The sequence below is a fragment of the Staphylococcus sp. HMSC077D08 genome (genome assembly GCF_001837945.1).
In the GTDB taxonomy this organism is placed as follows: Bacteria; Bacillota; Bacilli; order Staphylococcales; family Staphylococcaceae; genus Staphylococcus; species Staphylococcus epidermidis.
The window spans coordinates 2280-59950 of sequence record NZ_KV834820.1 but is presented as its reverse complement, the minus strand read 5'-3'; the positions used below and the strand labels follow the sequence as shown (position 1 = coordinate 59950).

General features: G+C 31.1%; 70 protein-coding genes, 1 pseudogene and 1 riboswitch (1 of these 72 only partly in view). Of the genes and pseudogenes, 23 read left to right on the top strand and 48 right to left on the bottom strand.

Going from position 1 to position 57671, the window contains the following annotated elements:
* The 3 genes from mnhF1 to HMPREF2663_RS10075 form a co-directional block, all read left to right on the top strand.
* Positions 1-101: the final stretch of a Na+/H+ antiporter Mnh1 subunit F gene (gene mnhF1 / locus HMPREF2663_RS10085; RefSeq protein WP_001831940.1), read on the top strand. Its footprint begins 193 nt before the window's first position; only the last 101 of its 294 coding nucleotides appear in the window; its start codon lies off the left edge, out of view; it ends in the stop codon at positions 99-101.
* Positions 79-435 carry a Na+/H+ antiporter Mnh1 subunit G gene (gene mnhG1, locus HMPREF2663_RS10080; RefSeq protein WP_046044560.1) on the top strand — a complete coding sequence of 119 codons (357 nt, stop codon included), beginning with the start codon at positions 79-81 and terminating at the stop codon, positions 433-435. The genes mnhF1 and mnhG1 overlap by 23 nt, the downstream gene beginning before the upstream one ends.
* A 299-nt stretch (positions 436-734) precedes the next feature.
* The gene (locus tag HMPREF2663_RS10075; RefSeq protein ID WP_002495800.1) at positions 735-1889 is read left to right on the top strand and encodes an NAD(P)-binding domain-containing protein; all 1155 of its coding nucleotides are present in this window, start codon (positions 735-737) and stop codon (positions 1887-1889) included.
* Between the two features lie 58 nt (positions 1890-1947).
* Here the strand turns inward: HMPREF2663_RS10075 and HMPREF2663_RS10070 are convergent, their stop codons facing one another.
* The 6 genes from HMPREF2663_RS10070 to HMPREF2663_RS10045 form a co-directional block, all read right to left on the bottom strand.
* Positions 1948-2322, bottom strand: a complete 375-nt coding sequence (locus HMPREF2663_RS10070; protein WP_001831899.1) for a hotdog fold thioesterase — start codon at positions 2320-2322, stop codon at positions 1948-1950.
* Between the two features lie 22 nt (positions 2323-2344).
* The gene (locus HMPREF2663_RS10065; RefSeq protein WP_002485997.1) at positions 2345-3661 is read right to left on the bottom strand and encodes a Na+/H+ antiporter family protein; all 1317 of its coding nucleotides are present in this window, start codon (positions 3659-3661) and stop codon (positions 2345-2347) included.
* A 185-nt stretch (positions 3662-3846) separates the two neighbouring features.
* Positions 3847-5328, bottom strand: a complete 1482-nt coding sequence (locus tag HMPREF2663_RS10060) for a M17 family metallopeptidase (protein WP_070846355.1) — start codon at positions 5326-5328, stop codon at positions 3847-3849.
* A 320-nt stretch (positions 5329-5648) separates the two neighbouring features.
* Entirely contained in the window at positions 5649-6857 is a 1209-nt protein-coding gene (locus HMPREF2663_RS10055; protein ID WP_002457198.1) for an NAD(P)/FAD-dependent oxidoreductase, read from the bottom strand.
* Between the two features lie 269 nt (positions 6858-7126).
* On the bottom strand, positions 7127-7486 hold the full coding sequence (locus HMPREF2663_RS10050; protein ID WP_002446034.1) for a HesB/IscA family protein: 360 nt from the start codon (positions 7484-7486) through the stop codon (positions 7127-7129).
* A gap of 29 nt (positions 7487-7515) precedes the next feature.
* Positions 7516-7761: a YuzB family protein gene (locus tag HMPREF2663_RS10045; protein ID WP_001831896.1), complete on the bottom strand. Its 246-nt coding sequence runs from the start codon at positions 7759-7761 to the stop codon at positions 7516-7518.
* A 286-nt stretch (positions 7762-8047) separates the two neighbouring features.
* Between HMPREF2663_RS10045 and HMPREF2663_RS10040 the strand changes: the two genes are divergently transcribed.
* The gene (locus HMPREF2663_RS10040) at positions 8048-9112 is read left to right on the top strand and encodes an NAD(P)/FAD-dependent oxidoreductase (RefSeq protein ID WP_002475034.1); all 1065 of its coding nucleotides are present in this window, start codon (positions 8048-8050) and stop codon (positions 9110-9112) included.
* Between the two features lie 191 nt (positions 9113-9303).
* Here the strand turns inward: HMPREF2663_RS10040 and HMPREF2663_RS10035 are convergent, their stop codons facing one another.
* Positions 9304-9624, bottom strand: a complete 321-nt coding sequence (locus HMPREF2663_RS10035; protein ID WP_002446032.1) for a YuzD family protein — start codon at positions 9622-9624, stop codon at positions 9304-9306.
* 99 nt (positions 9625-9723) lie between these two features.
* On the opposite strand from HMPREF2663_RS10035, the gene HMPREF2663_RS10030 reads away from it, so the two are divergent.
* Positions 9724-9966 carry a NifU family protein gene (locus HMPREF2663_RS10030; RefSeq protein WP_001831958.1) on the top strand — a complete coding sequence of 81 codons (243 nt, stop codon included), beginning with the start codon at positions 9724-9726 and terminating at the stop codon, positions 9964-9966.
* Positions 9967-10258: 292 nt separating this feature from the next.
* Here the strand turns inward: HMPREF2663_RS10030 and dltD are convergent, their stop codons facing one another.
* The 8 genes and pseudogenes from dltD to HMPREF2663_RS09990 all read right to left on the bottom strand — a co-directional run bounded on the left by dltD (position 10259) and on the right by HMPREF2663_RS09990 (position 17208).
* The gene (gene dltD, locus HMPREF2663_RS10025; protein ID WP_002475053.1) at positions 10259-11497 is read right to left on the bottom strand and encodes a D-alanyl-lipoteichoic acid biosynthesis protein DltD; all 1239 of its coding nucleotides are present in this window, start codon (positions 11495-11497) and stop codon (positions 10259-10261) included.
* Positions 11494-11730 carry a D-alanine--poly(phosphoribitol) ligase subunit 2 gene (gene dltC, locus HMPREF2663_RS10020; protein ID WP_001831996.1) on the bottom strand — a complete coding sequence of 79 codons (237 nt, stop codon included), beginning with the start codon at positions 11728-11730 and terminating at the stop codon, positions 11494-11496. The genes dltD and dltC overlap by 4 nt, the downstream gene beginning before the upstream one ends.
* Positions 11731-11747: 17 nt before the next feature.
* Entirely contained in the window at positions 11748-12962 is a 1215-nt protein-coding gene (dltB, locus tag HMPREF2663_RS10015) for a D-alanyl-lipoteichoic acid biosynthesis protein DltB (RefSeq protein WP_002475036.1), read from the bottom strand.
* Positions 12959-14416 (bottom strand): D-alanine--poly(phosphoribitol) ligase subunit DltA, encoded by a 1458-nt coding sequence (gene dltA, locus HMPREF2663_RS10010; RefSeq protein WP_002446029.1) that lies wholly within the window; start codon positions 14414-14416, stop codon positions 12959-12961. The genes dltB and dltA overlap by 4 nt, the downstream gene beginning before the upstream one ends.
* Positions 14417-14431: 15 nt before the next feature.
* Positions 14432-14578 carry a teichoic acid D-Ala incorporation-associated protein DltX gene (locus HMPREF2663_RS10005; RefSeq protein WP_001831913.1) on the bottom strand — a complete coding sequence of 49 codons (147 nt, stop codon included), beginning with the start codon at positions 14576-14578 and terminating at the stop codon, positions 14432-14434.
* Positions 14579-14982: 404 nt separating this feature from the next.
* Positions 14983-15953: pseudogene (locus HMPREF2663_RS10000) on the bottom strand (2-hydroxyacid dehydrogenase).
* 41 nt (positions 15954-15994) lie between these two features.
* Positions 15995-16774, bottom strand: coding sequence for a TIGR01457 family HAD-type hydrolase (locus tag HMPREF2663_RS09995; protein ID WP_002446027.1), 780 nt, complete (start codon positions 16772-16774; stop codon positions 15995-15997).
* Complete coding sequence (locus HMPREF2663_RS09990; RefSeq protein WP_002446026.1) at positions 16774-17208, bottom strand: DUF86 domain-containing protein; 435 nt, start codon at positions 17206-17208, stop codon at positions 16774-16776. Before HMPREF2663_RS09990 ends, HMPREF2663_RS09995 begins: the two co-directional genes overlap by 1 nt.
* 118 nt (positions 17209-17326) lie before the next feature.
* Between HMPREF2663_RS09990 and HMPREF2663_RS09985 the strand changes: the two genes are divergently transcribed.
* Positions 17327-17593 carry a DUF3055 domain-containing protein gene (locus HMPREF2663_RS09985; protein WP_002490735.1) on the top strand — a complete coding sequence of 89 codons (267 nt, stop codon included), beginning with the start codon at positions 17327-17329 and terminating at the stop codon, positions 17591-17593.
* A gap of 59 nt (positions 17594-17652) precedes the next feature.
* Here HMPREF2663_RS09985 and HMPREF2663_RS09980 read toward each other — a convergent pair whose 3' ends face one another.
* From HMPREF2663_RS09980 to sufC, 12 genes are all read right to left on the bottom strand, one after another.
* Entirely contained in the window at positions 17653-18042 is a 390-nt protein-coding gene (locus HMPREF2663_RS09980; protein ID WP_002446025.1) for a YutD family protein, read from the bottom strand.
* 185 nt (positions 18043-18227) lie between these two features.
* Positions 18228-19142, bottom strand: coding sequence for a lipoyl synthase (gene lipA / locus HMPREF2663_RS09975; protein WP_001831979.1), 915 nt, complete (start codon positions 19140-19142; stop codon positions 18228-18230).
* An 87-nt stretch (positions 19143-19229) separates the two neighbouring features.
* On the bottom strand, positions 19230-20549 hold the full coding sequence (locus HMPREF2663_RS09970) for a bifunctional metallophosphatase/5'-nucleotidase (RefSeq protein ID WP_070593312.1): 1320 nt from the start codon (positions 20547-20549) through the stop codon (positions 19230-19232).
* Positions 20550-20634: 85 nt separating this feature from the next.
* Positions 20635-21462: a sulfite exporter TauE/SafE family protein gene (locus HMPREF2663_RS09965; protein ID WP_070846353.1), complete on the bottom strand. Its 828-nt coding sequence runs from the start codon at positions 21460-21462 to the stop codon at positions 20635-20637.
* Positions 21463-21474: 12 nt separating this feature from the next.
* Positions 21475-22323 (bottom strand): DUF72 domain-containing protein, encoded by an 849-nt coding sequence (locus HMPREF2663_RS09960; protein ID WP_002446022.1) that lies wholly within the window; start codon positions 22321-22323, stop codon positions 21475-21477.
* A gap of 367 nt (positions 22324-22690) precedes the next feature.
* On the bottom strand, positions 22691-23716 hold the full coding sequence (locus tag HMPREF2663_RS09955) for a hemolysin family protein (protein ID WP_002490748.1): 1026 nt from the start codon (positions 23714-23716) through the stop codon (positions 22691-22693).
* A gap of 822 nt (positions 23717-24538) precedes the next feature.
* Positions 24539-24712: a hypothetical protein gene (locus tag HMPREF2663_RS12915; protein WP_002475038.1), complete on the bottom strand. Its 174-nt coding sequence runs from the start codon at positions 24710-24712 to the stop codon at positions 24539-24541.
* Positions 24713-25262: 550 nt separating this feature from the next.
* The gene (sufB, locus tag HMPREF2663_RS09945) at positions 25263-26660 is read right to left on the bottom strand and encodes a Fe-S cluster assembly protein SufB (RefSeq protein WP_002446019.1); all 1398 of its coding nucleotides are present in this window, start codon (positions 26658-26660) and stop codon (positions 25263-25265) included.
* Positions 26661-26865: 205 nt separating this feature from the next.
* On the bottom strand, positions 26866-27330 hold the full coding sequence (gene sufU / locus HMPREF2663_RS09940; RefSeq protein WP_001831954.1) for a Fe-S cluster assembly sulfur transfer protein SufU: 465 nt from the start codon (positions 27328-27330) through the stop codon (positions 26866-26868).
* Positions 27320-28561, bottom strand: coding sequence for a cysteine desulfurase (locus HMPREF2663_RS09935; protein ID WP_070593318.1), 1242 nt, complete (start codon positions 28559-28561; stop codon positions 27320-27322). The genes sufU and HMPREF2663_RS09935 overlap by 11 nt, the downstream gene beginning before the upstream one ends.
* Before the next feature lie 67 nt (positions 28562-28628).
* Entirely contained in the window at positions 28629-29936 is a 1308-nt protein-coding gene (gene sufD / locus HMPREF2663_RS09930) for a Fe-S cluster assembly protein SufD (protein WP_002446017.1), read from the bottom strand.
* Positions 29937-30030: 94 nt separating this feature from the next.
* Entirely contained in the window at positions 30031-30792 is a 762-nt protein-coding gene (sufC, locus tag HMPREF2663_RS09925; protein WP_002446016.1) for a Fe-S cluster assembly ATPase SufC, read from the bottom strand.
* A 321-nt stretch (positions 30793-31113) separates the two neighbouring features.
* Between sufC and HMPREF2663_RS09920 the strand changes: the two genes are divergently transcribed.
* Positions 31114-31974, top strand: a complete 861-nt coding sequence (locus HMPREF2663_RS09920; protein WP_070593320.1) for a polyprenyl-phosphate transporter PopT — start codon at positions 31114-31116, stop codon at positions 31972-31974.
* Between the two features lie 64 nt (positions 31975-32038).
* On the opposite strand, the gene HMPREF2663_RS09915 is transcribed toward HMPREF2663_RS09920, so the two are convergent.
* From HMPREF2663_RS09915 to HMPREF2663_RS09875, 8 genes are all read right to left on the bottom strand, one after another.
* Entirely contained in the window at positions 32039-32230 is a 192-nt protein-coding gene (locus HMPREF2663_RS09915; RefSeq protein WP_001831967.1) for a CsbD family protein, read from the bottom strand.
* A gap of 603 nt (positions 32231-32833) precedes the next feature.
* Positions 32834-33646: a MetQ/NlpA family ABC transporter substrate-binding protein gene (locus tag HMPREF2663_RS09905; protein ID WP_070846351.1), complete on the bottom strand. Its 813-nt coding sequence runs from the start codon at positions 33644-33646 to the stop codon at positions 32834-32836.
* 20 nt (positions 33647-33666) lie between these two features.
* Complete coding sequence (locus tag HMPREF2663_RS09900; RefSeq protein WP_002446013.1) at positions 33667-34362, bottom strand: methionine ABC transporter permease; 696 nt, start codon at positions 34360-34362, stop codon at positions 33667-33669.
* Positions 34355-35380 (bottom strand): methionine ABC transporter ATP-binding protein, encoded by a 1026-nt coding sequence (locus HMPREF2663_RS09895; protein ID WP_002457215.1) that lies wholly within the window; start codon positions 35378-35380, stop codon positions 34355-34357. The genes HMPREF2663_RS09900 and HMPREF2663_RS09895 overlap by 8 nt, the downstream gene beginning before the upstream one ends.
* 93 nt (positions 35381-35473) lie before the next feature.
* A riboswitch (SAM riboswitch) is annotated at positions 35474-35576 on the bottom strand.
* 57 nt (positions 35577-35633) lie between these two features.
* On the bottom strand, positions 35634-35930 hold the full coding sequence (locus HMPREF2663_RS09890; RefSeq protein WP_070593322.1) for a thioredoxin family protein: 297 nt from the start codon (positions 35928-35930) through the stop codon (positions 35634-35636).
* Positions 35923-36309, bottom strand: coding sequence for a toprim domain-containing protein (locus HMPREF2663_RS09885; RefSeq protein WP_002457216.1), 387 nt, complete (start codon positions 36307-36309; stop codon positions 35923-35925). The genes HMPREF2663_RS09890 and HMPREF2663_RS09885 overlap by 8 nt, the downstream gene beginning before the upstream one ends.
* Positions 36310-36568: 259 nt before the next feature.
* The gene (gcvH, locus tag HMPREF2663_RS09880; protein ID WP_002475964.1) at positions 36569-36949 is read right to left on the bottom strand and encodes a glycine cleavage system protein GcvH; all 381 of its coding nucleotides are present in this window, start codon (positions 36947-36949) and stop codon (positions 36569-36571) included.
* Between the two features lie 173 nt (positions 36950-37122).
* Positions 37123-37476 carry an arsenate reductase family protein gene (locus HMPREF2663_RS09875; protein WP_002446009.1) on the bottom strand — a complete coding sequence of 118 codons (354 nt, stop codon included), beginning with the start codon at positions 37474-37476 and terminating at the stop codon, positions 37123-37125.
* A gap of 143 nt (positions 37477-37619) precedes the next feature.
* Between HMPREF2663_RS09875 and HMPREF2663_RS09870 the strand changes: the two genes are divergently transcribed.
* Positions 37620-37943, top strand: coding sequence for a thioredoxin family protein (locus HMPREF2663_RS09870; protein WP_002446008.1), 324 nt, complete (start codon positions 37620-37622; stop codon positions 37941-37943).
* A gap of 175 nt (positions 37944-38118) precedes the next feature.
* Here HMPREF2663_RS09870 and HMPREF2663_RS09865 read toward each other — a convergent pair whose 3' ends face one another.
* Both HMPREF2663_RS09865 and aroD read right to left on the bottom strand, forming a co-directional pair.
* Positions 38119-38661 carry a nitroreductase family protein gene (locus HMPREF2663_RS09865; protein ID WP_002475966.1) on the bottom strand — a complete coding sequence of 181 codons (543 nt, stop codon included), beginning with the start codon at positions 38659-38661 and terminating at the stop codon, positions 38119-38121.
* An 80-nt stretch (positions 38662-38741) separates the two neighbouring features.
* The gene (gene aroD / locus HMPREF2663_RS09860; RefSeq protein WP_002475962.1) at positions 38742-39458 is read right to left on the bottom strand and encodes a type I 3-dehydroquinate dehydratase; all 717 of its coding nucleotides are present in this window, start codon (positions 39456-39458) and stop codon (positions 38742-38744) included.
* A 160-nt stretch (positions 39459-39618) separates the two neighbouring features.
* On the opposite strand from aroD, the gene HMPREF2663_RS09855 reads away from it, so the two are divergent.
* Both HMPREF2663_RS09855 and HMPREF2663_RS09850 read left to right on the top strand, forming a co-directional pair.
* Positions 39619-40041, top strand: coding sequence for an organic hydroperoxide resistance protein (locus tag HMPREF2663_RS09855; protein WP_002457221.1), 423 nt, complete (start codon positions 39619-39621; stop codon positions 40039-40041).
* A gap of 405 nt (positions 40042-40446) precedes the next feature.
* Entirely contained in the window at positions 40447-40947 is a 501-nt protein-coding gene (locus HMPREF2663_RS09850; protein ID WP_002446003.1) for a GNAT family N-acetyltransferase, read from the top strand.
* Positions 40948-41217: 270 nt separating this feature from the next.
* Here the strand turns inward: HMPREF2663_RS09850 and HMPREF2663_RS09845 are convergent, their stop codons facing one another.
* A complete protein-coding gene (locus HMPREF2663_RS09845) occupies positions 41218-41805 on the bottom strand; it encodes a histidine phosphatase family protein (protein ID WP_002490737.1) in 588 nt (195 codons plus the stop codon).
* A gap of 213 nt (positions 41806-42018) precedes the next feature.
* Here HMPREF2663_RS09845 and HMPREF2663_RS09840 point away from each other — a divergent pair, with 213 nt between their 5' ends.
* A complete protein-coding gene (locus tag HMPREF2663_RS09840) occupies positions 42019-42255 on the top strand; it encodes a hypothetical protein (protein ID WP_002446001.1) in 237 nt (78 codons plus the stop codon).
* On the opposite strand, the gene HMPREF2663_RS09835 is transcribed toward HMPREF2663_RS09840, so the two are convergent.
* Positions 42247-42450, bottom strand: a complete 204-nt coding sequence (locus HMPREF2663_RS09835) for a sterile alpha motif-like domain-containing protein (protein WP_002446000.1) — start codon at positions 42448-42450, stop codon at positions 42247-42249. The two genes, HMPREF2663_RS09840 and HMPREF2663_RS09835, sit on opposite strands and share 9 nt — an antisense overlap.
* Before the next feature lie 402 nt (positions 42451-42852).
* On the opposite strand from HMPREF2663_RS09835, the gene tsaA reads away from it, so the two are divergent.
* The 3 genes from tsaA (at position 42853) to lnsA (ending at position 44067) form a co-directional block, all read left to right on the top strand.
* Positions 42853-43110, top strand: a complete 258-nt coding sequence (gene tsaA / locus HMPREF2663_RS13115) for a type II toxin-antitoxin system antitoxin TsaA (protein ID WP_002445999.1) — start codon at positions 42853-42855, stop codon at positions 43108-43110.
* A 24-nt stretch (positions 43111-43134) separates the two neighbouring features.
* Positions 43135-43323, top strand: coding sequence for a type II toxin-antitoxin system toxin TsaT (tsaT, locus tag HMPREF2663_RS09825; RefSeq protein WP_002445998.1), 189 nt, complete (start codon positions 43135-43137; stop codon positions 43321-43323).
* Between the two features lie 189 nt (positions 43324-43512).
* Positions 43513-44067 (top strand): lipoprotein N-acylation protein LnsA, encoded by a 555-nt coding sequence (lnsA, locus tag HMPREF2663_RS09820; RefSeq protein ID WP_002490730.1) that lies wholly within the window; start codon positions 43513-43515, stop codon positions 44065-44067.
* 57 nt (positions 44068-44124) lie between these two features.
* Here the strand turns inward: lnsA and HMPREF2663_RS09815 are convergent, their stop codons facing one another.
* Positions 44125-44358 carry a hypothetical protein gene (locus HMPREF2663_RS09815; RefSeq protein WP_002445996.1) on the bottom strand — a complete coding sequence of 78 codons (234 nt, stop codon included), beginning with the start codon at positions 44356-44358 and terminating at the stop codon, positions 44125-44127.
* 213 nt (positions 44359-44571) lie between these two features.
* Here HMPREF2663_RS09815 and HMPREF2663_RS09810 point away from each other — a divergent pair, with 213 nt between their 5' ends.
* The 3 genes from HMPREF2663_RS09810 (at position 44572) to HMPREF2663_RS09800 (ending at position 45950) form a co-directional block, all read left to right on the top strand.
* Positions 44572-45318, top strand: a complete 747-nt coding sequence (locus HMPREF2663_RS09810) for a poly-gamma-glutamate hydrolase family protein (RefSeq protein WP_070593324.1) — start codon at positions 44572-44574, stop codon at positions 45316-45318.
* 98 nt (positions 45319-45416) lie between these two features.
* Positions 45417-45701, top strand: a complete 285-nt coding sequence (locus HMPREF2663_RS09805; RefSeq protein WP_001829635.1) for a hypothetical protein — start codon at positions 45417-45419, stop codon at positions 45699-45701.
* Positions 45702-45725: 24 nt separating this feature from the next.
* Positions 45726-45950: a hypothetical protein gene (locus tag HMPREF2663_RS09800; protein WP_002474944.1), complete on the top strand. Its 225-nt coding sequence runs from the start codon at positions 45726-45728 to the stop codon at positions 45948-45950.
* Between the two features lie 618 nt (positions 45951-46568).
* On the opposite strand, the gene HMPREF2663_RS09795 is transcribed toward HMPREF2663_RS09800, so the two are convergent.
* Positions 46569-46769, bottom strand: a complete 201-nt coding sequence (locus tag HMPREF2663_RS09795; protein ID WP_001829681.1) for a cold-shock protein — start codon at positions 46767-46769, stop codon at positions 46569-46571.
* 896 nt (positions 46770-47665) lie between these two features.
* On the opposite strand from HMPREF2663_RS09795, the gene HMPREF2663_RS13235 reads away from it, so the two are divergent.
* Positions 47666-47740 carry an epsilon family phenol-soluble modulin gene (locus HMPREF2663_RS13235; protein ID WP_095658922.1) on the top strand — a complete coding sequence of 25 codons (75 nt, stop codon included), beginning with the start codon at positions 47666-47668 and terminating at the stop codon, positions 47738-47740.
* A 396-nt stretch (positions 47741-48136) separates the two neighbouring features.
* Here HMPREF2663_RS13235 and HMPREF2663_RS09790 read toward each other — a convergent pair whose 3' ends face one another.
* Positions 48137-49078 (bottom strand): cation diffusion facilitator family transporter, encoded by a 942-nt coding sequence (locus HMPREF2663_RS09790; RefSeq protein ID WP_070846349.1) that lies wholly within the window; start codon positions 49076-49078, stop codon positions 48137-48139.
* Positions 49079-49363: 285 nt separating this feature from the next.
* Between HMPREF2663_RS09790 and HMPREF2663_RS09785 the strand changes: the two genes are divergently transcribed.
* On the top strand, positions 49364-49867 hold the full coding sequence (locus tag HMPREF2663_RS09785) for a YagU family protein (RefSeq protein ID WP_002487167.1): 504 nt from the start codon (positions 49364-49366) through the stop codon (positions 49865-49867).
* A 1463-nt stretch (positions 49868-51330) separates the two neighbouring features.
* Positions 51331-51747 (top strand): VOC family protein, encoded by a 417-nt coding sequence (locus tag HMPREF2663_RS09780; protein WP_070593329.1) that lies wholly within the window; start codon positions 51331-51333, stop codon positions 51745-51747.
* A gap of 218 nt (positions 51748-51965) precedes the next feature.
* On the opposite strand, the gene HMPREF2663_RS09775 is transcribed toward HMPREF2663_RS09780, so the two are convergent.
* Positions 51966-52310, bottom strand: a complete 345-nt coding sequence (locus HMPREF2663_RS09775; RefSeq protein WP_038813099.1) for a DUF4260 domain-containing protein — start codon at positions 52308-52310, stop codon at positions 51966-51968.
* 224 nt (positions 52311-52534) lie between these two features.
* Here HMPREF2663_RS09775 and HMPREF2663_RS09770 point away from each other — a divergent pair, with 224 nt between their 5' ends.
* On the top strand, positions 52535-53842 hold the full coding sequence (locus HMPREF2663_RS09770) for a TrkH family potassium uptake protein (protein WP_002474948.1): 1308 nt from the start codon (positions 52535-52537) through the stop codon (positions 53840-53842).
* Positions 53843-54258: 416 nt separating this feature from the next.
* On the opposite strand, the gene HMPREF2663_RS09765 is transcribed toward HMPREF2663_RS09770, so the two are convergent.
* Positions 54259-54996 carry an amidohydrolase family protein gene (locus HMPREF2663_RS09765; RefSeq protein WP_002457237.1) on the bottom strand — a complete coding sequence of 246 codons (738 nt, stop codon included), beginning with the start codon at positions 54994-54996 and terminating at the stop codon, positions 54259-54261.
* A 483-nt stretch (positions 54997-55479) separates the two neighbouring features.
* On the opposite strand from HMPREF2663_RS09765, the gene HMPREF2663_RS09760 reads away from it, so the two are divergent.
* On the top strand, positions 55480-55947 hold the full coding sequence (locus HMPREF2663_RS09760; RefSeq protein ID WP_002457238.1) for a hypothetical protein: 468 nt from the start codon (positions 55480-55482) through the stop codon (positions 55945-55947).
* An 11-nt stretch (positions 55948-55958) separates the two neighbouring features.
* On the top strand, positions 55959-56312 hold the full coding sequence (locus HMPREF2663_RS09755) for a hypothetical protein (RefSeq protein WP_002457239.1): 354 nt from the start codon (positions 55959-55961) through the stop codon (positions 56310-56312).
* Positions 56313-56410: 98 nt separating this feature from the next.
* Here HMPREF2663_RS09755 and HMPREF2663_RS13110 read toward each other — a convergent pair whose 3' ends face one another.
* The 4 genes from HMPREF2663_RS13110 to HMPREF2663_RS09745 all read right to left on the bottom strand — a co-directional run.
* On the bottom strand, positions 56411-56536 hold the full coding sequence (locus tag HMPREF2663_RS13110) for a hypothetical protein (RefSeq protein ID WP_020366806.1): 126 nt from the start codon (positions 56534-56536) through the stop codon (positions 56411-56413).
* A gap of 188 nt (positions 56537-56724) precedes the next feature.
* Positions 56725-56787: a hypothetical protein gene (locus tag HMPREF2663_RS13105; RefSeq protein WP_229378760.1), complete on the bottom strand. Its 63-nt coding sequence runs from the start codon at positions 56785-56787 to the stop codon at positions 56725-56727.
* 170 nt (positions 56788-56957) lie between these two features.
* On the bottom strand, positions 56958-57344 hold the full coding sequence (locus tag HMPREF2663_RS09750; RefSeq protein WP_002490761.1) for a DUF1433 domain-containing protein: 387 nt from the start codon (positions 57342-57344) through the stop codon (positions 56958-56960).
* A partial coding sequence (locus HMPREF2663_RS09745) for a DUF1433 domain-containing protein (protein ID WP_176746342.1) occupies positions 57334-57671 on the bottom strand: 338 nt, incomplete at its 5' end. The genes HMPREF2663_RS09750 and HMPREF2663_RS09745, both read right to left, overlap by 11 nt.

Genomic DNA, 57671 nt, shown 5'->3' with positions numbered 1-57671 from the left:
TTTTAATGGTCGGTATTCTTGCATTTCTAGGAACTGCAGTCTTTTCTAAATTTATGGATGAAGGTAAGGTGATCAAGCATGATAGCAACGATCGTCACTAGTATATCTATCATATTTGTTGTTCTTGGAGCTTTGATCAGTGCCTTTGCTGCAACGGGTCTCATTCGATTAAGGGATGTTTACTCAAGAGCACATGCAGCTGGTAAAGCAGCCACACTGGGTTCGATGTTTTTACTATTTGGAGCATTTTTATACTTTATTGGTACTGAAGGATATGTAAATATGCAATTAATTATCGGAATTATTTTCGTATTTATTACTGGTCCCCTTTCAAGTCATTTAATCATGAAAGCTGCCTATAACATTAAAACACCGTATACCAAAGATACTAAAATTGATGAAATTAAAGAGGATATGAAGCATACAAAGCTATAATTCATACTTTTAAGAGTTTTATACCAAAATCAAATTCAATATTTACTAATTTTTTTAAATCGATAATATGATTAATACCTGGAACATTAGTTCATGTTCCAGGTATTTTATTGTAATCTACTACTGAGTTGAAATCTTAATATGCCTTAAATTTCTTAATTTTCCTACCCATTACTTCAAATTTTACATTAAAATTGTTTTGCTCCTCTTTAAATAAAAATGACACTTTGTAACTCTTTGCAAGTTGTGGTATGATTTAAATCGTAATTATTACGTTTTGAAAGTAGAGGGGCGATTCAATGCATTGGACAATTATTGGTGGTGGCTTACAAGGAACCACCATTGCACTTAAATTAAAAAATGAAGGACTAAAAAATGAGGAGCTTACTATCATAGATCCTTACTCCTCATTATGTGAGCGTTTTAATATTTATACACAACGTATTAGTATGCCATACTTAAGATCGCCTTTCGTTCATCATATTCATCCTAAACCTTTTCATCTCAAACAATATGCTAGATATCATCAGTATACTTCAGCTTATTACGGCCCGTATAAACGTCCTCAAAGAGATATGTTTATGCATCATGTTCATGATTTGATACATCAATTTAAACTTAATGATTGTCATATACAAGGTAAAGTCGAAGCTATTAATAAATCAAGAGGTAAATGGTGTATAAAACTATCAACAGGCGATAAAATGGTTACCGATTGTGTTGTGATAGCAAATGGTTATACGCAAACGCCATTCATACCTGAAATTTTCAGAAATAAAGCGAATGTAAAACACATATTTGCTGATAATTATCATGCCTCTTTAGATAAAGATACTCAACATGTTGTTGGTTCAGGTATATCTGCTGCCCACCTCACTTTAAAATTATTAAATGAACACAATCACCAACTTGTTCATTTATGGATGAATAAAGATATTGAGATACACGATTTTGATGCTGATCCTGGTTGGTTAGGACCAAAGAAAATGAACCATCTTGCATCTATATCCTCTTCAGATGCAAGAATGAAGTTAATTGAAGACGAGCGTCATAGCGGTTCAATGCCTATGGAATTATTTTTAAGGTTAAAGAAATATGTGCAAAGTGGTCGACTCGTCATACATATGAGTCAAATTGATGATGTAACAGAATCCTATATTATCGCTGCTGGAAAATATTTTGAATATAAGCATATTCTGTTAGCTACCGGATTTTATAATCAATTATTAACACAACCACTCATTAAAAACCTTATTCAAAACGAACAAGCACCACTCAATCATTCAGGTTATCCTTCTTTGTCAAACGAACTAGAATGGTTAAATCAATTATTCGTAGCTGGTGGACTCGCAGATTTAGAACTAGGTCCTTTTGCAAGAAATATAATGGGCGGTAAAGAAAGCGCTGAACGCATAAGTAAAGCATATAAACGTTTAAATAAGAAAATCTCATAAACAAACACCCCGATTAGATTGTGTAGAATTCACAATTTAATCGGGGTGTTCTGTTACATTATTGAATAGGTTTAATAGCAATCGTACCACGCATGACACTGATTAATTGGTCATGGTCATCTTTGATATCAATATTCCAAACTTGTGTTGTTTTTCCTTGATGTATTAAAGAAGCAAACGCTCTCACATGTCCTTGTCGAGTTGAGCGAATATGATTTGCATTCATTTCTAAACCTAGTGGAATGAATTGCTGCGTATCAATCAAATGAGCAGCACCTATCGAACATGCTGTTTCACCTAAAGCTAAACTCGCACCACCATGTAAATAGCCAAAGGGTTGCTTTACTTTATCTGTCACAGGCATAGACACTACTACTTTACCATCTTCTTTTTGTTCAATCTTCATTTCAAATGTTTCTAAAAGATTGGTCATAGTTCACACCTCATTTCAGTAGTTATAGTACCATAGCTGCTATCGTACCAAAAACCATAAGGGGAACATTATAAAATAAGAAATTCGGGATACATGTATCACGAATATGATCATGTTGTCCATCCATATTCAAACCGGCTGTCGGTCCAAGTGTAGAATCACTTGCTGGAGAACCTGAATCACCTAAAGCACTTGCTGTACCAATTAAAGCAATAAGAGCCATTGTGTCTAAACCAATTGATGCTCCAAAAGGTATAAATAATGAAGCAATAATAGGTATTGTTGCAAAAGAGGAACCAATACCTAATGTTACAATAAGTCCAATGAGGTACATGACGATAATACTAATCAATTTATGATCTCCAGTTAATCCTGTTAAACTCTTGACTAAGCTATCTATATCACCTGTTGCATTCATCACGCCAGCAAACCCATTAGCTGTTAGTATCACTACACCAATATAAGCCATTAATTTGACTCCATCTACAAATTGTTCATCGAGTTCATACCAACGATAAGCTCTTGAAACAAAGAAAACAAGTACCCCAGCTAACGCACCAAAAATCATAGAATCTGTAAATGTCTGTACTAAAAACGTAGCTAGTATGGCAATGACAGTAACAATTAGCACATAAGGTTTGAGTTCCGAAATTGTTTCTCGATCATTTACATTACGTTGTTCATAAACGCGTGGCTTTCTATAAACAATAAATCCAAGTATGAGACCCACAACATATCCCATTGAAGGTATTAACATCGCCTTCCATATCATATTCATCTCAATTGGATGGTTTGCTTTTTGAAAACCACTTTGAATGATTTGATGGAAAATTTGACCGAAACCATAAGGTAAGAGCACGTAAGGAAAACACAAACCAAATCCTATTACTAAAGCAATAAGTCTGCGATCAATTCTTAAATCGTTAAACAAACTCACAAGCGGAGGTATTACAATTGGAATAAAGGCAATATGTACAGGAATTAAGTTTTGACTCATGATACTCATTGCTAACAATGCAATGATAATAATTATTTTAACCTTAACTCGGGAAAGTCTACTATTCTCAGCATGAATACTTGCAATAATTTTACCGACAAGATAATCAGTTATACCACTATAGGAAATCAAAGCAGCAAAACCACCGAGTAACGCATAACTTAATGCGACTTCTGCGCCATCTACTATATTTTTTCCAAAAACATTAATTACTTTTTCTAAATTCATACCTGATATTAATCCACCGACAAGTGCACTAATAAATAAGCTAATGACCACATTTAATCGACATAAACAGAGTATGATCATTAATATGACTGCGATTACAACAGCATTTATCATTCCGCCTCACCCTTTATCACTCTATCGAACTAAAGTATTTATAAAATACATACTAGCAAGACATATATTTAATGTCAATGTTAAAAAAGACTCAACGATTATATACATTTAGTTATATTTAGTTGATTATTTTCAATAACTGAAATATAACACCTAAAAATGTAATAAGTTGAGTCTATATAACTTTATTTATATTTTTGTTGTAACCACTCTACAACTGTAGGTATAATGTAACCTGTCGGACCCTTTGGACCTTTATATGTAGCACTTTTAATTGTTGCAGGGCCTGCGATATCAAAGTGAATGTGTGGGATGTCACCACTAAAATGCGAAATAAATGCTGCTGCAAACAATGCTTTTCCTTGACCGTTCGTATGATTGACTAAATCTGCGACATCTGATTGTTTAATTAAATGTCTTTCAGTCTCTGTAATAGGTAATTCGAATACTTTTTCGTCTACATGACGTGCAACTGTTAATAAGTTTTTAAGTTCATTTTCAGCATGAGATTGGAAAGCAGCCGCCTTGTCATCACCTAAAGCTACAATCGCTGCACCCGTTAATGTAGCAAAATCAAGAATTAGTTGTGGTTTAAATTGTGTTGCATAGAATACTGCGTCACCTAAAACCATTCTACCTTCAGCATCACTATTCAACATTTCTACCGTTTCACCATTAAGCGCAGTAAATACATCATCTGGTTTCATCGAAGATTCACCAATCATATTTTCAGCTGAAGCGATCACTCCTACAATATTTACAGGTAGCTTTTGCTTAGAAATCGCATCAACCATACCAATAACATTGGCCGCACCGCACATATCATATTTCATAGTTTGCATACCTATCTTAGACTTAATACTATATCCACCGGAATCATATGTAATGCCCTTACCCACTAATGAAATAGGTGGTTCATCAGCTTCTGCACCATAATATGATAACGTAATTAATCTCGGACCATGATTAGAACCTTTACCTACTGCATGTATTAATCCAAATCCTTCATCTATAATTTGTCGGTGATCTTTGATATCTACACTAACGGAACTCCCTTCGAAATGCTTTTTTATTTCTTCGGCAAAATATTGGGGTGTTAAAATATTCGGAGGCATTTGACTTAGTTCACGAGCATAGTTTATAGATTTACCCAATTGTTGGCCTTCGTTAATCTTCGTTTCTATATTATGCTCTGTCGTTTGTATATAGACTCTACCTTGGTATGGAGGCTTTTTATCCGATTTATAATGGTCAAATTCAAAGATAGATTGTGCACTTTGTAAACCTAAAGTTTGACAAATTTCAATAATGTTACCATATTTAGATTTGAAAGTATCTAACAATAATTCACAATCCGTTACATGAACGTCTTTTAAATATTGAAACAACTGACCCCAAACTTTTAATAAACGTTGATATGATAAAATTTTTAAGTTTCCTAGTCCTACAGTTAATAATCTTTTGGGCTTTTCATCAATATAAATAAGCGTTGATGATATTTTGCCGATTGAGCTATTGATGACATGATATTGTTTTAATGTTTCTAATCGCTCTTTAATTAACGTCTTATGATATTTTATCTCACCTAATTGGTTGAGGTGATCTGGCACACCCACCACAATCGTTTCAATTGATGTTGGCGTATCTTGATTAATAAAAAATTGCATATAGATCCTCCGTTCCTCATTATGTATAACAATAATTATAAGTTATGAACACCACAATATTAAACAAAACCACTTTTTACTCTAACTCTAAATAAAAAGCATTTTTGTTTAATTAAGTGTGAAATTCTTCTTCATCATATTTTTTTGATAAAAAATAACCTGAGACAATCATTTTGTCCCAGGTATAATTAAAATATAAACAATCGATGACAAAATTAATTTGAGTTGTTTACATATTTTAACTCTAGTCATCTTTGCTAAGGGAGACAATAAATTATGTCTCGTACCTTTTTATTGTATTTTTAATGTCTATTACTTGATTAAAATTTCCCTTTTTTAAAGGCTAATCCTATGCCACCAAGTTTGTAAATCGCACGAGTATCAATAACTTTCTTCAAGAATGCTGCTTTTTTACCAGCGATATCTCTACCATATACAATTCCAACACCATCATTAGTACCTAATGAACATACAGTTCCACGGTTAACATATTGGAAATCTTGTGTTGATTCACCATTTAATAAACGTTTAATGTTGCTAGCAGTATGCTCACCTTGTTGCATAGCAATTTGAGCTGTTGTTGGTAATGGACGCTCTTCACCAGCTGGAATAAACGCTGAACAATCTCCTATAACGAAGATGTCATTATGACCTTCAATGGTTAAATCTTGTTTATTGATAATGCGTCCACGTTTAACACCTTCAAATGATTCTTCCATTAAATGACTTCCACGCACTCCAGCAGTCCATACAGAAGTTCCAGCTTCTAACTGTTGTTTTTCTCCATTGACTTCAACAACGAAACCTTTTTCATTACAAGCGACAATAGGTGTTGCAATTTTGAATTCTACTCCACGGTCTTCTAAATATTTTACTGCATAACTAACTAAGTCGTCTGAGAACATCGGTAACATTTTAGGTGCTGCTTCAACACATGTTAACTTCACTTTACTTTGATCAACACCATATTTACTGCATAATTCAGGAATTCTATCAGTTAATTCACCTAGAAATTCAATACCTGTAAATCCAGCTCCCCCAACTAAAATAGATAAATCTTTATCATCTTTTTCTTTAGAAGCAGCATAATTTGCGAACTTATCTTCAATGTGACGAGACAACTTACGAGAAGTTAAAACGTTCTCAATTTGGAAAGCATGTTCTTTCATACCATCAATGCCAAATGTTTCGCTAACAAAACCTAGTGCAACAACTAAGATATCAAAGTCATAAACACCCTTATCAGTTTCTACGCGTTTAGCATTACGATCAATTTTTGTTACCTCAGCAACAACAAAATTCACTTTATCTTTGTTGACAGTTTTCTCAACAGGATACAATAAATCTTCATAATTAATCGTACCGGCAGAAGCTTCATGCAACCAAGTTGATTCATAATGATATTCATTCTTATTAATTAAAGTAATTTCCGCTGCATCAGCAGAAAGTTCCTTTTGCAATTTAGTTACAGTTTGTAAACCAGCATAACCTGCACCTAATACGAGCACTTTCTTACGATCTTGAGCCATCTCTAATTCACCTAAGCTTTCATAATATTTTAACCAACCAACAATGTAGATAAAGGCTATAAACATATGACAAGCCAAATTGTCTCTTTCTTTATAGTCTTAGTCAACATTTAAAATTTTCAAGTCTTTTTTGGGTTTTGCTCTTCAGTTGTTCACATAAAAGACACTTTTAATCTAGTTTTAATTTTATAGCTTTTACCCTATATTTTCAAGCTACAATAGGGATAGTTTGTGAAAAGTTTAATTTAATTTCGGATGGCAATATGAAGTTAACATTGCTCTGGATTTCCAGCGACTTTAGCTGTTTTAAATGAACTTCCACAACCACATGAGGCAATAGCATTAGGATTGTCTATTTGAAATCCTCCACCCATAAGTGACTGTTTAAAATCAATTGTTGTTCCATTTAATACTGGAGCATCATTTTGGTCTACTAGAACTTTCAAACCATAATATTCGAGAATTTCATCATTTTCACCAGGTTCTGCTTCGGCTGACATACCATAGGTTAATCCTGTGCATCCTCCACCATTTACTTTAATTTTTAAATAACCATCAGACATGTCGTTATTTTTTAACATGTCTTTAACTTCAAATGCTGCAGCTTCAGTTAAAATGACTGTTGGCATATAAAAAACCTCCCATAATTTTTTAATCTCTATAGCAAATTCGTTATATCATTATCTTCGATATGTTGATATATGTTTTTTAATAAATCGTCTGGTGTGTTACCTTCAACAATATCACCATCTACAAGGGCATACAAGCTACTTGCGCATAGACCACAATTTTGTAGACAACCGTATTCAAGGACATCTATATTAGGATCATTTTCTAATTTTTCAAATACAACATCACTGCCTTTGGCCATATTTGAAATACAGAACTCCACTAATGGAAACATAAGTCACCTTCTTATCTTTATTAGTTTAAACATTATAACAAAGTATTCAATGTCCTGACTATCAGTCGGTATGACGATTTTAATTTTGTTTATCTTTTTAAATTTTATAATAATTAAATTGCATTCTACATTTGTTTGTAGTCAATTTGAAAAATAGATATAATAGTCATGCATACAAGTATTTTATTATAACTATCAGGGACTAGGAATCATCTTCATTTAGAGTATTCTAGTAATTTTTGAAAAGGGTTTCAATAAAACAATTTTAACAAAGGGGTATAAATCAATGAAAAACTTAGTATTACTAGGCGGGGGCTATGGTAATATGCGAATTATGTCGCGCATTTTACCTCATTCAATTCCTGAGGGATATCACTTAACTTTAATCGACCGCATGCCATTCCACGGTTTAAAACCAGAATTTTATGCACTTGCAGCAGGAACTAAATCTGACAAAGAGGTGCGAATCCAATTTCCAGATAGCAGTAAAATTAATACGGTTTATGGGGAAATCAATGATATAGATTTGGACGAACAAATGATAACAGTTGGAAATTCAAAAATAGATTATGACGAACTTATCATTGGTCTAGGGTGTGAGGATAAATATCATAATGTCCCTGGTGCTGAAGCATATACTCATAGCATTCAAACATTATCTAAATCGCGTGATACGTACCATAGAATTAGCGAATTACCTAAAGGGGCACGTGTAGGTATCGTTGGGGCAGGTTTAAGTGGCATTGAATTAGCGAGCGAACTACGTGAAAGTCGATCAGACTTGGAAATTTTATTATATGATAGAGGGCCTCGAATTTTAAGGAATTTTCCTGAGAAACTAAGTAAATACATATCCAATTGGTTTTCTAAACACAATGTTACTGTAGTACCCAATTCAGTCATCGACAAAGTTGAACCTGGAAAAATTTATAATAATGGTAAACCAGAGAATATTGATTTAGTCGTTTGGACAGCAGGCATACAACCTGTTGAAATTGTGCGTAATCTTCCTATCGATATGAGTACCACTGGACGCGTGATTATTAATCAGTACCATCAAGTCCCAACCTATAGAAATGTCTATGTCGTAGGTGACTGTGCTAATTTACCACATGCACCCAGCGCTCAACTAGCAGAACTACAGGGTGAACAGATTGCTGAGGTGTTGAAGAAGCAATGGAATAACGAACCACTTCCAGATAAAATGCCTGAAATTAAAGTACAAGGCTTTTTAGGCTCTTTAGGTGACAAACAAGGTTTTGCTTATATCATGGATCGAACAGTTACCGGACGACTGGCTTCTATTTTAAAATCAGGTGTTCTGTGGCGCTATAAATATCATAATGGTTAATAAATAAAGAACCTAGGACACTTACATTTTCCTAGGTTCTTTATTATTAATCACAAACAATGACAGAATTGAAAAGTTATTCTTCTCAATAAAAGATGTAGCCGAAAATGAAGAATTTCAACGGAAAATAACACAGACAATGTCAATTGAGGCACATGGTTAGTATGAGTATTGTCCCCCTTCTTTTAATCTTACGTGGTAAAATATGATTCAATAAAACGGGTTATTTGTTTATATTGTATGTAACCATCTGCTACATATTCATCATTCATCGTAACTAATGGGTAAAACAACTCATCTTCATTAATTCTTTCTATAAATTGCATATCATGATCAGTTAAATTTTCAGTATCATTTCGTATGTCAATATATGTAAATTCAAAATGATGTTGAGGAAACTTTCTTAAAAGTAATGCTTGAAGCCATTGATAAGTATCTATAGAAGTAGGTGCATTTACACAACTCGCACAAACGACTTCTGCTCCATATACGACAACACTAATTTTAGTCATTAAAATCCCCTATCTTGTTTTATAGATTTTTACTACTTTATCTATTATAATGTAATAATAATGATTATGAAATAATTGCTCTGAAAGGAGACATGTCACATGCCTACTGAGAATCCAACAATGTTTGATCAAGTAGCAGAAGTTATAGAACGTTTGCGTCCATTTTTACTACGAGATGGTGGCGATTGTACGCTTGTAGATGTTGAAGATGGTATAGTTAAACTACAATTACACGGCGCTTGCGGAACATGTCCTAGTTCTACAATAACCTTAAAAGCTGGCATCGAGCGTGCGCTTCATGAAGAAGTTCCAGGTGTAATAGAAGTAGAACAAGTATTCTAATATATCCCTATATATTTATAAACCTAGGACTCATAGTAACGTCCTAGGTTTTTTTAATTTGATAGAAATGAATAAATGAAATCATAGCGCACTAATATTAACCCTATGATGCTATATAAACAATAAAATGCTTAGGATACAAAATATTGTTCCTAAGCATTTTATATACTGGCTATCAAAGATAGAAATGAATAATACTTTACATCGAGGTGTTTCCCTTACAAATCTCGTTACACGGGATGAACAACGAATTCTGTACCTAGTTCACCTAATTTTATTTCGGTTAATAATATTATTTGTTGCCTTGATGTTGATCATCTTGACGACCTTTGTGATGTTTGTGTGGTGGTTTATTTTTAGAATAATCGACTTCATGATTTTTAGGTGCATGACCATCCATATGTCTTGCGATTTGCTGGTCGACATAAACCCAACCTTTCCATCCAATATGAACAGCATCACTAATTACGTACTTTTCATAGTCCTTGTTTGTCAAATCATAAATTTTTCCACCATTATCAACTACTGTTGAATGAATCTTTTTATATACAGCTTCACGTCTATCTTTTTTGATACCTATATGATCATACCATCTTCCATTTGAAGGTATACTAACATATTGTACATCAGCTCCAGCAGCATGTAGCGTTTGCACTAATAGTTTTAAATCTTGGAACTCAGGTGAGTTAATGTTGAACTCATAATCCCTTTTGATTTTACGCTTGTTTTGTTTTATCAATTTCCAATATGGATCTCTTATATCATATTTATTAGATTGAGTATTTGCTTTGCCTATATCGACAGCTTTATGTTTCATTTCATCCCATGAAGCATCTTCTCTTGTTGCCGGTTTTACTTCTGCTAAAGGTGGCTTAGTGAATGAGAATAATGATTTAATAGCTTCAATCTTAGTTAATTGATTTTCTTTAAATGAAGAAATGTAGTTTCCAGAGACATCATCAGGGCGTTTTGCTTGTTCTCTAAGGTATGACTTATTGTGTGCATGCGGAAACTGTAACAATCTTTGTGCATACCGTTTCTTCAAATTAGCTGGCATATCTTTTTGATTAAACATCTGATTGATTTGACTTTGTGACATACGAGCATCAAAGTTTTGATTTGTTAATCCATGATTCGTAAACCATTGTGGAGAAATAATAAATGTAAATTTCTTTCCTTTTAAATTGTCGTATTGCGCTGCAAGTTCAACTGCATTAATTAAATCTGTCGAACCTCCCGCACCAATAAGGAACGTTTCTTTACTAGCATTTTGTTTATTTAGCGCTATACCTGGATTAAAAGGATCATCCTTTTCCAGTTCACTGGAACCATAAATCGGGTAATACTTATTTGACTCGAATAATTTATTTTGAATGAGCGTGCCTTTTAAAACTTGATCAGTTAAAGAAATTCTATTATCAGCTAACGTCTTATTTGTCACAAGACCAGTAAACCAACTTGCTGGTAAAAATAAAAATATAATAAATATGACGCCGCTGATTATAATGGGTAAGAATGGTTTCAGTTTCATCGTAACTCTTCTAAAGCTTCTACAATTTTATTAGGAGTTGCCCACTCATCTCTATCAAAGTCCATAATTGACACTTCAATATCCAATTTATTTTGAATTTCTAAAAGTAAACCTACAGTTTGAAATGAATCAATAATACCTTCTTCAAAGATTTCTACATCTGGGTTTTCCTTCACAATGTTATTTTCAGCTACTTCTGCTAATAAATCTAATACTTGTTCTCTAAATTCCATAATTAATTACTCCTTTATTAAATAAATTTGCCTGAGAAAATTAAGAATCCGAAAGTTACAAAATGGAAGGTAATGATAATACTTATAGCTGTAGTGAAACCATTTTGCCAACGTGGTGGATGCTTTTTACGCCAACGCTCATAATAACCATAACCTATGAATAACGCTGCGTGGTATAATCCATATACAATGTAATATACTTCTAGACCATGCCATACTCCCATTATGAAAAAGTTTAAAAAGAACGCTACATTTGACATTGCAAATTGACTTTTTAATAACTTCTTACGTGACATGTAGAATAAAGATCTCATATAGATACAATCTCTAAACCAGAAAGATAGAGTCATATGCCATCTATTCCAGAAATCTTTAATATTTTTGGCTTTAAACGGTTGTTTAAAGTTAGGCGGCGTCTTAATACCATATAAATAACTCACTGCAATCGCGAATAAACTGTATCCTGCAAAATCAAAGAATAAATATAAGCTATAGGCGTACATATATAGCCACATATGAGTAAACCCATGTAGGTTAAGTTGTAAAGGATTAACAGCGTATGTCTGAATCAAATACGCAATAATATATTTATATAAGAACCCTAACATAATCATATGAATTGCTTTGATAACAAGCTCTCTGTACTCTGCACCACTAGGTACTTTCTTATCATCTTTCACATAACGTTTATATCTATCAATAGGTCCAGATGAAATGGTTGGGAAGAAAGAAATGAATTGTATCAATTTCCCTACTTTGATTTCTTTAATAGAACCATCACGAATCTCCATAATTAATTGAACACTTTTGAAAGTGACGTACGAGATACCTAAAAATCCTACAAATTCAATTAATTTACTTTCATGGAAGTGAATTTGATGTCCACCTAACCATGAACTCTGTAATATCTTAACAATTGCTAGAGGGAGAATAGACAATACCATAATTGTTACAAATTTTGTAAATGTATTCTTCCTTTGTCGTGATTGATAGTAGTACATAATGAGGGCAACCTGCCATATGACATAAATAATAAAACAAAAAAGTTGTGCACTTAGATATTTTTGCCCTAACAGATTATGTTTATCTGATGCAAATATAATGACAATCATGATTGCTGTACTTATACCATTGTAAATATAACTTCGCTTACCTAAGAATCCAAGTATTATCACAGGTATAAGAACGATAAATGCAATTAAGAAAAATGTAAATGTGCCATAAGGTATCATCCGTTTACAACCTCGGCAATTTTCTTACGATCTAATTTACCATTTAATGTGAGTGGTAGTCGTTCCATCCATTCGAACTTTCTAGGAATCATATATTCTGGTAAGCGTGATTTAAGTTCGTGTTTAATTTGAGTTGTCATTGCTAAATTATCTTCTACAGATTCAGTAGGTACTACTGCTCCTATTAAATGTACGACCTTTCCATTTTTATAAACCGGCACAACAACAGCCTCTCTTACATGTTTTGACTGGCGTAATTGTGTTTCAATTTCCTCTAGTTCCATACGATAACCATTTAGTTTAATTTGGAAATCAATACGTCCTTGAATAAACCACAATCCATCTTCAATTTTAGCTTTATCCCCAGTATGATATGTTCTGACACCGTCTTCAAAATTAAATACTGCGGCTGTCTTTTCTTCATTCTTTAAATAACCTAAACTGACGCTTTGCCCCTCAATGACAAGTTCTCCTTCTTCAGTAGCAAATAATCTTGTACCAGGTCTAGCCACACCAACTGGTAAAGGATTATATTGATTTAAAATTTCTTCTGTGATTTGTATACTTGTGACTGCAACAGTAGCTTCAGTTGGTCCATATGTGTTATAAATCATTGAATTCGGAAATCTTTCAACTAAGACTTTAGCTGTTTTATGCGGTAAAATTTCCCCACAGAAAAAGAATTGCTTTAAGCTATTATATTGTTGTTCATTTAAATTAGGTAATAATAAACACATTTCTATAAAAGAAGGCGTAGAAACCCAAACATTCATCGGTGTTTGAACTAACATTTCGTTCAATAGTTTAGGTTTTTTGATCATATCTTTATCAACAAGATTTAAAGTACCACCTGATGTTAAACAAGGATAGATTGCCATTACTGATAAATCAAACGAAAATGGCGCTTGATTTAACCATTCTTTACCAGTACCAGTTTTATTTAAAGATACCATCCATTCTGCGAATTCATTTAAACTTGCATATTCAATTTGTACACCTTTAGGTTCTCCCGTAGACCCTGAAGTAAAAATTGTATATACTACATCGTTTTGCTTCATTTGACTATCAAAGACAATTGGATATTGTGAATCCTGAATATCGCTAACCTTAAGCACTTGTGCATTTGTCTGTTCCAAAGTCTCATCTGAAGTATTGAAAATGATTTCCGGTTGTACTTTATCAATAATCATATTGACACGTTCTTTTGGAACAGAAGTATCGATAGGAACATAACCGCAACCGGATTTAATCGCTCCAATCATACCAACAATCATGTAAGGTGACATGTGACCATATAAAATCATTGGCTTTTTACTATCTTGTAATAGATGTGCTAACTTACTTGATTCTTCATCAAGTTGCTTATATGTTAGCTCATCATTTGTATGTCTAACCGCAACTGCTTCAGGTTGTTCCTGAACAAAGTGGTTTAGAATATTAATTAAGTCTGCCATAACTACTCTCCCTCATTAGAATTCATTATAAATGAAGTTGTTTTGTGTATCACCACTACCATAAATTAAATACAGCGCTATAAAAATAGCTAAATATAACAAAGTGATTAAGTAAGGCTTCATTTTATCAAAATATTTGTTAGAAGGCTCTTTTCCTTTCATTTTTAAATAGCACCTCTCAAACTCTAACTATTATTAATCGTAAATCTTCTCAATGTTCTTATATTAAATCATGTACTATGAACCTTAATCATTACTAATAGACATCAAGTAATACAATATACATTTTATAATTTAATTTTACAATTCATTATATCTTTGTTTCAAATATAATTCAATTCAAATTTTATGTCTTCATTAAAATTGTATTGAAATTTTTACATATTCAAATCATATGTCAACGACTCAATTAGAAATGGTTCTCTCTTTTTAAGAACAACATTATTTTAATTCTAAAGCCATGATTAGACAATTACAGTGGGTATAACAAAATTGTTAGTTTTATCAAATAAAAAAATTCACGTTATCACATTCAATTGATGGAATATGACTAACGTGAATAAATTTTAAATGTGTAAAGGGGTTACAGGGGTTAGTGGTGCATCATTATTTAATACTGCTTTAATATTATCTATACAAAGTTGTACCATTCGATTTCTAGTGACTTGAGATGAACTTCCTATGTGAGGTAACACCACAGCGTTAGGTAATTTCAGTATTGGATGGTCAGGTTGAATAGGTTCTTGACGCATAACATCTAAACCACAGGCTTGTATCTCATGATTTTTTAATGCTTCTAAAAGTGCTTCCTCATCTACAATTGCACCTCTTCCAATATTAATGAAGACAGCATCATTTTTCATTTTATTAAAAGCTCGATTATCAAATTGATTCTCAGTTTCCTTTGTTAAAGGTGCTGTGCAAATAATAAAATCACTTTGTTCAAGTAAAGAGTTAAATGTTACATATGTAGCATTTAACTCACTTTCAGCAATTAAATCACGTTTGCGGTTGTGATATATTATCCGTGCATCAAACCCTTGTAAGCGACGTGCAAACGCTTTTCCTATATCACCCATTCCAAAAATACCAACAGTTGCACCGTATACATCTTTTCCTGATAATAAGTATGGTCCCCAACTTTTCCACTTACCCTCTTGAATATATGAAGTCGCTTCTATGATTCTACGGGCTACAGTAAGCATCAATGTAAACCCTAGTTCGGCAGTTGTCTCTGTCAGTACGTGAGGTGTATTAGTAACAACTACACCATGTTTCTTTGCTAATGTAATATCAATATTATCAAAACCTACAGCCATATTAGCAATCACTTTAAGTTGTTGTGCCCTGAGAAATACTTCTTCATCAATATGCTCACTCAATGTGATCACACATGCTGTTGCATCTTCAACGTTAGCAAGAAATGACTCTCTAGACATGGGCGTTAAATCGTGTTCCCACATGACAACTTGTCCTATTTTTTAAGTTGTTCAACGTAGTGTTGTGGAATTTGACGTGTTACGAGTATTTTATTCATATGCACACCTCTATTAATTTCAAAACAGATAGATGATAATTTTATTTTTCTAATTCTGCAATAGCCACATTTAAATCTTTAAATGAATACGTAGGCGGTATTTCTTTAGATTGAATATCTTCATACGTACTCACACCAGTTTGAACATGTATCGTATCAATACCCACGTTAATACCTGACATAATGTCTGTGTCATATAAATCACCAACCATTGCAACTTCTGATTTTTCTAATCCAAGTATATCTAAAGACTTAGACATTATAATTGTTTCAGGTTTACCAATAAACTCTGGCTGAATGCCGGTAGAGACGCTGACCACACTCGTAATAGCACCATTACCAGGTAAAAAACCTCTCTCTTTAGGTATGGATACATCTGGATTGGTAGATATAAATTTAGCTCCATTACGTACAGCTAATGTTGCAATTGATAATTTTTCATATGTGACCTTTTCGTCTAAACCAATAACTACATAATCAACATGTTCATCGTTTTTTATTGAAAGCCCTGCATCAGTTAGTGCAGTTTTAAGTCCATGGCCACCAATCATATATACAGTTGCATTAGGATGCTGTTCAGAGATATAATCCGCTGTTGCCAATGCTGACGTTACAACTTCATCTGGTTTAGCATCAATATGCATCTCACGTAATTTCTCAGTAACTTGAACAGGTGTCTTTGTAGAATTATTAGTTACATATAGATGAGGGATATGATTATTATTTAAATAATCTATAAATTGTGCGGCACCGTCAATTTCCTCTGTGCCTTTATACATTGTCCCATCTAAATCGATTAAGTATGCCTGATAATGTTTCACTAGTTATTCTCTCCTTTTCCAAATGCGGTAATTGGTACATTTTCATTTTCTAAAAATTGTCCTACTTCTTGAATAAATTGCTTATAGTATGGTAGTGCATCATCAAATAACGGCTCAATTTTATTCATATTTAAATCGATATAGTGATGTGCAAACTGTTTTCTAACATCAATAGTTCGATTGATATGTGATTGTGTTTCTTTTGAAATAACATTTTCCAATTCTAAAATATCTATTACATCTTTATAATTACCAGGATCTCTTAAAATAAACCCATCTATAATCATATTGCCGATATCTACAGAAGATTCAATTAACATTTGGCCAATTCGTTCAAAAGCATATGGATTCCTTTTATTATCATTGTAATCTTCAGTGAGCTTTTGTAAGTAAGTGATTTTCTGAGTTAGTTTATCTTTATCTACGAAATACATTCGCTTGTCACCTCTTCATACATCTAATAAATTAATCATACCATAGTTTTGCAGTCATCATCATTTGTCGTTATACTTAAATATAATAGTTTTCGCAATGTAAAGGAGCGTCAGAGATATGATAGATATGTATTTATATGATGATGAAGAACAAAGCCAAGTACGGTTCGTCGGCTTTGTTGGTGAGCATAGTCGCTACGACTTAATGCTTGTACAAACAGATAGACACTACGGTAAAACTTTAGTTTTAAATATGCAGACTAATCAATTTGGCATTATAGGTTCAGATGATATAGAAGAAGAAGGTTACATTTCTCATATATTAGGAGTATCAAAGGAAGAAGCGGATGAAATTATTGAATATTTAAATGAGGTTATTCAATAGAAGCGTTATGTTATAAAAGTCCACTTAAATTGAGATGACGCTCTCAACTTAGTGGACTTTTATTGATCTATAGCTCGGGTATGTTTTTCTGTGTCTTGAATAGTAGGTTGAATCTTAACATCATGTAATTTATCAATGATATCTTCTTTATCATCCATTTCTTCAATAAATTCATTTGGTGACAAACGTCTGACAACAAAATAAGGACAACCAAAATTACAATATTCTAATATATAATCTTGTATACTTGAAAACCGTTTACTTATTTCTGCCTTTTTATTACTATCTTTATAAAATCCTTTTAAGCGTAATTGATCGTAACCATAATCACCTACGACATAATCATATTTATCTAATATATCCGAATACCTAGCAGAAAATATTTCCTCATCAAAACATTCTCTATATTCTTCTATCAATTCAAAATATTGTTGGTCGACTTTAATCATATTTTCACCTTACAAAAAATGAAATAGAGGCAATAAGCATCAAAAATGCCATAAATCACTTACCGATATCTTCAATACACACATTTATTAAAAATATAATGAAATTTTATGTATCACATAAATTATAGATACTCGATAAGCGAGGCACTTATGCCTCTATTTTTAATAGTTTAAAAAATTATTACTTAATTGAGTTGTTCTTCACCTTGGCGTTGTTTCTCTTTAGCCGCTTCATTCACTTGTTCATCAGCATGATACGAACTTCTTACTAAAGGTCCTGCTTGACAATGTTTAAATCCTTTTTCCATTGCAATCTTTCTCATTTTACCAAATTCTAATGGCGTATAATATTTCTCAACTTTCAAATGTTTTCGAGACGGTTGTAAATATTGACCTATAGTTAAGATATCAACATCATTAGCGCGTAAATCATCCATCGTTTCATAAATTTCTTCCATCGTTTCACCTAGACCAACCATCAAACTAGATTTTGTTGGAATATCAGGTTGCAATTCTTTAGAACGACGTAAAAATTGTAAAGTTCTATCGTAAGTTGCTCGAGCTCTAACTCTTGGTGTTAAGCGACGAACCGTTTCAATGTTGTGATTAAGAATGTCTGGTCTAGAAGCCATTAATGTTTCAAGGGCTTCATAATCGCCACCCATGTCAGATGGTAAAATTTCTATTGTTGTAAATGGATTTCTTTCTCTTACTTTGCGTACTGTTTCTGCATACACATTTGAACCTTGATCTCTTAAATCATCACGTGCAACAGCAGTAATTACAACATGTTTTAAATTCATTAATTCTACTGATTCTGCAACTCGTTCTGGTTCATTTAAATCTAATTCATTAGGCAAACCCGTTTTTACTGCGCAGAATCGACATGCTCTTGTACATACTGCCCCTAAAATCATAAATGTAGCTGTACGACGCGCACCCCAACATTCGTGAATATTCGGACATTTAGCTTCTTCACACACTGTGTGTAAATTTTTCTCACGCATCATTTTCTTAAGACCAGTATAATTATCGTTTGTGTTAAGCTTAATCTTTAACCAATCCGGTTTACGTAAAATTTCTTCATTTCTAGTCGCCATAACAACGCATACCCTCCTGTTTAATATATCTTCGTTTATTATAACATATCGGTATTAACATTAAATTAAAATTCAATATACGCTTTTTTATAATTTTAGTAATTTCTCTTTAAAAATATCACGTAAAAATTCAGGCATAATATAATCTATAGATAACCCCTTTAACAGTGGGAAATATCTTCCAAAAGTATACATATCAACAGTACCTAACGTATATTGTTTATCATTTTGAATCTCTTCATCGCCTATAAAATAACGCTCTTCTGACTCAATAAAGCCAAGATTATATAAAATATATCCTCCAAAGATATCCCCTCTAAAACCAAGACCTTGTGCATGTTCGTGCATATATTCTTGCTTTTGGCTTTTTTGAATCACTTGCTTTAATTGTTTGCCAGTTAATCGAACCCTTACAATATTGATTGGATGGGGTAACATGCGATGTATATCATATTCCGTCACTTTATCAGCTTCAATGCCTTTTACTATAAGTCCAGCATTTACGATTGCACAATCAGCGCTTGAAAACTCATATACACTCTCAGCCAGTAAATAGGATGTTCTAGTAATAACATCTGTTCTTTTGACTAAGTTCACATGATGATTAACTACTGGTTTACTTAGAAGTGCTCTTCCTTGTTCTTCAAAATGTGTCTCGACTAAAGGAAGTGTTTCAATAGGATGAATTTTGGCGATTTTATCAACGATTTTTCCATTTTCAATCGTGATATTAACTTCACCTAAATAATAGCCATATTTTCCTGCAGCTGCCATCAAAACACCATTATTTATTTCTCCATGTTCAAAATGATGGTGTGTATGACTACCAAAGATAACATCTATTTCCGGAATCTCTTGGCATAACTTTTCATCAAAAAAGATACCGACATGGCTCATAACCATCAAAAGATCATATTCACCTTGATGTGCATTGATTTCATCTTTGATTGCCGCTAGTGGATCAGTAACAATCCAATCCAGTGCTCGATAAAAAGGTGTGAACGGCGCCGTTGCTGCAACAAATAAAATACGCGTTCCTTTTATTTCTTTGATATACGAAGAGGCAATATGATGTGGAAGATGTCCCTCTTCATCTATGACATTCGTGCAAATCACTTTAAAATTCGCATCGTTATATAGATTTTGTAAAGCATCATGAGAAATTGTCATTCCTTCATTATTTCCAATGGTTGCAATATCACAATGTGCTTCATTTAAAAGTTCTATATTTTTATGTCCTACCGTAGCTTCTGTCACAGGTGCTGATAAATCAACATGATCACCTATATCTATATAGAGTGAGGGATGTTCAAGTTGCGGTCTATGTTTTGCCATATAAGCTTGAATACGAGCATATTCATTTAAATGACTATGAATATCATTCGTGTGATATATTGTTAATTCCATAACATGATCCCCCTCTTTAAAATTTATATACTTAATTGTACTTTAGCATTAAAGAACAAAGTCTCAAAGCATAACTACTTCACTTTTAAATAAAAGATTTAATGATTAAATATACCCCCATGATAAGCATTACTGTTCTCAATAACATCACAACTGTGTCGGATTTCATAGATCGATTGACCCTTACACCTATTTGTGCACCTATCACACTTGAAATAATGAGAATGATGGAATATCCCCAAGCCACATGTCCTTGAAGGATATGCCCTATCGAACTCATCACACTTGAAAAGAAAATCATCATCATACTTGTGCCTACTGCAACATGTGGTGGAAATCTAAAGACGATGAGCATAAGAGGGGTCATCAATGCACCTCCACCTATGCCAAACAGCCCTGTTAATATCCCAAGAAATAACGTTGTTATAAAAGCAAACAGAGGAGGGACACTATAACGGTATGTTTTCCCTTCAGCATCAACATATGTACGCGCATACTTAGGTTTGTCAAAAATTTTAAAAGGTTTTATTTTGTGACGAATCATCAGTAATATCGACACAAATATCATAAACACGCCAAAGTATAAGTTAAATGAATCAAGTGTAAGGTATCTACTTAAAAAAGAACCAACCAAAGATCCAGGTAGTAGCCCAAATAGAAATATCGAGCCGTTTTTTATATCTACTTGTTTGGTTTTTAAATATCCTAATGAGGAAGATAGTCCAGTAACAATCAGAATAACTGAAGAAGTACCTATTGCAATTTGCGTCGTAATACCATGTAGAAGATGATGGTTTACGCCTAAATAAACAAGTGTGGGGACGATGATGATTCCACCACCAATACCAACGATAGATCCTAAAATCGCTGAAAATCCCCCTATTAATATTAATAGAATAATTGTTAATAACATGACATTCGCCTCTTAAAATAGTTTTAATTGTTGTGGTGCTAAACCTTCATAATCAATGTCTAAAATATTTTGATACTTTTTAGCATTATTAGCTGCATGACCGCCAGAATTATTATTAAAAATAACGTATACTTTCTTAGCCTTTTGATTAAGTATTTCGACTTTACGAGCCAAGTCAGCTAACTCTTCCTCGCTATAATCATATAAATATCTTACATCTCGCCATTCTTGATCAGTCATATCTTTTTTAGTCCAACCATAATGATTACGTCCATGATAACGTACAAAAGCAATATCACTAGTAATCCTATTTACTAAAGGAATGCTCCCCTCTTTAATTTGAGGTTCATCTACCACTGCATGAATGATTTGATGTTGTGTTAAGAAAGATAAAGTTTGCTCTTTATATTGATTGTCAAACCATGATTGATGTCTAAATTCAATGCTCATCGGAATATCACTTAATTGTTTTCTCACATATAAGATGTAATTTATATTTTGAACGTTACAATCAAACCAGGGTGGGAATTGTACGAGCACCATCGCCAATTTATTATGCTCTTTTAACGGATTAATCATTTCTTTAAACTGTTTAAATAATACATCTCTCGACTCTGCATAATCTCTATAGTCAGCATGTAATGTTAATGCTTGATGAATTTTAACGACGAATTGAAATCTATTCGGCGTTTCATTTATCCATTTAATTATATTTCGTTCTGGCTGTATCGCATAATACGAAGCATCCAATTCTACTATCGGGAAATGACTAGCATAAGTTTTTAACTTATCTGTTTTACGCTCTAAATCCTCATATAATGTATCATGGTCACCCCAACCAGTAAGACCTATTTCTATCATATTTATCACCAACAACATGATACCACATTACAATTCATTGATTCACTTGAGTTAAATTAAATTTACATATTCTTTAATATACACATATCTGAAAGTTAAACAAAAACACCTCTTATGGTAAGAGGAAGATACAACCACTTTCAAATATCTTGTATAACCTTAGCAATAAAAACTAAGGTTAATAAAAATTATATTTATCGAGTTTTTCATTCTATTATTGCCTACTAAAATAAAAAAACACCTGGAACATTGTATCATGTCCCAGGTTTTCTATCTTTACAATTTATATCACAGCTAAATTATACAACATCTTAATTGCCCCGCAACTTGTTTGACATTCATAGCCACTATCATTTTTACAACAAAATTAACGATGCATCATGCTTTGCGGAAATTTTTGATGTTTTAATTTATTTTCTTCTTCACGATCCATTTCATCCTCAATATCCATACCAAGTAGCTCTTCTATTAAATCTTCGTGCGATACAATAGCATCCGTACCGCCATATTCATCTAATACAATCGCTAGATGTTTTCGTGAAACGGTCATTTTACGCAATACCCATTCTGCCCTATTATGTTCATTTACAAATAAAGGGCTTGATGCATAATTTGTAATTGCGTCCTCTTTATGTTTACTCCAAGCTAATAAATATTTTGAGTGGAATACACCGATGATATCATCTATATCTTCATCATATACTGGATATCTAGTATATGGATTATTCATCACTGTATCATAAGCTTCGTCATATTTTACATCCTTTGAAAAAGCTACAACATTAATACGGGGCGTAGTATCAACATCCTTAACTTTCAATTGTTCAAAGTCCATAACGTTTTGAAGTCGAGTATTTTCTATCTCATTAAATGCACCTTCTCTACCCGCAATATTTAATAATGTGCGAATTTCTTCTTTAGAAAATCTTTTTTCAACAGGTTGGCCTCGAGATAGTAAATGATTAATACCATCTGTCATCTTGTTTAATAAAATTGTAATGGGCTTGAGTACAATGACACATATATGAATGATAGGATACACAAGTTTTGAAATTTTATCAGGAAATGTTGCAGCAATTGATTTAGGAATCACTTCAGAAATAAGTATAATCACAATTGTTACAATTGCTGATGCTATTCCCACGTTCACTCCAATATCAATCGCTAAGATTGTCACGAGTGTAGGTAAAATAATATTCGCTACATTGTTACCGATTAATATAGCAGTGATAAACTCACTTGGTTTATCTAATAACTTTGTTAAACCTTGCGCTTTACGATCACCCTTTTTAGCTTCAGTTTGAAACTTAGTGCGATTCGCGGCTGTTAATGCTGTCTCACTACCTGAAAAGAAAAATGAAACAAATATTAATAGTATAATTGCAATAATCATGATGCATTTCTCCTTAAGATTTAGTCCTTATTAATACACTATTTCCCGAGAAATGAGTTATCAAACTTATCATTCATATTGGATTACCACAACGCACGAATATGAAAGAACTAATGTAAAACATTTTTATAGTTTATCGTGGCTTACTCTCGTAAAGTATATCAGTAACTTAACTATTCCTTTTGTTAAAAATTAAACGATTAGCTATGATAATTCATTTCATTTATTGAAGTAAAGAGTTCAGACTTCTAAAAACTACCACTTTAAATACTTTGTAAAAATATAAGAAGTAAAAATCAGCTAAATATATTGTAAAATGAAATTCATGTCGTAATTATCATTAAAATGTTAAATAACACAATGATAAAAAGTGGTTTAATAGTTCTTAAAGAAAATTTTTCCTTTTAATCCATAAAATGAAATCGATGATAAAGTAAGCAATAGAGACTAGCATAACAATTATGATAATAGTTTCTATTCCTTGCAATTCTTTACTTTTAATTTCTGGCACTCTTATAAATATATATGCTAGAAATAACATGATCAAGACAACTATTGATATGTACGACTTGACCCTGGATAATTGAATATTTACTGACATACTCTCGTATTGGTCAAGCGTCAATTTTTCATGTGGGTTATCTATAATCTTTTCTAACTTTTTCATTGTATTGATAATTTTATTACTCATCTTAATATCTTTTTTAGTTATCAGGAATGTAGTAGCTTTACCACCACCCTATAAAGCATCGCTATATCCATCTAATTCTTTTTTCAACTGAACGAATTGTTTAGTTTTCGAATAAGCAGTGTATAACTGCTTTATAAGACCGAGTTTCCTGCTATTAGTGAGCAATCACCCGGTATACCTTTCACTTCTTTTGAAACCATAGTATCTACAGGTGCAATCATATCCAATAAATTTGCATCATCCAAATCATGTTTAGCTTGAAAATCTTTGAAGTCACCCAAAGTAATTTTGATATGCTTATTCAAATCTTTACCATTAACTTCATTATTTGCAATAGCTAGTGTTTCTGTAATATCTTCAATGTTTTTACAGTAGAATCCATTTTATTTAATGAATTGAAATATTAAATGAGATACTAAAAAAAATTTCATAAAAAAGACTCATGATTGATACTCTTATATAAGATGTTATTAACCAATAAAAATAAATATTAGAGCCAATATGAGCTAAAACAATCATAAATTAACTACTCATGCAAGTATAAAGTATTATTAGAAAAGAAAATTATTCTTTTAGAGTTTTTACGAATCAGTTAAACCGTTTGCTTTCAACTATTTATCATAAAATCAAAAGAAATATCATAATTATATTGTTTAAAAAGCTTAAATAAATTATGGAACTCGTAAAAAGAATTATGTTCACTTTTCTAAATTAACTAATTTGAAATAAGCGGATAAGGTATTAACTTCTATTTAATTTTTTCAATGCCACCAACTGAGTTTGACATAAAAATAAAACAACCAGCGAATCACAAACGATTCGTTGGTTGTTAATCATATTATAGTTGATTTAGTATTAACCAATTGAGCCTTCCATTTCAAACTTAATTAAACGGTTCATTTCTACTGCGTATTCCATTGGTAATTCTTTAGTGAACGGTTCAATGAATCCCATAACAATCATTTCTGTCGCTTCTTCCTCAGAAATACCACGACTCATAAGATAGAATAATTGCTCTTCTGATACTTTAGAAACTTTAGCTTCATGTTCTAGAGAAATATTGTCATTGAACACTTCATTATAAGGGATAGTATCTGAAGTTGATTCATTATCTAAAATTAATGTATCACATTCGATGTTTGAACGTGCACCCTTAGCTTTACGTCCAAAATGAACGATACCACGATAAATGACTTTACCGCCATTTTTGGAGATAGATTTAGAAACAATAGTTGAAGATGTATTAGGTGCTTTATGAATCATTTTAGCACCAGCATCTTGAACTTGGCCTTTACCAGCAAATGCAATGGATAGCGTGCTACCTTTAGCACCCTCACCTAAAAGTACACAGTTAGGATATTTCATCGTCAACTTAGAACCTAAGTTTCCATCTACCCATTCCATATTACCATTCTCATGTACAAAGGTACGTTTAGTTACTAAATTATATACGTTGTTGGCCCAGTTTTGGATAGTAGTATATCTTACATGTGCATCTTTGTGTACAATAATTTCAACAACTGCCGAATGTAGTGAACTTGTGGAGTATACAGGTGCAGTACAACCTTCTACATAGTTTACTGATGCACCTTCATCAGCAATAATTAATGTACGTTCGAATTGTCCCATATTCTCAGAGTTAATACGGAAATATGCTTGTAGTGGTGTATCTAATTTAACATTCTTAGGAACATAAATGAATGAACCACCAGACCATACTGCTGAATTTAATGCAGCAAATTTATTATCTGCAGCAGGTACTACAGACGCAAAATATTCTCTGAATAACTCTTCATTTTCACGTAATGCACTATCAGTATCTTTGAAAATAATACCCTTTTCTTCCAATTCTTTCTCCATATTATGATAAACAACTTCTGATTCATATTGAGCAGAAACTCCAGCTAAGTATTTCTGCTCAGCTTCTGGAATACCTAATTTATCAAAAGTACGTTTGATTTCTTCAGGCACTTCATCCCATGAACGTTCAGTATGTTCAGAAGGTTTAACATAATACGTAATATCATCAAAATCTAATTCAGATAAATCTCCACCCCATTGTGGCATTGGCATTTTATAGAATAATTTCAATGCTTTCAAACGGAAATCTAACATCCATTGTGGCTCTTCTTTCATTTTAGAGATTTCTGTTACTATATTTTCCGTTAAACCACGCTCTGATCTAAAAATGGAAATATCTTCGTCATGGAATCCGTATTTATAATCCCCAACATCAGGTGCTTGTTTTGCCATTTTAATCACTCCTTGATTTTATAATTAATAAACGGCATGCGTATAAAAAATTTATTTATATTTATGTTTACTCTATTTTGTTATGCTCTATCATTATGATTTAAACTTTTATGATGTAATACAATCACTGAATTAAACATATGAGGATGTTGATTCAGTATAACAATATATTTACATCATCAAAAGGTATTATAATGTATTAGTTTTAATCTTCTTCAGTTGTACCTTCTGATTTACCTTCTTTTTCGACTGTCCCTTTTTCTAATGCTTTCCATGCAAGCGTTGCACATTTAATTCGAGCTGGGAATTGTGAGACACCTTGAAGTGCCTCAATATCTCCCATTTCTTCAGTAATCTCGTAGTCTTCACCGAGCATCATTTTAGTAAATTCTTGGCTCATTTGCATTGCTTCACCAAGTGAATGACCTTTAACTGCTTCAGTCATCATAGATGCACTAGACATTGAAATTGAACATCCTTCACCTTCAAACTTAGCATCGTTAATGATTCCGTCTTCAATATCAAATGTCAAACGTATGCGATCACCACATGTAGGATTATTCATATCAACAGTCATTGAGCCATTGTCTAAGACACCTTTGTTTCTAGGGTTTTTGTAATGATCCATAATTACAGATCGATATAATTGATCCAAATTATTAAAATTCATAAGAGAAAAACTCCTTCGTTTGTTTCAATGCTTGAACTAATTGATCTACATCTTCTTTCGTATTATAAACGTAAAAACTTGCACGTGCTGTTGAAGAGACACCCAACCATTTCATCAAAGGTTGCGCACAATGATGGCCTGCACGAACTGCAACACCTTCTGTATCAACGGCTGTAGCTACATCATGTGGATGTATATCTTCTAAATTAAAAGTAATGACCCCTGCACGTCTATCTTTTGGTGGACCGTAAATTTCAAGACCATCTATACTTAACATTTGTTCATATGCATATTCTGTCAATTCTTTTTCATGTTGATGAATCGCATTAAAACTTAAATTCTCAATATAACGTATAGCTTCTGCTAGACCTATTGCTTGAGCAATAAGTGGTGTACCAGCCTCAAATTTAGTTGGTAGGTCAGCCCACGTGGCGTCATATTTACTTACGAAGTCTATCATATCTCCACCAAATTCAACGGGTTCCATATTTTGTAATAATTCTCTTTTTCCATATAAGACTCCAATGCCAGTAGGACCTAACATTTTATGTCCACTAAAACTATAAAAATCAGCATCAATATCTTGCATATCTAAAGCCATGTGTGGAGCTGATTGCGCACCATCCACACTTATAACTGCACCATGTTCGTGTGCAATTTTAGCGATAGTTTTAACATCATTAATTGTTCCTAAAACGTTGGAAACGTGAGCGATAGCAACAATTTTAGTTTTATCATTGATGGTTGCTTTTATATCATCTAATTGCAATTCACCATCTTTTGTCATAGGAATAAATTTTAGTGTTGCATTCTTACGTTTAGCTAATTGTTGCCATGGAACAATATTAGCATGATGTTCCATTTCTGTTACAACAATTTCGTCACCCTCACTAATATGAGCATCACCATAACTATGTGCTACGATATTTATTGATGCAGTTGTTCCTCGAGTGAAAATAATTTCTTCAAAGTACTTCGCATTGATAAAACGTCTTACTGTTTCTCTCGCATTTTCATAGCCATCTGTAGCTAATGACCCCAATGTGTGTACACCACGATGAACATTAGAATTATAACGCTTGTAATAATCATCTAGTACATTTAAAACTTGTACAGGTGTTTGACTAGTCGCAGTTGAATCAAGGTATGCTAAACGTTTATTATTTACCTTTTGCTCAAGTATCGGAAAGTCTTTAATGACTGCCTTAACATCAAGAGAATGTTCGGCCATTATAGTCACGACCTTTCTATATATGAGTTTCCCCTCTAGGAGGTATCAATTGAATTAATCTTTGACTTTATTTTGAAACTTTACGCTCAATTACTTCTCTTAGTTGACGTTTTACATCGTCAATCGGTAATTCACGTACTACTGGGTCTAAGAAACCATGTATAACTAAACGCTCTGCTTCAGCTCTTGAAATACCACGGCTCATTAAATAGTATAATTGCTCAGGATCGACACGACCAACTGAAGCTGCATGTCCTGCTTCAACATCATCTTCGTCTATTAAAAGAATAGGATTAGCATCACCACGTGCATTTTCAGATAACATCAAAACACGTGACTCTTGGTTCGCAATAGATTTTGTACCACCATGTTTAATGTAGCCAATTCCATTAAATACAGAAGATGCATTTTCTTTCATAACACCATGTTTCAATATATACCCGTCTGTTTCTTTACCGTATTGAACAATTTTGGAAGTTAAATTTATTTTTTGATCACCTGTACCAACAACAACTGATTTCAATGCACTTGTTGAACGATCACCGTTAAGATTTGTAGTATTATCTATAATTTGGCTACCTTCATTCATCAATCCTAATGCCCAATTGATAGAAGCATCTGCATCTGCAGAACCACGACGAATGATATGACCTGTAAATCCTTTATCTAAATAATCAACTGAACCATATGTGACGTTAGAGTTTGCGCCAGCGATAACCTCTGACACAATATTAAGTTGGTTATCTTCACCACTAGTAGTAGAAAGATAGTTCTCTACATAGGTAACCTCTGCACTTTCTTCTGTAACAATGATGACGTGATTGTAAAAGCTCGCTTGTTCATCATCATGTAAAACAACATACTGTATCGGATGTTCTACAACAGTATTTTTAGGTACATAAACAAAAATACCACCGTTCACTAATGCAGTATGTAATGCTGTTAAACGATGTTCATCAACATTTACTGCTTTAGTCATAAAGTACTTTTGAACTAAATCACTATGATTGACTAGTGCTTCAGATAGACCTTCAATAATCACACCATCATTTTTAGCTTGATCTGATACCTGTGTATATGCCAAATCATTATTATGTTGAATGATTAAATTTTCTGAGTTTTCAACATCAATGATTTCTTTAACAGATTTTGGTAAATCAGTTAATTGATGGTATGAATCTCCTGTTGTATGGTGTTGTTTAAACGTATCAAAATCCCATTTTCTTAATTTCGTTTTATCAGGTTTTGGCATTTCTAAAGTTTCTGTTAATTTCAACGCTTTTTTACGTAACTCTGTCATCCAAGAAGGTTCATTGTGCGCTTTAGAATAATCAACAAGTTGTTCTTCAGAAATGTTCAAAGTTTTAGTTGTCATCACTTTTTCCTCCTACTTGATGAAATAAATTTTACTTCGAATGTTCAGTTTCATCATTTTATGTGAACATCTCAATGCTAATTTTGGAATATGACTATTCAGCAGCACCAAATTCTTCTTTAACCCATTCATAGCCTTCTTCTTCAAGACGTTTAGCTAATTCTGGGCCTCCAGATTTCACAACTTTACCACCATACATCACATGTACTTGATCTGGTGTAATATAATTTAAAAGTCGTTGATAGTGCGTAATCATTAATGCACCAAACTCTTCACCACGCATTTGATTAATACCTTTAGAAACCACTTTTAAAGCATCGATATCCAAACCAGAGTCAATTTCATCTAAAATAGCGAATTTCGGTTCTAACATCATTAATTGTAAAATCTCATTTCGTTTTTTCTCTCCACCAGAGAAACCTTCATTTAAATAACGTTGAGCCATATCTTTATCGATATCTAAAAAGTCCATTTGTTTATCCAATTTCTTGATGAACTGCATTAAATTAATTTCTTGTCCCTCTTCACGTTTCGCATTGATTGCTGAGCGCATAAAATCTGCGTTTGTTACCCCTGTAATTTCTGATGGGTATTGCATAGCTAAAAATAAACCTGCTTTAGCTCTCTCATCAACGTCTAACTCTAAAATATTAACGCCATCTAATAATACTTCACCTTGTGTAACTTCATAACTTGGATGTCCCATAATTGCTGACGATAATGTTGATTTACCAGTACCATTAGGTCCCATAATTGCGTGTATTTCACCAGTATTAATTGTTAAGTTAACACCTTTTAAAATTTCTTTATCCTCGATAGACACATGTAGGTCCTTAATCTCTAATGTTGATGACATTTATATTCCCTCCGTAAAATATAAAGTTTTCTTAACTAGTTTATAATAATTTTAATCTATAGTCAAAAAGACTCATTGAATTTCAATCCACTTCATTATAACGTACTTAGTCGCTAATATAAACTTTTTAAAACACTTATTTAGATTTATTATTTAACAATAATTATTTTTATGTAATCGTTCTGAAATTTTTTAAATGATAATGGCAAGCTCACTTTCTCAATAGCCAATCTTTAGACAAAAAGAAAAATATCCCAAGAAGTTCAAATAATGTGATATTATGCACTTTAACCTTTAAAATTTTCTTGAAAGGAGTTTATTATGAAAAAATTCAAATGGATAAATATATTTAAAGGTTTTGGTATGGGCACAAGTGATCTCGTCCCAGGTGTAAGTGGAGGGACTATCGCTTTATTACTTGGAATTTATGAAGACTTTATTAGCTCAATTAGTGGTTTGTTTTCAAGACGATTTTGGCCTAGCTTAAAATTTTTACTACCTATTTTAATAGGAATGCTAATAGCTATAGGACTATTAAGTCAATTATTTAATTATTTGCTTAGTCAACATCATATTCCTACTATGTTATTTTTTACAGGTTTGATTCTCGGTATCATCCCTTATTTATTAACCGTCTCTAATTTCAAAAAAAATTTCAGTATAATACATTATTCTATTCTATTATTAGGTATTGCTATTATAGTCGTTTTCGCATTGCTTAATAATGGGGACAAGCATACAGGTGAAACACTTACTTTATCTTTCAGTCTTATCATTAAATATTTTATCGCAGGTGTTTTCGCTTCAAGTGCTATGTTATTACCGGGCATTTCTGGATCATTTATGTTACTTGTCTTCGGAGTATATGGGACGCTAATGTATGCCATCTCTGAACTACTTCATTTTAATTTAAATGCATTACCTATCATATTAATAGTAGGTTTCGGTATTGTCACTGGATTTATGATTTCAAGTCGATTAATTCAATATTGTCTACATCAACACCCTACAATGACCTTTGCTTTGATAATAGGCTTTGTGATTGGATCGTTGTATGCAGTTTTTCCTGGATTCCCGAAAGACTTAATCCAATGGATCATATCATTTTTCCTATTGGTCACTGGCTTCTTAGTAAGCTATGTTCTTGGTAAAATTACAGCAAAAAATGAAGCATCATTTTGATATATACACAAACAAGCCCTCATATACCTTAGAGTACATGAGGGCTAAATTATAAGGACTATTATTAGTCACCTTTATTACCTTTAAATTTATCAATAACGTCATTTGCTTTTTCTTTAACGTTTTCTACAGCTTCTTTTGCTTTACCAGAAGCTTTGTCACCTTTACCATCTTTTTCTAATTCTTTATTATCAGTAGCATTACCTACTGTTTCTTTAATATTACCTTTAGCTTGTTCAAATTTATCTTCAGCCATTTAAAATTCCTCCTTATGCTTAACTTATTAATATTGTTACCCTCTTATTTATGAGCTAAACATCTTTTATGAATTTTTTTCACATACAGATGATTTTACGAAAGAAACTATAAATTTACAGTAGATTATAGTATATTGAATATAAAATAATTATAAGTTGGGTTGGTATATTTTATGAAATTTATTACTATTAAAGCGATTACTGAAAAAGGGTTAGATAAAAAAAGTAAATCAATTTTTAAAATCACATCCACAAATTGAAATTATCAAATTTGATTACCAAATGGGATATAGCGGTGTAAGTGTTGGTATTTTATACCGTGATAATATTTAAATAATTATAGATATGTTGTGCGTATAAAGACCATTGGCTTTACCTCTTACAAAGCTTCCTATTCTAAAAATATGGCTAGTGAATAATAGTCATTGTTAGATAACTATAATCACAGAAAAATGTTTATGGAAGTTAAAATGTCTAACAAAAGTGAGTTAAAAATTAAAGGTTCAATAGCAAAAAACACGTAAATGATTTTATATTAAATCATCTACGTGTTTTTGTATAATCATGTGACAAACGATTAAATATTATTAATTGTTTGCTATTTACTTAGCAGGTACGACAGCTCCATCATACTTATCTTTAATATAATCTTGAATTTCTTTAGATTGTAGCACTTCCATTAATACTTTGATATTTTTATCATTTTTATGACCTTTTTTAACTGCAATTAAATTTGCATATGGGTTATCTTTAGGAGATTCTAAAGCAATCGAATCTTTTTTAGGACTTAATTTTTGGTCAATCGCATAGTTAGAATTAATGATTACTGCGTCAGCGTCTTGATTTTGATAGATTTTTGGTAAATATTCTGCTGATTGTTTGTTGTTAAATTTAATATCTTTTTTGTTTTCAGTTATGTCATCAAATTTAGCATTTTCAATTTTAACGCCTTTTTTAAGTTTAATAAGACCTTCATCTACAAAGAATTTTAAGAAACGACCTTGTTCAGCTGGGTTATTTGATACATATACTGTTGCACCTTTAGGTAGATCTTTTAAGCTTTTATATTTTTTTGAGTATACAGCCATAGGTTCTAATTCAACATTCCCAGCCGATTCAATTTTATACCCTTTTTCTTTACTTTCAGTATTTAAATATGGTGTATGTTGGAAGAAGTTCGCATCGATTTCACCTTTGTCTAATAATTTATTAGGCGTTGTGTAATCGTTAATTGGTTTGATTTTTAAATCATAACCTTTTTTCTTCAATAATGGTTTTGCTTTTTCTAAAATTTCAGCGTGTGGTGCTGGAGATGCACCTACTGTGATAGTTTTTTCCTTATCTTTACCTCCACCACATGCAGCTAAGGCAATCGTTAAAGCCAATACTAAAATAATTCCGAATAATTTTTTCATAGAATATAATCCCCTTTTCTTTAGCGTTTATCGATTTTATTTGTAAGCCAATCCCCTAGGAACTGGATTATAAATACAATAATTAAAATAAATACTGTTGAAACTAAAATGACATCATTTTGATTTCGAGTAAATCCTGTTAAATATGCTAAATTACCTAAACCACCTGCGCCAATAACACCTGCAATAGCTGTAGAACCTACCAAAGCAATTGCAGTAACGGTAATACCTGAGACTAATGCAGGCATTGCTTCAGGAAGTAGTACTTTTCTCACAACTATCCAAGTGTTCGCTCCCATTGACCAAGCAGCTTCTATAACACCTTTATCAATTTCTTTAAAAGCAATCTCGACCAATCTAGCGTAGAATGGCGCTGCACCAATAATAAGTGCTGGTAATGCACCAGTTGGACCACTGATTGTTCCGAGAAGTACACTTGTAAATGGAATTAACAGTAAAATTAATATGATAAATGGAATTGCTCTAAATAAATTAACAATGAATGACACAATCGTGTAGAAAATCTTAGCAGCCAATGAGTTACTTTTCGCAGATAAAAAGAGTAATACCCCTAATATAAGTCCAAAGACAAATGCAAAAAGTGTCGAAACAACAGTCATATATAGAGTTTCTAAAATTGCTTGCCAAACCTCTGGCCACTGAACATTCGGCATTGTCACCATTTCATGAAATATTTCACCGTAAGATTTACCCATGTCTTAGCACCTCCACATTAACGTGTTGTTCGTGAAGATTATGTTTAAATTGCTTGAAATGTTCCTCACTTATATGTGGTATGTGAATAACTAAAAATCCAAGCGAACCGTTTTTAGTATTCTTAATATCCGCTTCAAGAATATTCACATCTATGTTATGTGTCTTCGTCATATAAGATATGATAGGCTCAGTCGTATTATCACCAGTAAAGTTTAACCTCACAATATATGCATCATGATCTAATGGCTCCAAATACTCTAAAGAATCTTCAAAATCATCGTTTAAATCATCTTTCACAAAACGTTTCGTTACTTCATGTTGTGGATTCTCAAATACTTTACTTACCGCTCCTTGTTCAATAACTTTACCGTTTTCCATTACAGCAACTTCATCACAAATTCTTCGTATAACATGCATTTCATGTGTTATAAGTACAATAGTTAGATTTTGTTGTTCCCTTACCTTCAATAATAAATCTAGAATTTCATCTGTAGTTTGTGGATCTAATGCACTTGTCGCCTCATCACATAACAATACATCTGGATCATTAGCTAATGCTCTCGCAATACCCACTCTTTGTTTTTGTCCGCCTGATAATTCAGACGGATACGCACTTTCTCGACCTTTTAGACCGACAAGTTCAATAAGTTCCAATGCTTTTTGTTTAGCTCGACCACTTGGAACGCCAGCAATTTCTAATGGAAATGTTACATTTTTCAATACATTTCTTGACCATAGCAAGTTAAAATGTTGAAAAATCATACTCACCTTTTGTCGTTTTTTTCGTAACTGTGATTTAGATAATTGACTTATATTGTCTCCATCTATAATGATTTCACCTGACGTTGGAGATTCTAAGTTGTTAAACATTCTTATGAGCGTACTTTTACCAGCTCCTGAGAAACCAATCACACCAAAAATAGAGCCGGATTCAATGTTTAAATCAACGTGATCAACAGCAAGAACATCTTTGTCCTTGGTATGATAGCGTTTAACAATTTGGTTTAGCTTAATCACGTTAATAGCCTCCTTCTGTTGCTTAGTAATCAAATTAAAAATGCTTTCTCAATTTTTAGAAAATTTGAGAAAGCATTTGTTGAAATGTTCTTTCTCTCATCTTCTAAAGTTATACTTTATGTGAATTGGCACCATTTCTATTTTAGACGGTTGCCGGGCTTCTTAGGGCACATCCCTCCACCTCTCTCGATAAGAGTTAAAGCATTATTTAATTTGTATTAATCCTACCATCGTACTAATGTTTCGTCAATAATTATTTTAAATTTTCTAACAAATAAGTAACTGACTGAAATGCATAGATTCTTTTTATCTCTTCATCTCTACGCATAAGCAGCAATACAGGAACAGACATAATTTGTTTCTCTTTACTCCATTCAGGATGAAAATTAAGATCTATTTTTTTTATTGGCAATTGTAAGATTTCATTAGAAATATCCAACATCCTTTCAGAAATCTTACATGTTCCACACATTGGTGTATAACCAAATATGAGATGTTTATCTTTATTAAAATTAACAGTTATGTCTTCAATATCCTTCAATTTATTCATTTACTAAAACTAGCCTTTCAGTTTTTAAATTATTCATAAGTTTCTTTTCTTTTTTTACATTAAAACCATATCTACTTAATACATGTGCTAAATAATTTTTGGGGCACTTAGCAACTTCACAAAACGTTTTATCAACATAAATATGTTCACTTTCGCTTAAATAACGTTTAAACCATTTTCTAATTTTTTCACCCTCATCATCAGAATCGGCAAGAACATAAACTTGTTTGTCATAAAGTGTTTCTATCATGTTGTCTATCTTATCTATACTCATAGTGCCATGTGTACAAATGATGTTTACAGGTTCAGCGATCACTTGTTGTACTCTCTTCTTATCCGATTTACCTTCGACAATAATAACCTTATTTACAATAGCCATGTCAATCCACCTTCTAAGCGTCAAAGTAACTGTCACTATCATCATTCACAAAATCCCCAAAACCTAAACATTTAGTGACACTACAATTTTCAATTGCTAGTGTCACTTATGCTTGAGCCTTGCTCAAACGTTCCTCTTTTTTACTGCAATTTTCAATTGTTAGTGTCACTCATGCATGAACCTTGGCTTACGTTTCTGATTAAAGTTATTTCTTCTAAAAAAACTCCTTGATTAAATCTAATCGAGGAGTTTGTAATCATTATTCACCAATCATTTCTGAGTATTGATCTGCTGATAATAATTCTTCTAATTGACTATCGTCACTAATTTCAATTTTAACCATCCATGCTTTTTCGTATGGTGATTCATTTACAAATTCTGGGCTATCTTCCAATTCTTCATTAACTTCAACAATTTTCCCAGAAATTGGCGCATACAACTCTGATACTGTTTTTACTGATTCAACACTACCGAATGTGTCACCTTCATTTAATTCATCTTCAGTTTCAGGTAGCTCAACAAATACGATATCACCTAATTCGTTTTGTGCGTATTCTGTAATACCAATTGTTGCTACATTATTTTCAATTTTAACCCACTCATGCTCTTTAGAATATTTAAATTCGCTCGGTACTGCCACGAAAATCCCCTCCTGATTAATTTAATTACAATTTAATGATGCCACACACATATTATTCATTCAACTATTATTACAAAGAATAAATGAATTAAAATTCGTTTTTAAATATACAAAACACCATTTTAATTTATATTTTTTTATTAATGTTCACTTTCTCTAATTTAATATCACACCTATAACCATTGGTGTTGATACTCATTTTCTTTAAATCCTAAAGTCAAATGGTTACCAGAGATAGCTAATGGACGTTTAACCAACATTCCATCTGAAGCAAGTAGTTCTAGTTTTTCATCATCAGACATATTTTTAAGTTTCTCTTTTAAATTTAATTCGCGATATTTGATACCATGTGTATTAAACAACTTATTAATATTCACACCCGTTTTATCTACGATATCTTTGAATTCTTTTTTAGTCGGTGTATGTTGAACAATATCAATAGATTCAAAATTCACATCGTGCTCATCTAAAAACTTTGCAGCTTTTTTGCACGTTGTACATTTGGGATACTGATAAAATTTAATCAATTACCTTTTACCTCCTTCTCTCTATTAACTTAAATATATCATGATATTTAATTGAACGCTTTAATTTTCAAGCTAATATTTTTGTTAATGTGCAGTCATTCGTTATAATAAGTTTACCAAATTACAAAAAGGAGTAGATAGTGATGAAAAATATTCATCAAACTGAAGAATTTAATTCTACTATTGATAGTACCGATCCAGTAATTATCAAGTTTGAAGCCGACTGGTGTCCAGATTGTAAAGCGATGGATATGTGGATAGATCCGATTGTTGAAAAATATAATAATTATCAATGGTATGTGGTCGATCGTGACGAATTAGAAGATGTAACAACTGAAAATGATGTTATGGGTATCCCAAGTATTTTAATATTCCAAAATGGTGAAAAATTAGCCCACTTGCATTCAGCAAATGCTAAATCACCTGAACAAGTTGAATCATTCTTGTCTGAACATTTAGATCAATAATATTTAACCAAAAAACCTGAGACATTATCAAACGTCTCAGGTTTTTCTTGTATTATTCGTCAGTAACTAAAGTAAATACTTCTGTTTTCAACTCTGTTACTCATTGTCACGGTGAAACGATAAACACAAATTACATCTCACCTATTTTTAATACACGCTCAATATCACGGATGATTTATTCAAATTCGGTAATAAGATTTTTATTTTTACGTTTAGCCTTAGTTGGTACTTCTTCTAAATCAGTAAGATACAAAAATCCTGCTAATATTTCATTATCTTTTACACCTAAGACTTTTCGTATTTTAGGATCAAAGATATATTGTGGCGACTTCCAACAAGTACCAATGCCCGCTTCGTATAAAAGTAACATTAAATTTTGAGCAAACGCTCCAAATGCAAAATAATTTTCACGACTTTGACGTTGTCTTGGATCATCTTTTAAAATCAACAACAACATGCCACCCAAATTTGTTACTGCATGAAAGTGATTCTCTCGCTTTTCAGGACTATCTGGAAAAGCAAATCTTGTGATATCCCTACTAAAATCACCGAGTTTATCTTTTGAAATATGAACCAATCTCCATGGTTCTCTCATACCATGATTTGGAGCGTCAGCAGCTTTATATATTGCATCGTAAACCGTTTGATCATCAACCACCATATCGTGTTTAAATTTTTTGACGCTTCTACGATTAGATATAGCTTCTTGTAATTCCAATGTATTTCGCTCCCTTTATTTTATACATGATAACCATTATCAATTATAAGATACATTGTTATTGAATTCAAACTTACAAGTTAATCCTCATAAAATGAAACCAAGGATTTTAACTTAGAGACATGTATCTGTCCCGGTGCTTGTGGTTCTTCTATGCAACCATAAGACAGCGTTCCACCAAATACGCCTTGAGCAATTCGGCTGACTTTACCCAAACTAGACATCGATATACCGACAATTCGGCATGATGTGTGCTTCGCTGTCAGTGACATGGCTTCTAATAAATGTAACACGTCCTCTTGACTTTTAGGCATAACCGCAAGCTTTAAATAATCAGGATTGAGCTTTTGCATTTTAAAGTAAATAAATTTAAGTTCATCTAAAGCCGGTGTTTCTTGAAAATTATGATGCGAAAGAACAACTTCAAGCCCTTTTTGTTGTGCACGTTGAACAAGAAGCATATATTTTTCAATATTGACGGCACTGCTCCACTCAATATCAATCATATCAAATTGTGGGCACTCGATTAATTCACCTAATATATTTAAATACTCTTGCTCATTTACAGCTCCTTTCCCCCCTTGAATTGAAGTTCTATATGTTACTAATATTTTCAAATGGAATATTTTTAATTGCTTAATCACTTCCTTTAATAATGCCTTATTAAAGGATGGCCATTGGTCAATGCGCAATTCAACGATATCTATTGATTTCTCGTTTATTTTTATATCATTGAGTAAAGTTTTAGAAAGCTTTTCTTCTGGTGCAATTGTCGCCGCGATATCTACATGGGTCATTCTATCCCTCATTTCGTACACTATAGTAATTTTATTTTATATGATTTTCTTTCATTCATACAAATATCTCTAAACTTATTATTAAAATTTCAAATGAATGATTAAGTTCACCTACTGTTGGGTATCAATAAAATACATACATTTTGAGGAGGTAATAATGATGGCAGTTCAATATGAAACTAAAGCAACTAACGTAGGTGGACGTAAAGGTCATGTCCATACTGACGATAACGCAATAAATGTAGATGTATTACCACCACAACAAGCTGACGGTAAAGCGACTAATCCAGAACAATTATTTGCTGCAGGTTACGCTTCATGCTTTAATGGTGCATTTGATTTAATTTTAAAACAAAATAAAGTGCGCGATGCTGAACCTGAAGTAACGTTAACAGTACGCTTGGAAGATGATCCAGATGCTGAAAGCCCAAAACTTAGCGTTGATATTCATGCAAAAGTTAAAAATGTTTTATCACAAGAAGATGCTGAAAAATATTTACAAGATGCGCACGACTTTTGTCCGTATTCTAAAGCTACACGTGGCAATATCGATGTAAACTTAAATGTTGAAGTAGTAGAATAATATTTTATCGATTAATTATATTCTTCACCCACAATTTGTGCTATCAAATTGTGGGTGTTTTTTATTACTTTTTAAATTTCTTATGTTATCAATCTTGCTTATTTAATTAGTATTTATAACATACTTTTCAATAATTTTTTGTAAAGATTCAAAATATACCTTTCGTTTTTTCAAAATATTGATAAAATAAAATGTGATAAATTCATTTCAAAGTTATCATTTCTCAATTGCCAAAAATATAAAATGGATTTTAAAAACGATTTTTAAATATATTGTTAATAATGTTTTTTATGGTAACAAAACGATTATTGCGTATTTTTAATAATTCTTTTATTATGTATTTAATAAGTCTTAATTTCAAAAATCATTTTTTATTTATGTTATTTCTTTTAATGGGAGGTCACCATGAACAATATCCGTTTATTGAATCAAAACGATTTGGATTCCTATATTGAATTAATGAAATTTGGTCACCATAACTATGAATGGGATCGTTACTATTTAGAAAATGTTGGCATTGATAGACTCAAAACTATCCTGTCTAATCATACTGATTATTGGAATATATTTGGTGCTTTTGAAGATGATGAACTTGTTGCAACATGTACTTTAAAACAAATGAATTATGTAGGTAAATGCCACAAAGCTATTCTTGAAAATAATTTTGTTAAAAATAATGATGAAATTGTTAACCGAGAATTAATTAATCATATTATTCAATACGCTAAAGAACATAACATTGAAACATTGATGATTGCTATTGCATCAAATAATATAAGTGCTAAAGTGTTTTTTAGTTCTATAGGTTTCGAAAATCTTGCTTTTGAAAAAAACGCTAGCAAAATTGGCGATGAATATTTTGACGAAAATTGGCTCATTTATTCAACAACTGAGTCATCAGAATAAAATACTTATATTTACCTTTTAAACATTTTCATTATTAAGTCCATACATGGAAATAGTACTTTTTGATGATGAGTTTATATGGATATTTAAAATGACTACTTCAAAAATCAGTAACTCAAAACATATATTATTTAAGTGATTCCCATATACAAAAAGTTTAAAAATTTAGCCTCCAATGAAATTACACAAATCATTTGAGGCTATGTTAATTTTTCTGTAGTTATTGAACAATTAACGTACGCATATTATTAAAACTATCTTGTAAATAAACTATTTTTTAATGGGATTAATTATATCTTTAAATATAAATTCTTCTCCATCGTATTCAAATTTTACAATGTTACAATTTCCTATTTCAAATTTACTTCCCCTATCATACCCTAATATATTTCTTACAAATAAACCAATTGTGCTACCATGACTCACTGCTAGAATCGTCTCTCCATCTGTTGTATCCATCATTTCATAGAGTGCTCGATTAACCCTTTGTTCAACTTCAGATCTTGATTCTCCTTCAAATGGTACAACAGCATCACCATACAAATATTTAGGTTGTTTAATAGCTCTTAATAACTCGATACTTTCCCCTTCAAATAATCCAAATCCCCACTCTTTAAGATCTTTTACACACCAATATTGTTGGTTTGGCACAGTGTTCTCTAACGTGTCACGTGCTCTTTGTTGTGGTGATGAATAAAGATAGTCAAAATGAATATTTTTCGTTTTAAAATATTGTTGTGCTGCATTCGCTTGTTGTACACCTAAAGCAGTCAAAGGTGAGTCACTAGCCCCTTGTATTTTACCTTTTAAGTTAAATACTGTTTGACCATGTCTCATTAGATATAATGTTTTAACCAACTGTAAACACCTCTACAATCATTATTTAATATATTCACCAAATTATACACCGATCATTTTTTATGACACTTTTATTTAATCACTGCCAAATTACAAAGTAAACCAATGATTTAAAAAGTTAGAAATCTTACAATTTAAAAGCTGATTGTTTAATAAAATTTGTTTAGGGTATAACTTAACATTAGATTTACATGTAATAAAGGAGGATTAATAATGTCTGCTCATAGTCAATGTAACTATGTCAATCCTAATTCAATTTCTTTAGATTGGGAATGTTTAATTATAAGCAAAACAGATATGCTACTTGATGGTGTACCTAAAGAATTAATTAATACTTGGTTAGATCAAAATGTTATCGAGCCGTTTTGTGTTCGTAATAATGAAATAAACTTTAAAACTAAAGATGTTTGGAATGCGCTTAAGACCCATAACTGGTATTATTCAAATTAATTGATATAAACTAATTGCACGATTTGTACTTTCGATTAACTGACGATCATTATAATTAAGAAGCACATAAGTTCTTATAGAATTATTGTTTTTCTCTTCCTTTGGGAAACCAGCATCATTTAAAATGTATTGTGCTAAATGGCCTAGTGGTGTATCGTCATTGATAAATCCTAAAATAAAATCATAAAAAGACATTTGATTTCAGCCCCTTTTTAAAGTGTTAAAACACTTAAGTCACCTACTTATATACTTTCACCTATTAATCATACCAAATTACTCGATTTTTTTATGTGCAAAAAGTTCTTTTTTGCACTATTTACATAAACTTTTTTGTTAATAATGATAATTTTCATTTATTATGTCTCTTGTGATGAAATTACAATTGTTAAAGGTTTAAAAACAACTATAACATTATATCGATTCATATATATTATAAAGTATTACTAAATTTTTCACCATAAGAACGTCGATAATGTGTATGTCTCAAATAAAATATTTTTTATTAAAGGTAATATATTTACCTGTATGAAATAAATGATATTATAGTATATAAATAACTTAGTTCTATCAAGCAGTATCTAATGAGGTGTAACACCTATGAAATTAAACAAAGCAAATGTATTCAACTTGATATTCACCATTTTATTTTTTACATTTAACATTCTCATAACCTATAACGCAAATATTGATTATAAGTTATGGTTAATACCTGGTTTAGCAATTTGTGGCTTTGCTCTTTTTTCAAGCTTGACCTTAGTAATTATCTATAGTGATTTATTCAGTGAAATATTATTTTTTATCAACATTATCTTAGCACTATATTATATTTATCCGATTTTTTATGAATTTGTCTAAATTTTTGATTAGGGAGGGGTATCAATGAGCTTACATTTCCAAATTTTGCTGTGGCTTTCTATCTTATTTATCATCGCAGGAACGATATTATTGGTAACAATGCTTAAAACTAAAAGAGAAGAACGAAAAGAATCTTATCTAGGTTTTACTGTAATTTTCTTAATCTTTGGTTTTGCCATCTTAATTTATACTTTTATATTCGGAATTTTATAATATGTAGAAATAGAATCACTTCTAGTGAAAAGGCATTATACTATATTATGCATCTCAAAAAGATAAACAATGTATTCTTTTTGAGATGCTTTTTAATAGCGTGATTATGATTTACTAAATTATATTTGATGTAAATCAATTATTTTTGTAACTAGCTTTATGAAACATTTAAGGAGCTTCTATAAATATATGAAATTAACATCTAAAAGCATATACTTAACATTTATATTTTTTATTTTTAGTCTCATGTTATTTACCAACCAAAGTTTTGCAAATGATAATAAAAGTTTTCAGCTAAAACCAGGTGATATTATTATTACAAAAGGTCCTGTTTTAAATGGTTTTTTTGGTCACTGTAGTTTGGCAATTGATCATGACACTGTACTTCAAATTGAAGGCCCCGGGGATAAACCATTAACGGAAGATTTTGAATCTTATCGTGACAGATATGGAAAAGGTAAAAATGAATGGATAAAAGTCTATAGATGTTCACACCCTAACGCTGGATCAAAAGCAGCTCAATGGGCAAAGAATCATTATGAGAACAGTGATAGCGAATATCTTGTTACACTCAACTTAAAAAGCAAAACATTTACATATTGCACTAAAATTATATATCAAGCATATAAATACGGGGTAGACAAAAATTCCGTAAGTGATCACGGTTTATATATTATTTCACCCTATGCGCTAACAGATAATTTTACAGATGAATATAAATTAAAATTAGTAAAAACATATTAAAAATCCCGATGGTAACGTGAACTTATTCCGTTTTCACATTACCATTGGGATTTATAGTCATCCTTCTTTAAAAAAGTTAATAAATTGGTCTTGCTTATCAATAAGTTCTAAATAGGAAATTGAACTAAACGGTATAATACGTGTACAATTTTTACATGGATAAATAATAACTTCGTTTTCATAATCAACATGAATATCATTCTCTAATACAATTCTCTTATTCCCAATAACAACGACAACTGCTTTGAAACTATCATCATTCAAGTATTTTTTTAATAGATTTTTATTCATCACACCATCACATCCCTTTACTATAAATTACCACATTATTGTTAAAACAATGTGAAGATTTTGAATTCTTTTATTTTATTAATTAGTATCCATTCAAAATGGGTATAGAAAATATATAGTAAAAATTTAGTATATAATAATTAAATGGAATTAAATTTATAACCTTATTAAATATTTAAGAATATTTATTGTTTATATAAAAAAGGAGTTACTATGAGAAACAAAGACAATCAGCATTCGAGATTATATTATATTATTTTGACAATCGTTATTATCGCAATTTGTGTTGTTGTTGTAATACTTTTTAATACTTTAAAGACAAACCGTTCTCATTCTACGGATAGATACGCAGATTTTACTGAATTAAAAAAAGATACGATAAAAAATAAAGATTGGCGTATTAAAACAAAACACCGTAAAAATAAGGATATTTTAGTCACTGCAATTCACGGTGGAGGTATCGAACCTGGTACGACTGAAATTGCACGACGTATTTCCAATGTTGGAAAATATAATTTTTATACCTTTGAAGGTCTTCGAAAATCTAATAACGATCAACTACATGTAACATCCACTCATTTTAACGAACCTATATTAGATAAGTTACTTAAAAACACTAAAGAAACATTATCTATACATGGATTCTCTGGAGATGACCCTATTGTTTATATCGGAGGTAAAGATAAAGAGATGTCTCACTCTATCGCAAAAGAATTGCGTAAAAAAGACTTTACTGTAAAAGAAAGTCCTAACAGAATCGATGCAAAGTCATCAGATAATATAGCTAATAAAAATGAATCTAATTCAGGTGTCCAATTAGAACTCACGACTGCATTGCGAAAACAGTTTTTCAAACATTATAAATTAGATCGACATACACGTAGTGATTCAGATAAATATACTAAAGATTTTTACAAATTTGCGAACGCAGTGCAAAAAGGTATCGAAAAGGTAAATTAAATTTTAAAATAAATATTGTAATGCTTAAAAAAATTGCACTTACTTAAAATCTAATAAGTGGAATAATATTTATTTAATATAGTCGGAGGCAGATTTTGATGGAAAACCTTACAAAAGAACAAAAATATACAATAGCTAAATTTTATAAATTATATATGGAAAGGTCTAATGCGGGGCAACCAGAAGAAGAAGCTAATCATTTTAAAGATTCTGTAACGGCACAAGATGATTATTTTTGTGATAGAAAATATGAAGATTTCATTCATAACTGTAAAGTCTTAATAAATGAAGGTTACTTAGATGGCGAGGTTGAAGATAACAAAATATATAATATTCAGGTTACAACAAAAGCTTTTACAGAAATTGAGCGTAGCTTTGGTTAAAAAATTACAAGTAAGGTGATGAATATGAAAGACTGGACAATTAACAATCACTCCAAACGACAATTGATTATTCAAAACAATCATGATGATATTTCGATTATAGAACCATTGCGAAATGGTTCTTTTAAAATACTTGCTGAATTTAATGCCTTAAATACAGATTACATTCAAATTTATGACCACACACTTGTTGTTTCTATACATGAGAAAGAGATTAGTGTGTTTGATCGATCGTCACAGTCAATTTAAAGTAAGTAACTATTTAATTTATAATTGTTTCAATTATTATTTAGAAGATTTTTAAAAAGCACATCACTTTAGAGCAATTTAGTTAGATATAAATATATTTTTGTGATAACCTATACATGTTACACTCTGTGAGTGTTTAACATTACTTCTTGTTATCGCCGTGCAGACTTTAATTTTCGTCATTATTAAAGTAACTGCATTGGCGTTTTTTTATTTCAAAAAGGTTTTTACTACAAATATAATAGAATTAACATTTAAAATATAGTAATCGTTATAAAACAACTACACTTTTCATTGCTATCTTTTATTTAATTTTATGATCTTATGGTATACATCAATCATCATCATAGATAAACTTGCTCTAAAACAAAACCAAAAAAAGTATATTAATAAGTATAAATCAACAATAAAAAAAGAATTACACACAAGAAATTCTATAAAATGCAACGTGGAAAGCTATATAGAGAATTTTAATAGAGATGTTTTATAGACATAACAAATTGATATTCGAACTACCAGTTGAAGATCTGACTAAAGGACTGAATATTAATTTAATTATCAACAAAAAAAGCCTAAGACAGTTATTTCTGTCCTAGACTTAGTAAAGATATATAATTATTACATCTTAACAACGTTTGCAGCTTGTTCTCCACGTTCTCCTTCGACAATATCGAATTCAACGCTTTGGCCTTCTTCTAAAGATTTATAACCATCCTCAACGATTGCTGAGAAATGCACGAATACATCTCCGCCATTTTCTCTTTCGATGAAACCAAACCCTTTTTCTGCATTAAACCATTTAACTGTACCGTTATTCATATAGAATACCTCCACGTGCTTTTGCACTAAATATTTGTAACAAATCCATTAATTAAAAGAGAATATTCTATAAAAATAATTCCACAATCAACTTCACGTACTTTATTACTTAATCACTACTATACGCTTATTTTTGGAAAAGTAAAGTATTTTCTATATTTTATAAATTTTAGAACTCTCAATAATGTCAAAAGCTATATAAATAAGGTATTGTACAGATTAATAGTTTATTAAAACTCAGAATCAAAATGAGCTTTTCATAAAATCATAAATACATTTAACGATTAAGAACTATATTATTTTCTTACATTTATTTTTTTAACAGCGTGGCAATTAATATTACTATTTACGCAAACTTAAACTTTTAATCAAATAAATCAAATACAATGTAACTGTAATCAATTGAATTGGAGGTGTACTTCATGTTTATTTTTGATTTATTAAATAAAGGTGTTCAATTTTTTAAAGATGTTTTTAAAACTGATGAAAAATAATCAAAGCCTTTAAGAGAACAATTAATAATTAAACCTTTAGGCATTTTATCTCACACGACTACATTACAAACACATTTATATCAATCATTTTCAACTGTTAGGACATAACGTATTGAATTTTACTTGAATGTTCTACATGTTAAAAAGTTAGGGAAAGAAATACAATTCTTCAAGAATTTTTTCTTTCCCTACTTTTAAAACATTAATCCTTATCAAACATATAATAATTATAAAATACATAAATTATATCATATTTTTCGAAACAGAAAAGAATTCAAAGTTATTTTGTTTTTGAAATTATTTTACACTTAAGAATATTTTTTGATTACTTTAGAACTAGAAACCCAATTACTTTAGTTCAATACTATAATTTAGTTAACAAATACATAGGAGGTGAGTCACATGTTCATCATTAACTTAGTTAAAAAAGTTATCTCTTTCATCAAAGGTTTATTCGGTAATAACGAAAACGAATAATATTAAACTATTCTCTACTCCGCCCCTCCTGTTAGAGGGGTTTTTTACGTTAATGATTGTCTGACGCTGAACATAGCTCAATCAATACTATTCAAAATTCAACTTCAAAAAAGCACACTGAAAAATGAAGTAGAACTATAGTCATAACGGCAGAATTATTAATAGAATTAGTGAAAATATTTCTACAAACGTTATCAAGTTTCATCACAAAAAGACATAAAGATAAAACTTGAATAATAAAATTTAGTATCCAATGGCTATAAAATAATGCTCATCAAACTTTATTTGGGAGTCCTTTTAATTCATTAAGATAAAGTTATATAACTAGAGTGTAAGTAACTTTTTCATACACATTATTTATGCAAAAAAACTCTTAATCAGTAAAATACTACTCCCCTATTCTTGAAGTTGTTTGAAATAATCCTCATCTAAATGATTGAGGTTTATATTTTCAATTTGAAGTGTTACATGTTCTAAACCGTATTGTGTTTTTAACAAATCCGAAACTTTATTTATTGTAGCATAAGGCGATTTAATGTAGTCATCACTTAGTACAACATGTGCACTTAAAGAACTTTGATTCGTTGTAACACTCCATAAATGGAATTCATGAATATCTATCACGCCTTCAACATCTTTCATTGCTCCCATAATTTCATCTGCATCATATCGATCCGGCACACGCTCCATCAGAACTTTTGAAGCATTTTTAATAATTTTGTATCCTCCTCTTAAAATAATCAATGAAATGAGAATACTAATAATTGGGTCAACAATGTTCCATCCAGTAAAATGAATCAACACAAACGCCACAATAATACCTAAAGAATTTAATAAATCACCAATGAAATGCCATAATGCACTTTGAATATTAATATTATTCTCTTTTTTTAGAGAAATCATTAAAATGATGGTCAATACGATATTGGCAATTAAACCAATAAACGCAATTAGAATCATAATGCCACTTTCAACAGGTCTAGGGTGTATAATTCTCATGATACCCTCATACATAATTCCTAGTGAAATAACAATAAGTGCTAAGCCATTGAGAAAAGCTACGATAATTTCCAAGCGTAAAAAACCATATGTATAGTTCTTTGTAGGCGGCTTGCTCGAGAAATAAATCGCTACCATTGATAAACCTAATGCTAGAACATCACTTAGCATGTGAAATGAGTCAGAGAGTAACGCTAGTGAATTTGACACAATACCTCCTACTAACTCAACTACAGTGAATATCATAGTAATAACTAAAGATAACCATAATGTAATTTTTGAGCTACTTTGAAACTTTCTATGTTCAATGTGGTGAAAATAATCAGGTTTATTTTCCATGTTTTTCCTCCATCTTTTTACATCTGTTTAATTTTAAAGTTATTATACCCTTAATCTCATTTAAATAACTTAAATGAGTATTCGTTTGTAACTTCTCTAACTTTTTATAACTCAATTTTTTAATATGTTATAAAACTAACATTTCCTTTAAATTAAAGTTCATATTATTTAAACATTTAAAGGACATAAAAGTAATATAATTAGGTTGAATTCTATTAAAGTTTCTCTTTTTAACAACGCTAATGGTGTTTAAATATAAATGAGGAACATAAGGAGACATGCAAAATGAATCATCAAAAAAATCAGAGTAGGTTTAAACTACTAATAGCTGGCATAATAGCAGGACTTTTATCTGGTGTAGTCAAACTAGGTTGGGAGGTAATGTTCCCACCCCGAACACCTAGTAGAGATGCCACTAACCCACCTCAACAACTCTTACAATTACTAGGTATTCCGTCAGATATAACCCATCTCACATACAATTTTTCTGAGCATGCATTACCTTGGATAAGTTTTATCGTACACTATAGTTTTTCTATCGCTATTGCAATCATCTATATTTATATCGCAAAGAAATATACAAAAATCACATTAGGTTATGGTGCTTTATTTGGTATAGTTATTTGGATCGTTTTTCATTTAATCTTAATGCCGATGATGCATGTCGTACCTAATGCTTTTAATCAACCATTTTCAGAACACCTATCAGAATTTTTCGGACACATTGTTTGGATGATGGTTATAGAAATGGTCAGAAGGTATTTCTATAATATTCAACTAAATAATTAATTAATGAGACACAAAGTTCCAAAAGAATTGCATTTTTGTATTCATTTGGAACTTTTTTATTTCCTAACGTTATAGACAATATAGTATTGATACTTTCATGATTTCACATTCCCCTTATTACATATAGTAATAAACAATCATACTATTTTTTAAATCATATGTTAATGACAACATTTTATATTCTCTATAATACAGTAGCAATTAATCCTAATATTGTCGGTTATAAATTTACATTGTATACTGTGTTTTATATAAGAATAAATATGGAATACGTTTGTTATTTTCGTTTCGCTGTTCAAATTAATAGTTATATAAATTTAGTATTTGGAGAAATTACTAATGAAAGTTAAAGCATTAGTTGTTTTTCTTATCAATATCACTATTCTTAACGGCATGTGGTCTAAACTCCAAATATAGCTCAGAAAAAATATTGAAATGAGAAGTCAAAGTAAAAACAAAGCATCTCAAGCTTAAGAATTACAATGAATAAGTTCATTGAACATTACTACAGTGATTTATGATTCTTAAAAGCTCTCAAAATACAATTCAAACTCAAGAACAAGCTATTGATGAAAGTAATAATTCTAAAGATACTCAATATAATCAAAATTCAAATACCATTTCAACAATTTGCAATAACAACCTGAGTACACGCCAAATAACAAATATATGAACATGCCAAATCAAGAATGGATAAATAATACTAGGAATGGACTATCTTCTAGTAAGAGACAAATTCGTGACGAAATTCTCAATGGTAATTACGAAGGAGATGACGCACAGAAAGTTCTAGATGCAAATAATTATTACAAAAATTAAAAATTTACATTTAGTTCAACTAAATAGAAAGAGGTTTATATGTTATACGTAATTATAGGCTTTTTTATAATAGGAATCGGACTATATATTTTTAGTTTCTTTTTAGCACAAAATCAAGGATTATCTTATAAAAGTCATTGCAGAAATTTTTCTGCAGTTTTTATATCACTCGGTGTATTATGCTTAATGGGATATCTCGTTCATTATATATCTAAACACTATTTAGGCATATAGTTATCTCAACCAACTACACTTACCAACAAGCGTAATTTTTTTAATTGAGCGAAAGATAAGGGCCAACGTTTTATGTATAGACGGATAAAATCTATTATTTAATGTATAGCTCTTTTTTATTTAATCATCTCAACATACACGATATTATTTATTACTATTTTAGTCACTATATATGTCTTACCTTTAATACCAACTTTTAATGTTTAAAGATATAACCATCATGGTTTGCTCATAACTACATTTATTAAAATAATCGCATTGAAAATATCACTTAAGATACTTCAACAATGCCTTCTAGAATCAGACTAAAATTAACAGTTGATATTATCGACTTCATTTGTTTTATCGTCCTTGACATTGACGTTACGTTATAGATTAAAGTTGATCTTACCAATAAAGGAGGATTAACTATGGAATTATATAGTATGCCTATGTTTAATAAAATGTTAGTTAACGACATAGAGAAATCATCAGAATGGTATCAAGAGAATTTAGGTTTTAAAAGTATTTTTAAATTTAAAAATGAACAAAATCAAATTTTAATGGAACATTTACGATTAGCAAAATATCAAGATATAATGTTAATTTCTGGCAAGCAGTTTGAGGTCGGTAATGCAGTTTATACAAATATACTTGTACCAAATATACGAATTTTAAAACAACGAATATCTTCTCAATATATCGTGGAAGACCTTGAAGAAAAACCATGGAATTCTATTGAAATGACAATTAAAGATTTAGATAATCATTTAATTACGCTTACACAAAGTAACATAAGAAATGAAGAGTTTAATGCCTTGATGCAACATACTTCAAAAACTTTTTAAACTATAAGCTAAATCTCCTAGACAATAATTATTGTTTAGGGGATTTTATTTATAAACAGTCATTAATTAAGTTAAAAGTATAATAATATCACGCATTTTATTTCTAATTTAATGAGGTAATTCAAAAAATTTAATAATCACTCTCCATTACTGTATTATATTAAATCGTTAATACCATTGATTTGTATAACTTGGAATATCTATTCAGAAAACTATGATTATATCTTTTGTATTGTCGTTTTATCAGTATCTGATGAATATTTAAGTCTGAAACCCATAGTTCTATCCATACTAATATGAGCTAACCATATTAAAGCAATCTGTAAAAGTAACTTTTCATCAATGTATAAATATAATAGCGCGATAATTATAGGTATGATACACGTATGTCCAATATTGTAGACATAACTACCTGTTTTTCTATTAATCACATATCCTAACATAAAAATATCTGGAACTAATAGTAAAAGTAAAAACAGCCATATAGAAAATTCTAATTTAAAATAAACAGCGATTGTGATTATAAATATAAATGCATTTTCCAACTTAATTACACTACGCATATTAACCCCCACTTTACTTTGATGTATTTTAATTGAATACTTACTACTACAATTTTAAAAATTATCACTTATTCAGGCTAAGCATCTTTTTAAAGCTAATATCGTGCTTATGCTCACTGTAAATAGTAAATATTTAAAAACTTTAACAAGTTATTACACTTTAAAATTCACTTATGATATTATCATCTTTGTTATATAACTCATATAAAGAATGGTGGAAATTTATGAGCAAAGTAAATAAACCTTTATATTTCTATCTTATGTTATTTCTGTTGACAACTTTAATTGGTGCTTTTCTACTCTATTTGCCCTATACAGGAAGGAAACCCATTAACTTTATTGACGCATTGTTTGTAGCTTCTAGTGCATTCACAGTAACTGGTCTATCACCAGTTGATGTCGGAACACAATTTAATATTTTTGGGGAAATCATTATCTTATTACTTATACAAATTGGTGGATTAGGTATTGTTACAGTAGCAATGCTAACTCTCATCTTTTTAAATAAGAAAATATCAATTAACAATAGAATTTTATTTATGATTACTTGGAATATTGACGAACCCGGTGGTGTAATTAAACTTATTAAACATCTAGCCATATACAGCATCGCCACTGAATTATTTGGTACACTTTGTCTATGTTTATCGTTTATTCCAAAATTTGGTATAGGTAAAGGTCTATTTTTAAGTCTATTCACTTCAGTTTCCGCATTTAACAACGCAGGATTCGCCCTTTTTAAAAACAACTTAATCGACTTTTCAAATGATCCGGTAATCATTATCACTATTCCAATACTTATCATTTTGGGAGGCTTGGGGCATTTAGTTGTGGTTGATTTGTGGAACGCCAAAAGTTTTAGAAAATTATCCCTACACTCTAAACTCGTGTTAACGACCACTGGTTTATTAATTTTGATAGGCACAGTTTTCTTCTTTTTACTAGAAAATCAAAACTCTATGTTACACATGGGATTAATTGAAAAAATAGGAAATGCATTTTTCCAATCAGTGACAACAAGGACTGCAGGATTTAACACAATTGACGTTGGAAACATTAAAACACCTACAGCTTTATTACTTATGGCTCTCATGTTTATTGGAGGTGCACCATTGAGTGCTGCAGGTGGTATAAAAGTTACAACTTTTGTTGTTGCAACAATCGCTATTTTTAATACAATACGCAAAGAAAAAAATAACTCTATATTTAATCGAGAAATATCAGAAAGATACATACAGTTGTCTTTCGTAACTATTCTCATTTCTATTGCATTTATCGGTATGGTTACGTTTATACTTACCATAATCAATTCCAATATACCTTTAATCAAAATACTCTTCGAAGTCGTATCAGCATTCGGTACAGTCGGTCTCACTATGGATTTAACTTCCGAATACTATAATTGGACTGAGTTTATTATTATTATCGTAATGTTATGTGGTAAAATTGGATTACTGAATATTAGTAGAGCCCTTGTTCCACCTAAAGACCCTAAAAATTATAGATATACAAAAGGACACATTCACCTATAATGAGTTCCAATTACTGTAGAGTTAATATTCAAGGGTTAAAAAATATGTACATAATTTCTAAGTTATTTAAAGCGTAATTGAAAGGATTTTAAGTTCTAAAATTTTAACTGTGAAAGGATATAGAAGCGCATTTGTTAAGTATAAACCTACAAAAGCGCTTCTTTTTTATTATATAAAGAAGCCAGTAAATGAATTTATGAAAACTCATTTACTGGCTATTTTGCTAGGAATTATGTCCCAGCCTCTGTATAGTGGAGACGGCGGGAGTTCATTAAACCGTTTATCTATTGATATGATAATCGCTATAAGTATTGTCATATCAACGTTTACATTGACTAATCAGTTGTGTGTAAAATGGTAAAATTGAAAAAACAAAAGTAATTTGGGGCAAAGAATAGCAATAATTTTACATCAACTTAAATTTCTTTTATCCTATACCACTTCGTTGCATTTTTATAAAATATATTCTCACACTCTTCGTTAGTGAAATTATTTTCTATAATTTGAATATCATTCTCGTTAAACCTGTATGGTGCTCTGGTCGATGGTAAATCTGTACCAAACATTAGTGCTTCTGGATTAATATTATATATAGATCTCAAAGTATTGGGAATATCTAAATCAGTCCTGCTAAAGCCAGTAGCCTTTACTTTCACACCTTGTTCAACTAAATCAAGCATATGTGGTAATCCCTCTTTTGACAGCCCTAAGTGATCTATTGAAACTGCAGGTAACTTTTTAATAGTTGTTTTAATATCAGACAATTTCTTCGAATCAATATATAATTCTGTATGCCAGCCAACAACTTCATTTACTCTTTTTGCAAAATATTCAAGCTTTGATAAGTCTTCTGAACCACCACGTTTTACATTGAACCTCAAGCCAGAAACACCTTGATTATTTAAAAAAATCAATTCATCATCAGTAACAGAATGAGGCAATTGTGTTACTCCTACATAATTACCATTTAATTTATTTAATGTATCAATTAAGTATGACTGGTCAAAACCTTGAAAAGATCCTGAAACAATAGCGCCACCTATAATATTTAAAGAATTAACTTCGCTTTTATATTCAAGTGGCATATAACCGTTATTTTCATTTATTTGATATTCATAATCTATTATATGTAAATGAGCATCAAATTTTTTCATTTTTCTTCTCCTTTTTTAGAGTTACTTAATTAAAACTCTATCATATTAATAGAAAAAAAATTATTTAATATACAAATAAAAATCTAAATGTTGTTTACACCTTACTTCATCCACTTCTAAAACTCTGCAAAATGTTGCTTAAATTGATGTTTGTAGGAATATTACAGAGCGTTTATCAATCACTTAAAACACATAGTTACACAAGAATAAAACTCGATGCAACACAGTACGTTTCTCAGCGTAAAAAACGCCACAATTAAGTGGTGTTATCTATCTTGCTGTAAATGATCAATTAGAATTTTAGGGCACTTCTTTTTAAAATGACATACTCTCTCATTTAATGGTAGTGTTTTTTACATTAGACTACTAGGCATAGAACATAGACACTTACAAATTATTAAACTTTTTATGTTTGCTTAGTCTTATACTTATATTGCAAAGTTTTGTTTTTGCAAATTCACTATTAAAGGAGATCACTGTATAATGAAAATCACAAAAACTGTTGGATCACTAGTCTTAAGTGCTGTTTTATTAACATGTGTTTCACCTTTAGCAAGTGCAGAAGAACAAGTTCAAACGCAAAATAGCAATGTTCAACAACCTCTAGATAACAAGACAAATCAACAAACTAATGAAAACAAAAAAGATGTACAAACCTATGTAGGTGGGACATATCTTACTAAAAAAGCTATTAAGGGTATATTAAATAATAAAGGTAAATTAGTAGGTGTAGTTAAAACTTTTACTGGCAATCAAAAAGCAACAAATGCTGTTTCAAAAAATTTCGACGCAATTGATGCAGAACTACGACCTTTGTTAAAATTATCTAAAGTCCCAGCTAACTCAGTTGCTGATGCAGTGTATAGAGGATTAGTAGAAGCTGGCGTTAAAAAAGGCCTCGCTGGTCAAGTTAAAGTTGCAGTAAAAGAAGGTATTAAATTACTTGTTTAGGAGTGAAAATAATGTTTGAAAATAAAGATGATATAAGGTTACTATATCAAGCAGTTTCAGAACTAGCTGAAATCGTAGGACATCATCCTTACAATACAAAATCAATAAGTCTTTTATGTTTAGATTTAGGTATCACTCTAGATGAATTTGAAAAAGTATTTATGGCATTTATAAGGTTGTCTAATAACAAAAGTACTGATGATATGAACATTGAAGAATTTAAATCTATATTAATTGAAAATGTGGGTAAATATGACGAAATAACAGACTCTCAAACTTTAAGATTTATAGAAGGCTACGCTAGAAATTATATACCTGAATTATTACCATATGCAGAAAAGTTATATCTTGATTTAAGAGTATAAAAATAAGTGCTTAGCATTGATTTGCTAGGCTCTTTTAATTTTAACCCTCTAATAGAACATCATTTATAATTTTAGTTCTATTAGGATACTTTTTTCGTTTATTTCTCAGCATCTTCTATTTTCTTACGTGCGATTGATTCAGAGCGTTGTGCTTGTCCCACTTGTGATTGGAGTTGAGCATTTTGTTCATCTCGTTGTTTAAGTTGTTTCTTTAACTCTCGCAATTCTCGAACAGTCATCTCGTCTGGTGTTTTAGTTTCTCAATTTGACGTTATGTGTTCTTTGGTGCGTTCTGGTTCGGGGAGAGTTGTAATAAGATATAAAGCACTTGAACCTAAATTGTGGTACGTATCAGAATTTGGTAATTCTGATGAAACCTTCATAAATCTGTTATCAGTATTCCAATCTAAATTTAAATTTTTAACCACTTGCTAAATTCTCCATGTGCTAAATCATTTTCTTTAACATGTTTCAATCTGCGACCTATTTCAAATATCGATTGACCAGCAATGTTGTTCGTATTTCATGCAGTTATATTTACACTTTAAACATAGGTTACACAAGAATAAAACTCGATGCATCACAATACGTTTCTCAGCGTAGAAAACACCACTATGAGAAGTGGTGTAATCAATTTTTATTCGTTCAATTTTTAGATTGTTCTTTTTTGATTACTGAAACAGATTTTTCTTTAGACTTCATCATTGACTCCAATTCTGAACTTGTTGATAACACATCTTCAAATTGATAGTTATCAAATTGTCCTATGTGTGCAGTGAAAATTTTACCTTTATCGTTGTTTATGTAACCTATTATTGCATATCCATCCATTGGATTCTTCTTAATTTCTGTGAATTTAATAGCTTTGAAGTCTTTTACGTTATACTTCATATAAAGAGTAATTCTTTCTTTTTGTTTATCATAGTATTTCTCTTCTTGTTCTTTTTGTTTGTCATTCTTCATTTTTAAATAACCACTTGAACCTATAATTACAATTACTAGTATTAATAAAACTAGAGTTTTAATTTTCATTTTCTTTATTTTTCTCTTCTTTTTTTATTTCTGAAACTGTTTTAGGATTTTTAATAATTATTTTATCAAATTCTTCAGTACTTGAGTAATCTCCTTCAAATTGATTTTTTTCATCTAAATAAGCAGACGCAGTAAAGCTTAATTTTTTATTATTATTAATATAACCTTTAATTGCGTAACCTCCCATTGGATCTCTTTCGCAACTTGTAAAATCAATACTTTTGAAATCTTTAACATTATATTTCATATATAATGTTATCCTTTCTTTTTGTTCATCATAGTATTGTTGCTCTTTTTCTTTTTGTTTGTCATTCTTCATTTTTAAAT

Coding starts and splice junctions, on each gene's coding strand:
- HMPREF2663_RS09815 (WP_002445996.1), bottom strand. CDS start 44,358: ATGAATAAAAATCTATTAAAAAAATACTTGAATGATGATAGTTTCAAA.
- HMPREF2663_RS09905 (WP_070846351.1), bottom strand. CDS start 33,646: ATGAAAAAATTATTCGGAATTATTTTAGTATTGGCTTTAACGATTGCC.
- HMPREF2663_RS09855 (WP_002457221.1), top strand. CDS start 39,619: ATGGCAGTTCAATATGAAACTAAAGCAACTAACGTAGGTGGACGTAAA.
- HMPREF2663_RS09795 (WP_001829681.1), bottom strand. CDS start 46,769: ATGAATAACGGTACAGTTAAATGGTTTAATGCAGAAAAAGGGTTTGGT.
- HMPREF2663_RS10060 (WP_070846355.1), bottom strand. CDS start 5,328: ATGCAATTTTTTATTAATCAAGATACGCCAACATCAATTGAAACGATT.
- HMPREF2663_RS10075 (WP_002495800.1), top strand. CDS start 735: ATGCATTGGACAATTATTGGTGGTGGCTTACAAGGAACCACCATTGCA.
- HMPREF2663_RS09750 (WP_002490761.1), bottom strand. CDS start 57,344: ATGAAAATTAAAACTCTAGTTTTATTAATACTAGTAATTGTAATTATA.
- HMPREF2663_RS09955 (WP_002490748.1), bottom strand. CDS start 23,716: ATGATTATTGCAATTATACTATTAATATTTGTTTCATTTTTCTTTTCA.
- HMPREF2663_RS09990 (WP_002446026.1), bottom strand. CDS start 17,208: ATGTATTTCGTAGATAAAGATAAACTAACTCAGAAAATCACTTACTTA.
- HMPREF2663_RS09835 (WP_002446000.1), bottom strand. CDS start 42,450: ATGTCTTTTTATGATTTTATTTTAGGATTTATCAATGACGATACACCA.
- HMPREF2663_RS10070 (WP_001831899.1), bottom strand. CDS start 2,322: ATGACCAATCTTTTAGAAACATTTGAAATGAAGATTGAACAAAAAGAA.
- HMPREF2663_RS09770 (WP_002474948.1), top strand. CDS start 52,535: ATGAGCAAAGTAAATAAACCTTTATATTTCTATCTTATGTTATTTCTG.
- aroD (WP_002475962.1), bottom strand. CDS start 39,458: ATGACCCATGTAGATATCGCGGCGACAATTGCACCAGAAGAAAAGCTT.
- HMPREF2663_RS09790 (WP_070846349.1), bottom strand. CDS start 49,078: ATGGAAAATAAACCTGATTATTTTCACCACATTGAACATAGAAAGTTT.
- HMPREF2663_RS10035 (WP_002446032.1), bottom strand. CDS start 9,624: ATGACTAAAATTAGTGTTGTCGTATATGGAGCAGAAGTCGTTTGTGCG.
- HMPREF2663_RS09755 (WP_002457239.1), top strand. CDS start 55,959: ATGTTTGAAAATAAAGATGATATAAGGTTACTATATCAAGCAGTTTCA.
- HMPREF2663_RS09850 (WP_002446003.1), top strand. CDS start 40,447: ATGAACAATATCCGTTTATTGAATCAAAACGATTTGGATTCCTATATT.
- HMPREF2663_RS09840 (WP_002446001.1), top strand. CDS start 42,019: ATGTCTGCTCATAGTCAATGTAACTATGTCAATCCTAATTCAATTTCT.
- HMPREF2663_RS09915 (WP_001831967.1), bottom strand. CDS start 32,230: ATGGCTGAAGATAAATTTGAACAAGCTAAAGGTAATATTAAAGAAACA.
- HMPREF2663_RS09935 (WP_070593318.1), bottom strand. CDS start 28,561: ATGGCCGAACATTCTCTTGATGTTAAGGCAGTCATTAAAGACTTTCCG.
- HMPREF2663_RS09985 (WP_002490735.1), top strand. CDS start 17,327: ATGATAGATATGTATTTATATGATGATGAAGAACAAAGCCAAGTACGG.
- HMPREF2663_RS09960 (WP_002446022.1), bottom strand. CDS start 22,323: ATGATAGAAATAGGTCTTACTGGTTGGGGTGACCATGATACATTATAT.
- HMPREF2663_RS10050 (WP_002446034.1), bottom strand. CDS start 7,486: ATGCCAACAGTCATTTTAACTGAAGCTGCAGCATTTGAAGTTAAAGAC.
- sufB (WP_002446019.1), bottom strand. CDS start 26,660: ATGGCAAAACAAGCACCTGATGTTGGGGATTATAAATACGGATTCCAT.
- HMPREF2663_RS09800 (WP_002474944.1), top strand. CDS start 45,726: ATGAAAGACTGGACAATTAACAATCACTCCAAACGACAATTGATTATT.
- dltB (WP_002475036.1), bottom strand. CDS start 12,962: ATGATACCTTATGGCACATTTACATTTTTCTTAATTGCATTTATCGTT.
- mnhG1 (WP_046044560.1), top strand. CDS start 79: ATGATAGCAACGATCGTCACTAGTATATCTATCATATTTGTTGTTCTT.
- dltD (WP_002475053.1), bottom strand. CDS start 11,497: ATGAAACTGAAACCATTCTTACCCATTATAATCAGCGGCGTCATATTT.
- tsaT (WP_002445998.1), top strand. CDS start 43,135: ATGAGCTTACATTTCCAAATTTTGCTGTGGCTTTCTATCTTATTTATC.
- sufD (WP_002446017.1), bottom strand. CDS start 29,936: ATGACAACTAAAACTTTGAACATTTCTGAAGAACAACTTGTTGATTAT.
- lipA (WP_001831979.1), bottom strand. CDS start 19,142: ATGGCGACTAGAAATGAAGAAATTTTACGTAAACCGGATTGGTTAAAG.
- sufU (WP_001831954.1), bottom strand. CDS start 27,330: ATGAATTTTAATAATTTGGATCAATTATATCGATCTGTAATTATGGAT.
- HMPREF2663_RS10030 (WP_001831958.1), top strand. CDS start 9,724: ATGCCTACTGAGAATCCAACAATGTTTGATCAAGTAGCAGAAGTTATA.
- tsaA (WP_002445999.1), top strand. CDS start 42,853: ATGAAATTAAACAAAGCAAATGTATTCAACTTGATATTCACCATTTTA.
- HMPREF2663_RS09760 (WP_002457238.1), top strand. CDS start 55,480: ATGAAAATCACAAAAACTGTTGGATCACTAGTCTTAAGTGCTGTTTTA.
- HMPREF2663_RS10005 (WP_001831913.1), bottom strand. CDS start 14,578: ATGAAAGGAAAAGAGCCTTCTAACAAATATTTTGATAAAATGAAGCCT.
- HMPREF2663_RS09890 (WP_070593322.1), bottom strand. CDS start 35,930: ATGAATAAATTGAAGGATATTGAAGACATAACTGTTAATTTTAATAAA.
- HMPREF2663_RS09810 (WP_070593324.1), top strand. CDS start 44,572: ATGAGAAACAAAGACAATCAGCATTCGAGATTATATTATATTATTTTG.
- HMPREF2663_RS10065 (WP_002485997.1), bottom strand. CDS start 3,661: ATGATAAATGCTGTTGTAATCGCAGTCATATTAATGATCATACTCTGT.
- dltA (WP_002446029.1), bottom strand. CDS start 14,416: ATGGCAGACTTAATTAATATTCTAAACCACTTTGTTCAGGAACAACCT.
- HMPREF2663_RS09900 (WP_002446013.1), bottom strand. CDS start 34,362: ATGGGTAAATCTTACGGTGAAATATTTCATGAAATGGTGACAATGCCG.
- HMPREF2663_RS09970 (WP_070593312.1), bottom strand. CDS start 20,549: ATGGAATTAACAATATATCACACGAATGATATTCATAGTCATTTAAAT.
- sufC (WP_002446016.1), bottom strand. CDS start 30,792: ATGTCATCAACATTAGAGATTAAGGACCTACATGTGTCTATCGAGGAT.
- HMPREF2663_RS09980 (WP_002446025.1), bottom strand. CDS start 18,042: ATGATTAAAGTCGACCAACAATATTTTGAATTGATAGAAGAATATAGA.
- lnsA (WP_002490730.1), top strand. CDS start 43,513: ATGAAATTAACATCTAAAAGCATATACTTAACATTTATATTTTTTATT.
- HMPREF2663_RS09805 (WP_001829635.1), top strand. CDS start 45,417: ATGGAAAACCTTACAAAAGAACAAAAATATACAATAGCTAAATTTTAT.
- HMPREF2663_RS09920 (WP_070593320.1), top strand. CDS start 31,114: ATGAAAAAATTCAAATGGATAAATATATTTAAAGGTTTTGGTATGGGC.
- HMPREF2663_RS09780 (WP_070593329.1), top strand. CDS start 51,331: ATGGAATTATATAGTATGCCTATGTTTAATAAAATGTTAGTTAACGAC.
- HMPREF2663_RS10045 (WP_001831896.1), bottom strand. CDS start 7,761: ATGTTTCCATTAGTGGAGTTCTGTATTTCAAATATGGCCAAAGGCAGT.
- HMPREF2663_RS09885 (WP_002457216.1), bottom strand. CDS start 36,309: ATGGCTATTGTAAATAAGGTTATTATTGTCGAAGGTAAATCGGATAAG.
- HMPREF2663_RS09965 (WP_070846353.1), bottom strand. CDS start 21,462: ATGTTATTAACAATTATTCTATTAATATTAATAGGGGGATTTTCAGCG.
- HMPREF2663_RS09870 (WP_002446008.1), top strand. CDS start 37,620: ATGAAAAATATTCATCAAACTGAAGAATTTAATTCTACTATTGATAGT.
- HMPREF2663_RS09775 (WP_038813099.1), bottom strand. CDS start 52,310: ATGCGTAGTGTAATTAAGTTGGAAAATGCATTTATATTTATAATCACA.
- dltC (WP_001831996.1), bottom strand. CDS start 11,730: ATGGAATTTAGAGAACAAGTATTAGATTTATTAGCAGAAGTAGCTGAA.
- HMPREF2663_RS10040 (WP_002475034.1), top strand. CDS start 8,048: ATGAAAAACTTAGTATTACTAGGCGGGGGCTATGGTAATATGCGAATT.
- HMPREF2663_RS10055 (WP_002457198.1), bottom strand. CDS start 6,857: ATGGCTCAAGATCGTAAGAAAGTGCTCGTATTAGGTGCAGGTTATGCT.
- HMPREF2663_RS09765 (WP_002457237.1), bottom strand. CDS start 54,996: ATGAAAAAATTTGATGCTCATTTACATATAATAGATTATGAATATCAA.
- HMPREF2663_RS09785 (WP_002487167.1), top strand. CDS start 49,364: ATGAATCATCAAAAAAATCAGAGTAGGTTTAAACTACTAATAGCTGGC.